This is a genomic window from Mesonia sp. K4-1, from assembly GCF_008017825.1.
GTDB lineage: Bacteria > Bacteroidota > Bacteroidia > Flavobacteriales > Flavobacteriaceae > Mesonia.
Window position 1 is genome coordinate 346,029 of record NZ_VRLS01000086.1, and the last position, 57,671, is coordinate 403,699.

Here is a 57,671-nt window from a genome sequence, read left to right on the forward strand (position 1 = left end):
CTAATTCTACTATACTGCCAACGACTTTATCTGCATTTTTATCTTTTGCAGAATTGATATCATTTTCGGGATCTTTCAGTAAAGCAGAAAGGCCTCTTCCTAAGGCTTGTTTTTTTGTTGCTTTCGCCATAAATCCTTATAGATTTTTTTTAATAATTTCTTCCGCTAAGCTAAGGTAATTGCTAGCTCCTCTACTACCTGCATCATAATTAATGATACTCTCTCCATAACTAGGAGCTTCGCTTAAACGAACATTTCTTTGAATGATGCTTTTGAAAACCATCTCGTCAAAGTGCTTTTTTACTTCATCTACAACTTGATTAGAAAGTCTTAGGCGAGAATCGTACATTGTAAGTAAAAGCCCTTCAATATCTAATTTATCATTGTGTATTTTTTGAACACTTTTAATAGTGTTAAGGAGTTTTCCTAAACCTTCTAAAGCAAAATATTCACATTGAATTGGAATAATAACCGAATCTGCAGCTGTAAGGGCATTTAAAGTTAATAAACCAAGAGAGGGAGCACAGTCAATTAAAATATAATCGTAAGACTCTTTTAAGTGTACAATTGCTTTTTTTAGCATGGACTCTCGTTGATCTTGATCTACTAACTCTATCTCTATCGCTACCAAATCAATATGTGCAGGGATAATATCTAAATTAGGAGAGTCTGTGGGAATAATTGCTTCCTCTGCTTTTATGGTATGTTCTAATAGTTGATAGGTTCCTTTTTCAATTTCTTCTACATCAATCCCCAATCCAGAACTAGCGTTAGCCTGCGGATCTGCATCTATTAATAGAACCTTTTTTTCGAGAACTCCCAGAGAAGCCGCCAAATTAACAGAGGTTGTAGTTTTTCCAACCCCTCCTTTTTGATTTGCAATTGCAATGATTTTACCCATTAACTCACCATTCGTTTAGACAGTAAAAATACAATTTATTATTCCATTTTAAAACGGAATTTGTTAACAAGTGTTGATTGATTATTTTTTACCTTTATTTTTAATCATTTGTTCCAATTGATCCCACATTTCTTCAGGAATTTCTTCTAGCAAATTAAATTGTCCCGCACCTTTCAACCATTCACCGCCGTCGATAGTAATTACTTCTCCGTTCATATAGGAAGCAAAATCAGATACTAAATAAGCAGCTAAATTTGCTAATTCTTGATGTTCTCCTACACGCTTAAGCGGAACCTTTTTCGCTAAGTCAAATTTTTCCTTTAAATCTCCCGGTAATAATCTATCCCAGGCACCTTTGGTGGGAAATGGGCCTGGAGCTATGGCATTAAACCTAATCCCATATTTGGCCCATTCTACAGCTAATGAACGTGTCATCGCTAATACCCCTGCTTTCGCTGTCGCGGAAGGAACCACATATGCAGAACCTGTCCAAGCGTAAGTAGTCACAATATTTAAAACGGTTTTGTTTGTTTCTTTTTGATCTATCCAATGTTTACCAAAAGCGAGTGTACAGTTTTTACTTCCTTTTAATACGATATCTATAATAGTGTCAAAAGCATTCGTTGAGAGTCTTTCGGTAGGAGATATAAAGTTTCCTGCGGCATTATTAAGAAGAATATCAACGTTTCCCATTTTAGCGATAGCTTCATCCCGCATATGTTCAACTTGATCGTAATGTCTTACATCACACTGAATAGCAAAACACTTTCCGCCTGTTTCGTCTTCTAGTTCTTTAGTAGTATGCTGTAATTTTTCTAGATTTCTAGAAGTAATTGCAACTTGTGCACCTAATTCTAAAAAGTATTTGGTCATGGCTTTTCCTAGTCCGCTTCCGCCACCAGTTACCACAATATTTTTTCCGCGTAAAGCGTCATCACGTAACATTCTCTTAGTGTAGTCCATTTTTTAAATCATTGTTTTTGTAAAGCTAATGATTTACTTGATAAAATAGAAGTTTAGAATTAAATTAAACATTATAGAAATAAAGCTTTTCACTATTCAAAGAAATAAGTGAGTGTGGTTTGAGAAGTAGATTCTGGATTTGTCATTTCGTTTTCCCAAGTTTTGCTTTTAAAATAACCGTTTTCATGAATTTCAAACGTCGCACTTTCACTTTCTTCCGTAGTGATATACGGGGAATGATTTAATTTTTCTATATCCTTAATGGTAGCGGCATAAACTTCTGCACATTGTAGACGTCTAATTTTTTTAAAATAGGATTGATCTAACACATAGCTTTCGGTGTTTTTAATATTAGAATACGTGAAAGATTTGCTTTCTCCATTGTCAGTTTCTATTTTAATTAGATTATGGTTCTCATCATAAGTGAAATTATTTTCATTGTCCATAATCCCATCTTTATCATTATCTCTTCCCGCTTTAATGACGTTATCATGTTCATCAAAAACAAGAATTCTTCTGCTTAAAATATCTGCATTAGGGTCATCATTAGAGGTAGAGAGAACTTCAAAGTAGTAATTATTGTTTTCTGATTCAGTTATTCTATAATAACGACTTACATTGCCCAAACTTACACCAATTAATTCTTCATCATTATTGTAATAAAATTCTCTTTTCTGGTTTTCATCATTGTTGTCAAAAGGAAAACACGTTTTTACATTATTATTCTGATAAGTAAAATGATTAAAGGTTTCTTGGGTTTGTGCTACTCCATTAAATATTTCTTCTCTAGTATAATGGGTGTATTTATTATGAGTTAAATCTCCATTAAATATAAGTTTGAAATTAATAGTAGAATTATCTGCACTGTTTTCGATAGTACTTTGCATAATTTTTTCATAAGAAATGATGCTAATATTTTCTTGAGTATCCTCATTTATATCATTTGATGAGTTATCATCATCATCTGCCGAACAAGAAAATAAAGCTAAAAGTCCAAAAAAAGCTATTAAGTTTTTCATAATATAAGTGTTAGTTAGTTAAATATATAACTTTAAATAAAATTGCTTATTGTGTATTCAAATGAGGTGTTTTTAAAAAAGCAGAGAATTTATTTTGCAATTAGTTTTTTTCTACTAGTTGTTTATCTGATTTTATATGGACAAAATAAAGCCGCGAAGCTAAATGGTGAATAATTTGGTTACTTCCTTCACTAAGAAGAATTTGCTCTATTCTAGGGAAGTCACCTGTATGTATTACCTTCCTATTGCCCAATGTGTTAGTTCCTGTATTTTCATACCATACAACTTCACCGTTCTGGTTGTTGTTTGTTATCATATCTTTTTTACCATCATTATTTATATCACCCCATCAATATCATTGATTTGGAATACATTCTCATCGATTACTTTTTTGCTATCGAAAATTCCATTAGCTAGGTTTTCAAACTACAATAATTCATTTAAACAAGCGCTGCTAGTAACGATATTTATGTGTCCGTCATGATTAACATCTCCTGTTGCTACAGCAAATACAGCATCTGGGGTGTTGGGATTGGAAACAATAGAGTCATAAACAATTTTTCCATTATTATTGTTGTACACGTAAAATGGAAAGGCACCTTCTATAATTTCGGGAAAACCGTCATTATATAAATCTGCAATTTCAATAGTATAATGATCGCTCGGCAGCAGCATTAGAATTATTTCTTCTGTGAAGGATAGGTTTGTTTGATTTGAGAAGACATATAGAGTGCCATCGGTTGCGACAATAATATCCTCTTTCGTATCATTAGTAATAACTGCCACTTCTGTATCTACACCATGAATTTGTTGTGCCACATCAATTTTTGTAAATGTGGTATCCTGATTATTAATTAAGATAAAAAGGTTGGTGTCGTAAGAAATGATATCGTCCCAACCATCGTTATTAAAGTCTCCTTTGGCAATAAATGTTCTAATGGAAGTTAAATTCTCGAGAGTTGTAAGACCATCAATATTCCTGTTACCAAGATTTAAGCTCATACTTAATTTTGTTGGCGGGTTTCCAAATCGACTTTCTGAAACTATAATATCTTGAAAGCCGTCGTTGTTAAAACCAATACTCTCAATATCTTGAACATCAATTGTGGAGTCTAATTGAATTTTGGATCCAAATTGTATTGAGTAAAGAATACAAAACCTAAAAGTTGAAATAATATTAATAATAATCTATTCATTCCTAATGAATTAGTTTTGAACCAATATAATAAACCTGGTAATTACTTTAAGCCTAAAAATCAATAAATGAAACTATTGACCATTTTAAACACCGAGTTATAGAAAGTATTTGGTCATGGCTTTTCCGAGACCGCTTCCACCGTCAGTTACCACAATATTTTTTCCGCTTAAAGCGTCATCATGTAACATTTTCTTAGTGTAGTCCATTTTTTAAATCATTGTTTTTGTAAAGCTCATGATTTCTCCTATAGAAAAGTTGGTTGTATTTAATTTTAATAATTTAGAAAAGGTCATTTAGTAAACAATTGTTATATAAAAAATGATATAATATTATTACTTCAATGCATTTTCAATAACATTAGTAAATAATTCTTTTAAAGTAATTCCAGCTGCTTTGGCTTGTTGTGGTAAAATACTAGCTTCACTTAACCCCGGACAGGTATTCACCTCTAAAAAGTGAGGTTCGTTATTATGAAATATAAACTCTGCTCTTGTTAAACCTTTTAGTTTTAAAATTTTAAAAATTTTCACGCCTAACTCCTGAACTTCTAAGGTTAGTTTTTTAGAAATATTTGCAGGGGTTATTTCTTGAGATTGTCCTAGATATTTTGCTTCATAATCAAAAAACTCATTTTCAGATATAATCTCGGTAACTGGTAATGCAATAACCTCCCCTTTATAATCTATAACTCCCACTGAAACTTCGATTCCGTCTAAAAAAGATTCTATGATCACCTCTTCGTCTTCTTTAAATGAAAACTCAATAGCTTTTAATAAATCTTCTTGTTTTTTAACCTTTGAGATTCCAAAGCTACTACCTGCTTTATTCGCTTTTACAAAACATGGTAAACCAACTTTATTAATAATTTCTTCTTCATTAATATTATCACCTTTATTGATGAAGTAATTTGTTGCAGTTTTTATATGATAAGCATTTAAAACACTTATACAATCTCGCTTGTTAAAAGTCAGCGCTGATTGATAATAATCACAAGAGGTTTGCTTTTTATTTACAGTTTCTAAGTATGCTGCGAATAAACCATCTTCGCCAGGTGTTCCGTGAATGATATTAAACACACAGTCAAAATTTATTTTTATTCCATCTATAGTGGTAGAAAAATCAGATTTATCAATAGAGTGTTTTTTATTTTCATCTGTAACTACAAACCACTCTTTTTCTAAAATGTGAACTTTATAAGCATTAAATCTATCTTTGTCGATATAATCATAGACAAGCTGTCCACTTTTAATAGAGATTTCAGCTTCGCTAGAATAACCACCCATAGCGATAGCTATTGTTTTCTTTTTCATAAAATCATTATTAGATAATATAATAATATCACTTGTTAAATCACTGCAAAAATACGGGTGTTTTTATATCTTTGCTCAATAATTTGTTATAATAATGAGCTTTGTAAAATTTTTATTCAGTAAAGCATTTTTAATACAGTTAGGTATAGCGTTAATCGTTATTGTTATTCTTGTGTTTGGTGCCATGCAGTGGTTAGATTATACGACTAACCATGATCAAAGAATTGAGGTGCCAAACCTTTCTAAACTCTCCTTAGATGTTGTAGATAAAAAATTAGTGGAGGTAGATTTGAGAAGAGATATTTTAGACTCCGCTAATTATAATCCCGATTACCCTAAATATTCTGTTATAGAGCAAGTGCCTAAACCTGGTAGTTTGGTAAAAGAAAATAGAATGATTTACCTCACATTAAATCCTTCTGGCTATAATAAAATTGAGATCCCTAATTTATTAGGAAGAACACAACGACAAGTAGAGCCTACTTTAAGGTCTTTAGGTTTTAAAATAGGGGATATTACCTATAAACCAAATATAGCTGAAAATGCTGTTTTAGAAATGAGGCATAAAGGAAACCTTCTCAAAGAAGGGGATAAGCTAATGAAAACTTCTACCATAGATTTGGTATTAGGTGACGGAACTCGTAATTACAATAGCGAAAATTAATACTTATTTTAATGAGCAATCAAGAAGAGATTATAAATGATGAGAATGATGAGCTTTATGAGCATTATCATTTTGTTGCTTCCAAAGGGCAAGAGCCTTTACGAGTAGATAAGTTTTTAATGAATTTCGTTGAAAATGCTACTCGAAATAAAATTCAACAAGCAGCTAAAGACGGAAATGTTTTTGTAAACGGAAAAACTGTTAAGCAAAACTATAAAGTAAAAGCCGAAGATGAAGTAAAAGTCATGTTTGAGCACCCACCTTATGAGTTTTTGTTAACTCCAGAAAATATTCCATTAGATATTATTTATGAAGATGATACTGTTTTAATAGTAAATAAACAGCCGGGAATGGTAGTGCATCCTGGGCATGGAAATTATTCAGGAACTCTTATTAACGCATTGATTTATCATTTTGATAATCTACCTAATAATAGTAGTGATAGGCCAGGACTTGTGCATAGAATAGATAAAGATACAAGTGGTTTACTTGTGGTGGCTAAAACTGAAGAAGCTATGACACATCTTTCTAAACAGTTTTTTAATAAAACTAGTGAAAGGGAATATGTTGCTTTAGTATGGGGGAATGTAGAAGATGATGAAGGAACCGTAGAAGGAAATATTGGAAGGCACCCTAAAAATAGATTACAAAATACGGTTTATTTTGGAGAAGATACAGAAAAAGGAAAACCTGCAGTCACTCACTATAAAGTCTTAGAACGCTTTGGTTATGTTACTTTAGTCTCTTGTCGATTAGAAACAGGTCGCACTCATCAAATTAGGGTGCATATGAAACATATAGGACATACATTATTTAATGATGAACGTTATGGGGGAGAAAGAATCTTAAAAGGAACTTCATTTACCAAGTATAAACAATTTGTAGATAATTGTTTCAAGGTATTGCCGAGGCAAGCTCTACACGCCAAAACATTAGGGTTTGAACATCCTAAAACTAAAGAGTGGATGAGTTTTAATTCTCCAGTTCCACAAGATATTGAAGCTTGTGTAGAACGATGGAGAAATTATGCAAAAAACCAAAAGGAAGTTTTAGATTAGGGCAATCTTTTTTTTTTACAAAAAAGCCGGGCTATCCGCTATATCTTTTGATTTGCTTTGCTTCACAAAAGGATGCCGCTACTATCCCTATTGCAAATAGATTTTATAAATAGTCTTATGTGTATTTCAAAGGAAAAGATTTCTTTCGAATTTACCGAAATGCTTATCTTTATTCAAAAATAGACATGAAAATACTTGTTTCACCCGCCAAATCACTAGATCTCGAAAATGATCTGCCTACAAAAAAAAATACTATTCCTCATTTTCTAGATGAGGCTATACAAGTTAATAAAAAACTTGCTAGACTTACTAAAAAGGAAATTTCTGATTTAATGAGTATAAGTGAGAAGTTAACCGATTTGAATTATCAGCGTTATCAAGATTTTGAAGAAACTAAAGAGCCTCAAAATTCTAGACCTGCAATTTATATGTTCGATGGTGATGTTTATACGGGAATAGACGCTTATACCATTCCCAATAATAAAATTGATAAACTTCAGAGTAAGTTACGAATACTTTCGGGGCTTTACGGAATTTTAAAACCTTTAGATCTTATTCAACCGTACCGTTTAGAAATGGGTACTAAATTGCCTATCCAACGTCACAAAAATTTATACGAATTTTGGGGAGATAAAGTAACTAAAGCTTTAAATGAAGAAATGTCTTCTGATGAATTATTAATTAATCTTGCAAGCAATGAGTACTTTAAAGTGATTCAGAAAAAGGAAATCAAAGCTAATCTTGTAAGCCCAGTTTTTAAAGATTTTAAAAACGGTAAGTTGAAGATCATCAGTTTTTTTGCTAAGAAAGCACGAGGAAGTATGGTTAGATTTATTCTGGATCATAACGCTCAATCTTTAAAAGACTTAAAGAAATTTGATTATGGTGGTTATCAATACAGTGAAGCCGAAACAAAAAATGAATCAGAACCGGTTTTTATAAGGTAGTAAAAGGTAGAAGTTTTTAGTAAATTTAAAATTTTCTAAATATAAAATAATGCTCAGCATATCTATAATTAAGTTGTGTAATTTTAATTATCAATCAACTCTACTTGAAATTCAATAATTCCTGCATTAATAATAGCTTTTTTTAAGACAGCATTTTCATAAATATAGGTGTTGATTCTGTTTTTTTCACCTTTCTTTTCATAGATATGTTCCTCTATTTTTTTGAGACTATGAAACGTTCCATTTTCTTCTGAGTAAACATTTTGAATATCTATAGGTTCTTCAAGCATAAGCATTGCAGCGGTGTAATTTATGTTTTCTGATATAAGGTAACTTAATTTTTCATCCTCATAGTAACGATATTTATTTTTTTCTAAAATCGTTTTTGAGTTTTTTCTAGACTTACCATTTAATTCTATCTGTACATTAGATTTATTTAATAGGCCATTTTCAAAGATTACATCATATTTATATTCTAAATTAATTTTAGTGATAACCCGAGTATCTATTTCTGTTTTATTTTGATAAAAAATTATAGAATCACTTATTTGTTTTGTAGCAAGTAAAGTTCCTACCTCTTTATCTTTGTAAATTACTCTGTATTTTAAGTTTGTAATTTGTGCAAAACTACAAGTGAGTTTAAATAAAATAAGTAAAAAAATAAATGTTATTTTGTACATACAAATACTAAGTTAGTTAGAAATCTAAAAATAGATGAATAATTTAAAATTAATAGACGAGAGAAAAGATATTAAGTTACTCGTAACTAAATTTTATGAAAAGGTTAGGTTGAATGAGGATATAGGATATTTTTTCAATGAAACAATCCAGGATTGGGAAGAGCATCTGGAAAAGTTGACAGATTTTTGGGAAAGTAATTTATTTAGGGTCAACAAATTTTCAGGAAGACCTGGATACGCGCATATTAAAGTAGATAAAAAATTTAATGAAAGTATAGAAGCTAAGCACTTTGGAGTTTGGTTAAATCTTTGGTTTGAAACGATTGATGAATATTTTGAAGGAGAATTAGCCGAGAAAGCTAAATATTTCGCTAGAAACCTAGGAAGTAACTTTCATTTAAAAATTTTTGCAGCTAGAAGTTAATTCCAATCTCTTTTCTCTAATTGAAACAGCTCGTCTACTTTTATATCTAAAACTAAAGCTAGTTTTAAAGCCAAAACTGCAGATGGGGAGTATTTCTCTAATTCAATGGCATTAACCGTTTGTCTTGTTACATTCACTTTTTCTGCTAAACCTGCTTGAGTTAAGCCTTTTATAGCACGCTGAATTTTAATTGAATTTTTCATGATTTTCTCTTTCTAACTAATATTAGTTCTTTTTGAAAGAAAAGAATAAATAATAGTAGTGTACTCAGCATATTTAGAAGTAAGACTGTAAAAAATGATAAGTTGTAAATAAAAATTATAGCTAAGATAAGTATAGCATAATTGCAGTATACTGCTTTAACTAATGATCGTAACCTTAAGTTAGAGATATATTCATCTTCAATTTTCTCTTCTGAAAAAGCAAATACAATTCCGAAAACAATTATTAATAAACATAGTAAGTCGTACCATACGTTAGATTCTATCCATTCAAAATAAATAGAATCTTGTAAAATTTCTTGAGAAATAATTGCAAATACAGGTACCTTAAAACTATTCGGTGTCCAATCTATCATCATAGAGATAATCAATGTTAGAAGGGAAGTTATGAAAATTATAAAGCTTAATTTTTTAAATCTATATGGAATTAAATAAGTAGATTTCATATCTTAATATATTTATAAATTAAAATGTAAAATTAATTTTACTAAAAGTAAAATTAATTTTACATAATTTAATATAAAAAAACCAAAAGTTTATCTTTTGGTTTTTTTATAAGGTTAATTCTTCGTTAGTTGAAGTGAATAAACTCCAATACCTAATCCTACAATAATTAAATAAGGAATGTAATCATCTATTGGGGCAGCAGGATTGTCACCCGTATCATCTTCAGGCACTCCAGGAGTTCCACTTGGAAATTGAGCGAAACTTATAGAGAAACATCCTAAAAGAGCTATACAGCATATAATATTCTTGATATATTTTTTCATAGAAATCAATTTTTAGGGGTTTACAATTTTTTTAGTGAATGTGGTACTTTCTGTGGTTACTTTTACCAAATAGACACCTGCAGCCAATTGGCTCATGTTGATGCTTGTGTTTCCAGTAATTGCGGTACGCGATTTCATCATCATCAACTGTCCGACATTATTAAATACAGAAACTTTCATTTCTCCTGTGTAGTTGGGGTTGGAGATGTTTAGTATACCATTATTTAATGGATTAGGGTATAAGCTAAATCCATTAGTTTTAACCGTATTGCTAGCTAAGCTGCTATCTTCAAAAGTTATTTTAAATCTATCAGTTTCTACACTTGCTGCAATTTGTTCATCAACACTAAAATTAATTATATTCTCTCCTGTAACTAAAGCTGTAGAGGTTTGTAAGTAATTATCTACAAGATAAGCCTGCAGGTTAGGAATCTCCTCCCAATTGATTAAGAATTGATAATCTTGGTGTCTATACGAGCCTACATATAATGGTATTTCTTCTAAATCTACAGGAATATCTCTTTGCTCTATGCTTAGGAAATGACTCCCATTCACTAGCGCTAAGTTTTCATCTGAATTTCCTAATTTCTTAGCATCATAATCGTTGACTGCGTTATCATTATTATCGCTAAAGTCAATTACTGCAGCATCTAACGTGTTGGCTCCGCTTTTTAAGTGAATATTTAAAGCATAGGATGCTCCAGACGGTCTAAATACCCCTAAATTATCTTCTTCTATATTTTTATCGTTTTCTTCAAAACTTAGATTTGGAGAACCAGTCATTGAAGAACTATTAGCTACAAAGATAGCCTGCCCTGCTTGTAGAAAGCGGTTAGTATTACTATCAGAATTGCTCTTGGTGTTATTGGTAACATTTACCACCACATAAGCTCCTTTAGTGGATAAATTAGGATCCCATACCCAGATAAAATTAGGATTTATTTCGCTGGTTCCTGTATTTGTTAATACTTCGTTCATATCTACTGGAGCCTGATAAGGATTTCCAAAAAAGCTGAACTCTTCATCTCCATCTGCTAAGGTTGCAGAGGTTAGGTCGCTATCGCATAATTTTAAAGTTCCCTTAGTTCTTATGGTTGTACTAATAGGGTCAGGAGCATTGGTGCTCATATCTAAGGTACGATCTCCTCTAATATTAATATAATAAGGATCACCTACGTTTAAATTGGTAGCATTCGTATTGGCTAGGGCGCTCCAAGTTTGAGCTTGATTGTTATAGGTATAAGCACTAGGGTTGTTTGTAGCATTATAATCAAAACCATTAGCGTTACTACCTCCTGTAATGTGAGTACCAAACCCTACTATATTTCCTAAAGAATTAGATCCTGTGTTATAAGTAGCATCTATATCTCCTTCTTGCCAGTTGGAGTTTATCGTTCCTGCATTTACAGCAGAAGTAAGCATGCGATAAGCTCTCACTTCTTTAGTGCTTCCTTCGGTAGAACCTGCAGGAATGTAGCGTTCTACAGTAACTCCCGCATTATTACCGTAAGTAATTCTTGAAGAAGTACACACTCCGCCAACTTCACCAAAAATAGCAGTACCATTGCCATCACTATTAAAAATGATTTCAGCATCATCTTGTAAAGCTAAAATACCTTCGGTGCCCAAGTTTAAGCTAGTCATTACTTCCACTTCATTAAGTACTTCTAGTTCAGCTCCACCAGTAGTATTGACTTGTACCTTATCGATTTGATGTCCGTTTCGGTTATCGGCGATACCATCTTTATCGACTAGTAGATCTCCATCGAGAACAATGTTATCTGCGCCTGTAAAAATAATCTCACCCTCACTAGCATCGATACTTTCATCTGGAGCAGTGATGCTTCCGCTAAGAGTAAAAGAATTAGTGCTTTCTACTGTTAAAGTATAGGGTGAGTTAATGGTTAAATCGTATACAGCTAGGCTGCCGTGGGTATCTGTATTGTAATCGCCATTTATGGTAGCTATTCCATTAGAGGAGTCTGTAATATCAGGTCCAATTTCATTATTCCATTCCGTACCATCCCAAATGATATTTCCTGTAAAAAACTGTTCAATATTGCCATAACTAGAAAAAATATTTCCATCTACGTTAACATTCGAGACAGCTCTAAAGTAATAATTGGTGTTCGCATTTAAACCTGTGAGGTCAAAGCTGAAATCTCCACTAGATAAATTAGAAGAGGTTACAAAAGTTCCTGTTCCTTCAGTAAAATCAGGATCTGTACTGTACTCAAAACCATAGGTGCTATTCATACAGTTATAAGGATCACTCAAACTACCATTAAGTGTGGCTGTGGTGGGGGTAACCTGTGTTGCTAAATGGGTAGTTGGTAAAGGTGGGTTTTTGGTGATAGAGTATAAGCGTAGCTCTGACGTTAAACTCAAGTTGACTAAATTCTGAACTCTTACTCTAATTCTATTCGCAGGGGCATTAGGGGTATAGGCTATATTTGCTTTATCATTAGAGTTAAATATACCAAGTAAATCTAAGTCTATTAAGCTACTTAACTGTTGTGAATCTACTAAAGAACTGCCATTATAAGCTTCAATATAAATATTATCCAATAAATCTAAACTTACAATATCAGATGGAGAAGCTAAACTTAAATGGTATGTATCGGTGCTGGCAGAAGGTCCTTCAAAGTAAATAGTCTGTTGCACGTCCCCAGCAACAGATAAAATAGGCAACCTTAAAGAGGAATAGGTGTTAGGGTCACTATCAATGGCATTACCTGCATTTAAGACTCCACTTGACGCATTTAAAGCGCCGATTAACCCTCCACTTCCTGAAAAAGAAGTATACTTAGCTTGTTCGCAATTATTAATGCTAGTGTTGTAATATGCTCCATACAAATCGATCTCCTTTGTGTTGCCTATGCCTAATATAGTACCAATTCGATTATGAATTCTTATTCTATCATAAGCTACTGAAGGGGTAATGGCTACAAAATAGTTATTATTAGCATCAGAAACTACTCTTAGATTTTCTGAAGCGAAATCGTTTGAGTTTTGTGTTTGTCCTGATAAAACTACAGTAGTGTTATTCTTAGCTTCTACAGTAATTTCTTGGTTGCCAAAAAGCACATCTCCTAGTATCGATGCCAACGTAGAGCCTAAAGAACCACCTAATAGAGCGGGAAAGAGATCGTCGGTTGAATTTAATCTGATATATGTGGTTTGATTGGCCTCAGGAGTTGCACCCGTAGGGAAAATTAATTCTTGATAGCCAGTATAGGCTCCAACTTCATTTACTATTCCAGTTGAAGCTTTAATCGTTGAAGCGGAACTTAGGTCTCCCCTTCCATCAGTACCTACATCTATAGATAATGTAGGGTCATCTACTGTAGTAACATCAGGTGACATTGAAAGGCCAGGAGCATCTGGACTAGAGATTTGTGAGTCTGCTCTCTGATAGGTTTGTGCAATTGTAACTTGAGGAACTAACAGTCCAAAAACAATTAAGCTACCAGAAAGCACTTTGAGTAAAGTGTTTTTCATGACAATTTAATTTTTAATTATTAAATAATTTGTTTTTAAGGGTGTTTTTTGCTAGTAACCTAAAGGTAAAAACATTTAATCGGATTTATATGTATTTAAATGTTAAAGTTGACGATATGTCAATAAAAAACTAATTAATCAATGTTTTTACGTGAATTAGTTATGTTTTAATATTAATGCTTTAATAATTTAACACAATATTTTAAATTATTTATATATTTATTTTTATCTGTTTGTTGTTCTATATTCAACCCAAAAGCGATTCAGCATGAGTTTTCAGAGAATTGATAGTATCATTTTTTTCATTATATTTTTACTAAATTTTTTTTTAACATCAACCGTAAATGTTTTTTTTGCAGCACATTTTATAAATATGACTAGTTTATAAAACTCTTATTTGTGGAGGGAAACGTTTTAGGAAAACTCCTCCTTTTTCAGTTAAATAAATTTTCGGTAGAGTTTGAACAACTACGCGTAAACAGGTAGTTAAAAACACTTGATGAAACTTTAGAAGAAAATATTTGGTATCCCGCCTTATTTTTAAGAGGATGATTTGTGGCAGGAAATGTAACAATTGGCGTGAGGTACGACATATTATATAAGGAAGATAAAAGTATGTATGGTAGTGCTTTTATGCCTTTTGTTCGCGTATATTTTTAATCAAAACAATAAAAAAGAAATGAATGCACACAAGATAGATTACCAAATTTTTGGTGAAGAAATGCAATATGTAGAAATAGAGTTAGATCCTCAAGAAGCTGTTGTAGCTGAAGCAGGTTCTTTTATGATGATGGATCAAGGTATAGAAATGGAAACTATCTTCGGAGATGGTTCGACTAAAGACCAAGGTTTTTTAGGGAAAATGATGGGAGCAGGAAAACGTCTTCTTACGGGTGAGAGTTTGTTTATGACAGTTTTCTACAACAATATTTCAGGGAAGAAGAAAGTGAGTTTTGCTTCTCCATATCCCGGAAAAATTATTCCTATAGATTTAGACCGTTTTAATGGAAAATTTATTTGTCAGAAGGATGCTTTTTTATGTGCAGCTAAAGGAGTTTCAGTAGGAGTAGAGTTTTCAAAACGTTTGGGTAGAGGTTTTTTTGGAGGAGAAGGTTTTATCATGCAAAAACTAGAAGGAGATGGGATGGCATTTGTCCATGCAGGAGGAACTACTGCAGTTAAAGAATTGGCTGCTGGTGAAAAACTCAAGGTAGATACAGGTTGTATTATCGGTTTTGATGCTACTGTAGATTATGATATTCAATTTGTAGGCGGAATTAAAAATACACTCTTCGGTGGAGAAGGGATGGTATTTGCGACCTTAACAGGACCAGGTACAGTCTATATTCAATCATTACCTTTTAGCAGGTTAGCCAGTAGAGTTTTTGCAGCTGCACCACAAGGAGGGGGAAAAGATAAAGGAGAAGGTAGCTTATTGGGAGGTTTAGGCAATTTTTTAGATGGGGATAACCGCTTCTAGGACACACATTTTAAATTTAAAATACTAAGGTTTTCTAAAACTTGTAGCAAATTAAAATCATTATTCAGATATTTAAATCGGACTCATTTTTTTAATTTTTTATTCCATCAAAGCTTATGAAAATCAATAAAGTTTTAGTCGCTAATAGAGGAGAAATTGCCATTCGTATTTTTAGATCGTGTACAGAAATTGGTCTACGTACCGTAGGAATTTACACCTTTGAAGATCGCTATTCTCTACATCGTTACAAGGCAGATGAAGCCTACCAAATAGGAGAAGACTCAGAGCCGTTAAAACCTTATTTAGATATTGATAAGATTATAGCTGTGGCTAAAGAAAACGGGATTGACGCCATTCACCCTGGATATGGATTTTTATCAGAAAATGCCGACTTTGCCCAGGCCTGTGAAGATAACGACATCATTTTTATAGGGCCTAAAGTATCTATTCTCAAAGCTTTGGGAGATAAGATTATGGCCAAAAAGGTGGCGATAGAAAATGATATCCCGATTATAAAAAGCAATGAAAAAGAATTAACTACAGTTGATATCGCTTCCGCGGAAGCAGAGAAAATAGGTTATCCTATTATGTTAAAAGCAGCTTCTGGAGGTGGAGGTCGCGGGATGCGGGTAATTAGAACAGATGAAGAACTCCGTAAAGCCTACCCAGAATCTAAACGAGAAGCAGTTAATGCCTTTGGAGATGATACTGTTTTTATAGAGAAATTTGTTGAAAATCCTAAGCATATTGAAATTCAGTTATTGGGAGATAATCACGGTAATTTGGTGCATCTTTTTGAACGAGATTGCTCTGTACAACGACGTTATCAAAAAGTAATAGAGATCGCTCCATCTTTTGGCTTAAAGGAAGAAACCAAACAGAAATTATACGACTATGCTTTAAAAATAGGAAATGCTGTAAATTATAACAATGCGGGAACGGTTGAGTTTCTTGTAGATGATGATGGGAGCATTTACTTTATAGAAGTCAACCCGAGAATACAAGTAGAACATACGGTGACCGAAGTGGTTACAGGAATCGATGTGGTAAAAGCACAATTGTTTATTGCAGGTGGATACAAATTAGAAGATCAACAAATTAAAATTCCTTCTCAAGATAAATTAGAAGTAAAAGGTTTCGCTGTACAATGTAGAATAACCACCGAAGATCCTAAAAATGATTTTAAGCCCGATTACGGAACCATTACCACTTATAGAAGCGCTAGCGGTTTTGGAATACGATTAGATGCAGGTAGTGTTTATCAAGGGGTCAATATTTCTCCGTTTTTTGATTCTATGTTGGTTAAAGTTACCGCTAGCAGTAGAACTTTAGATGGCGCTTGCAGAAAAATGCGAAGAGCATTAGCCGAATTTAGAGTACGTGGTGTAAAAACCAACATGGCGTTTTTAGATAATATACTAAAAGACCCTATTTTTAGACAAGGAGAAGTAACCGTTAATTACATAAAAAATACACCAGCACTTTTTGAAATTAAAGAACCAAGAAACCGAGCTACCAAAATGGTGAATTTTCTTGGAGACATTATTGTTAATGGAAATCCAGATGTAAAAACCATCGATTCTACTAAAAAATTGGTCAATCCTGTAGTTCCTAAATTTGATAAACAACAAGCATACCCAAAAGGAACCAAAGACTTACTTACAGAATTAGGACCAGAAAAATTTTCTCAATGGCTTAAAGCCGAAAAGAAGATACATTTTACCGATACCACCATGCGAGATGCACACCAAAGCTTATTGGCCACTCGTATGCGGACTAAAGATATGATGAGCGTAGCAGAAGGTTTTGCCAGGAACCATCCCGAAGTGTTTAGTATGGAAGTGTGGGGAGGAGCAACCTTCGATGTATGTATGCGTTTTTTAAAAGAAAACCCTTGGGAACGTTTACGCTTATTAAGAAAAGCGATGCCTAACGTTTTGTTTCAAATGTTGATTAGGGGTTCAAACGGAGTCGGTTATACGGCATACCCCGATAATCTTATTGAAAAATTTGTAGAAGAGGCTTGGGAAAACGGAGTCGATATTTTTAGAATTTTCGACTCTCTTAATTGGATGGAGTCCATCGCCCCTTGTATAGAATATGTGAGGACAAAAACCAACGGTCTTGCTGAAGGAGCCATGTGTTACACAGGCGATATTCTAGATCCAAAACGCACCAAATACAACTTAGATTATTATTTGCGTTTAGCAAAAGATATAGAAAATGCTGGAGCTCATATTTTAGCCATTAAAGATATGGCAGGCCTATTAAAGCCTTACGCTGCCGCGGAATTAGTCTCAGCCTTAAAGGCAGAAATTAATATTCCTATTCACCTTCATACACACGATACTTCATCTATTCAATCTGCCACGTATATGAAAGCCATTGAAGCTGGTGTAGATGTAGTAGATGTAGCTTTAGGAGGTTTATCTGGTTTAACTTCTCAGCCTAATTTTAATGCCATGGCAGAAGCGATGCGTTACCAAGAGCGAGAAAACGAGATGGATATTAAAAGCCTCAATGCTTATTCTAATTATTGGACGAGTATGCGAGAATACTACTATCCATTTGAATCTGGTTTAAAATCGGGAACAGGAGAAGTGTATCGCCATGAAATTCCTGGAGGGCAATATTCTAATTTAGTTCCTCAAGCTGAATCTTTAGGATTAAAAGACCGTTTTAACGAGATTACCGCGATGTACAGCGAGGTCAATCAGTTGTTTGGAGATATTGTAAAAGTAACACCTAGTAGTAAAGTAGTAGGAGATATGGCTCAATATTTAGTGAGTAATAACTTCACCATAAAAGATGTTTTAGAAAAAGGAGAAAGTATAAGTTTTCCAGAATCGGTTAAAAGTTTCTTTAGAGGAGATTTAGGTCAGCCTTTCGGCGGATTTCCAAAAGAACTTCAAAAAATCATATTACGAGATGATGCTCCTTACACCGAACGTCCTAATGCGCATTTAGAACCTGTAGATTTTGATAAGGAGTTTGAAGAATTTAAAAAGAAATTTATAAAAGGAATGGATCGTGAATGGGAAATAACAGATTTCCTGTCTTACAAACTTTACCCTAAAGTGTTTGAAGACCTCTACGATCACTACGTAAAATATGGTAAGGTGATGCAAATTCCTACCAAAAATTTCTTTTACGGTATGCAACCTGGCGAAGAGATTATTGTAGAACTCGATAAAGGTAAAACGCTATTGATCACACTGGTTTCTGTAGGAGACGCTAATGAAGAAGGGCAGGTAACCGTTTTCTTTAAAATTAACGGGCAAACTAGAAACGTAGAAATACAAGATGCTTCTATTAAAGTAGAAAAAGTAAGTCACTTAAGAGCCGAAAAAGATAATGATAAACACGTAGCAGCTCCGTTGCAAGGATCACTTTCAGAAATTTTGGTAAAAGAAGGTGAGGAGGTGAAAAAAAATCAGCCTTTGTTTGTCATTGAAGCGATGAAAATGGGAACTACCATTACAGCGAATGCCAGTGGAAAAATTAAAAAAATTCACCTAGAAAAAGGCACTATGGTTTTTAGTGAAGATTTGGTGGTAGAATTAGCGTAGTATGTTTAAACACCAACACCCTTATCCGCCTTTTATTCCAGAATCTGCGACTAAACTTATTGTGGGTACTTTACCGCCACCAAGATTTACGACTGGTGACTTTAAACCCGATGATGTAAATTTTTGCTACGGAAGCCGTGACGGACAGCTTTGGAAAATTTTAGCTCAAATCTTTAAAGTAGATTTGCGTTTTGAAAATTCCGCGGAAGCGATAGAAGAGAGAAAAAACCTACTCATAGAAAATAATTTAGGAATTTGCGATATGGTAGAATATGCGTATCGGGAGAAAATAGATGCTTCCGATATTGGCATGTTAAAGCCTAAATTGAGAGACCTAATTGGCATTTTGAGAGAAAACCCAAAAGTAGACACCTTACTATTTACGGGCGGTAACAGCAAGAACGGTCCAGAGTATTTTTTTAGAAGACATATAAAAGGTTTAAAAGATATTCAGTTAAAAAAAGTAAGCAAAGAAGTCCCAAGAATACATCAATTTGTATTGGATGGGCGCTTAATTAAAACAGTTTCTCTAACAGCGCCTTCTGGAGCTGCTAACCGAGCGGTTGGAAGTATGGGGCTTTATAAACAAATGAAACTCAAAAATCCGCAGTTAGATACTATAGATTTTAGAGTCTTGCAATACGAACCCTTTTTTACGGAATAAAAAAAAGTCCTCGATAATTATCGAGGACTTTTTAATTATAATCTTTAATCTAAGCTTATTTTGCTTTTTTCATTCCTTCTTCAATCATTCCGTAAAATTGATCTAACTTAGGAAGAACAACAATTCTTGTTCTACGGTTAGCTGCTTTTCCATCTCTAGAAGAATTGCTATCTACAGGAACATATTCACTTCTACCCGCAGCAGTCATTCTTGAAGGATCTACGTTAAAATCGTTTTGTAAGATACGTACCACAGCAGTTGCTCTCTTAGTACTTAAATCCCAGTTATCAATAATACAAGAATTGTTAATTGGGTCGGTATCGGTGTGACCTTCTACCATAAACTCAAAGTCTTTCTTGTCTTTTACCACTTTAGCTACTTTTCCTAACACTTCTTTAGCTCGGTTAGAAACTTGGTAACTTCCACTACGGAATAATAATTTATCTGAAATCGATACAAAAACAACTCCTTTTTCTACATTAATCTCGATATCCTCATCGTTAATGTTTCCTAAAGCACCTTTTAAACTAGTAACTAATGCTAAAGTAACCGAATCTTTTTTGTTGATCGCGTCACGCATAGTTTTAATTTGAAGGTCTTTTTCTTTAATACTTTCTAAAGAACGCTCTAAGTTTTCTGCTCCTTTTTTAGATAAAGTAGATAAATCTCCTTGAGAATTTAATAAAGCAGAGTTGGTATTTTTAAGCAAGTTAATTTGTTCTTGTAAGCTACTCACTCGGTTTTCTTTTTCTTCTAAACACGTATTAAGCTTTACGGTAGCTGTGTTTAATAGATCCTGAGTGTCTTGTTGCTTCGCTTCTAATTCTTTGTATTTCTTAGAAGAAACACAAGAAGAAAATAATAAAACAGCAGATGCTGTAAATAAAAATATACGTTTCATAACTTAATTGTTTATACTTGTTTTGAGGCACCAAAGCTATTAAAATTGAAATACGTTTATAAGAGATTAACAATTTTATAACTTATTTTAATTCACTAAATTTTCTTTTCTTTTGAATAAAGTATTTCCAGACAATTGAAAATATAAGCGGATATCTTTGAGAATCATTCCCTTGTGATCTTTTTCTCTTTACCTGAAAAAAATGCAGATAAAAACTAGCGTGAGCTTTTAATATGGCTAAAAGATGCTGAGGTCTTTTTTGAAACAAAAACTGAATTCCGGCAACAGCATCTAACAGCATTCGAATAAATATAAATACGTAAGCTTTAATACCAGAAACATTTTTTAATAAATTGTAAAGCGAATTTCTAAAGTTATAGAATGTTTTCTTTGGGTTCATGACATTTAAAGTAGCTCCGCCTAAGTGGTAAACACTAGAAGAAGCATTGTACCAACATTCATAACCTTTATTATTTATGCGCCAACATAAATCGATCTCCTCTTGATGAGCGAAATAATCTTCATCTAGGCCATTAACTTCTTCAAATACACTTCTTCTAATGGCTAAACAAGCGCCACTTGCCCAAAAAATTTCTTTATCCTCATTATATTGACCTTCATCTTTTTCTAAAGTATTAAAGATTCTTCCTTGGCAATAAGGATAACCTAGTCGGTCAATAAACCCGCCTGCGGCTCCCGCATATTCAAAATGAGTTTTCTTTTTATAATCTAGAATTTTAGGCTGAATAACGGCTATGTTTGGTGAAGAAGCGAACATATACTCAAGAGGTTCTAGCCAATTGGGGGTTACTTCTACATCGCTATTTAGTAAGATGAAAACATCTTCCTTTAATTCTGCCAAAGCATCATTATAACCTTTCGCATAGCCGCCGTTTTCTTTATTCTGTATGATTTTAACCTGTGGGAAATTCTCTGTAACAAAAGCTATAGAATCATCTGTGGAAGCATTATCGGCGACATAAATGTTTGCAGAACTTGAGTGTTTTACCACCGACGGTAAAAATTGCTCTAAAAGCGCTCTCCCGTTCCAATTTAAAATTACTACTGCTGTGGTCATAGATTATTTTTAACTAGAGAAATTGGGGATTTCTTTTAAAAACTCATATTTCTCTTCCTCGTAATTCAATTGACAAAAGTAATGATTCAATCCGTTAGTGACCATTAAAAAACGTGCTTTTAAAGCCATATTGTAACGTGCAATTTGGTCGAAGGTATCTTGAGTTATCTTTACAGAAGGAGCTTTACATTCTACAATAAGCTGTAAACTACCGTCTTTATAAAACCCAACCACATCGTAACGTTTTACTAATCCGTTAAGTTGAAGCTGCTTTTCTACATTAATAAGTTGTAGCGGATATTTTTTTTCCTGGTGTAAATAATGAACGGTATGTTGTCTTACCCATTCTTCGGGTGTAAGAATGATAAATTTTTTACGTATAACATCAAAAATAGACACTTTATTTTCGTTATTTTTGAACCGAAATTGATAAGACGGAAAGTTAAGTTTATTCATAGACACCAAAGAAAACAAATTTCTACCTTTTCCGCTTTAGCGAAGTTATTTTTTTATGGAATTGAACCCTCTTTTACAAGATATAAAACAGCGAAAATTAAAGCCAATTTATTTTTTGATGGGAGAGGAGCCGTACTATATTGATAAAATATCAGAATATTTAAGCGACACCATTTTAACAGAAGATGAAAAAGCTTTTAACCAAACTACCCTTTACGGAAAAGATGTAAGCCTAGATGAGGTGTTAAGTACAGCTAAGCGTTTTCCTATGATGGCAGAATATCAAGTAGTCTTGGTGAAGGAAGCGCAAGACTTATCTAGAGAGATTTTAGCGCAAAGCGATAAGAAAAAAAATCAATTAGAGGCTTATGCTGAAAATCCGCAAGCTACCACGATTTTAATTTTTTGCTACAAGTATAAAAAGCTAGATAAACGTAAACGTGTTTATAAAGCTATAGCGAAAAGCGGAGTTATTTTTGAAAGTAAGAAAATCTATGAAAACCAAATTCCTACTTGGATTAAGGATGAGGTAAAACGAAGAGGATATAACATTTCTCCCAAAGCTGCTCATTTACTAACCGAATTTTTAGGGAACGATCTAGCAAAAATCACCAATGAGATAGATAAGCTTGAATTGATCTTAGCGGGAAGAAATGAAATTACTCCCGAAATTATTGAAGAAAATATTGGGATAAGCAAAGACTTTAATAATTTTGAATTACAAAAAGCTTTTGGAGTAAAAGACTACACCAAAGCATACCGCATTATTGAATATTTTGCTCAAAATCAAAAAAATCACCCCATAGTCTTAACTATTCCTATACTTTATAATTTCTTTTCTAAAGTGTTATTATATCACGGTTTAAAAGATAAGTCTAAAGGAAGTGTTGCTAAAGCTCTTAAAGTAAATCCTTATTTTGTAGCCGATTATAGTACAGCAGCAAATCATTACCCTATGAGAGAAGTGAGTGGTATTGTGGCTACCTTAAGAGAAATAGATATGAAAAGCAAAGGAATTAACTCTGTTTCGGCGACACCTATAGATCTGTATAAAGAACTCTTATTTAAAATTCGTTCATAATGACAAAATTTAAAACTTGGGTTTCTGCAGCACGGTTAAGGACCTTGCCACTTTCTATTTCTGGAATATTAGTAGGTACAGCTTTAGCAAAATGGGAAGGCTATTTTTCTTACCCCATATTTGTTTTTGCGCTCTTAACGACTTTAGGCTTACAAGTGTTATCCAATTTTGCAAACGATTATGGAGATGGAATAAAAGGTACCGATAATGAAGATAGAGTAGGACCTATGCGTGCAATACAAAGCGGAATTATTTCTCATCAAGAAATGAAAATAGGAATGATCGTAGCTAGTTTTTTTAGCATAATAATGGCTTCACTTTTAATTTATACAGCTTTCGGAAGTGAAAACTTTTTATTTTCTATGTTGTTTTTTTTATTGGGTTTAGCTTCTATCGCAGCAGCAATAAAATATACTGTAGGGAAATCTGCTTACGGCTATCGAGGTTTAGGAGACGTATTTGTATTTCTTTTCTTTGGTTTGGTAAGTGTATTGGGATCTCATTTTTTATACACGCATTCTTTTAATTTTATCGCTATTTTACCTGCTATAAGCATAGGTTTATTAAGTACTGCAGTGTTGAATTTAAATAATATGCGGGATCAAGAAAGTGATGCTAAAGCTCAAAAAAATACGTTGGTTGTTTTTTTAGGGGCTAAAAAAGCAAAACGATATCATTATTTCTTAATTCTCTTCGCTTTTATCTGTTTTACATTATTTATTCTTCTCGCTCAATTTTATAGATCCGCTTGGTGCTTACTCGCTTTTGTTCCTTTATTTATTCATTTAAAAACAGTGAAAGAAAACACAAGTCCGGTATTGTTAGATCCTGAACTTAAAAAAGTAGCTTTAAGTACTTTTGCTATATCTCTTATTTTTTTAATACTGAGTTTTGTCTAAAAAAGAAAAGAGAAATCCGTTATAGAACTTCTCTCTTCAGACAAAAACAAACAAATTTTTAAGACAGCTTGTTACTGTATATGGTTTTAACGATTAAAAAAAGTTTTAAATAAAGTTGATAAAACTTTCTAACTTCAATTCTAGTTAGGTGGTTAACTCCATATCAACTTCAACCCCTTCTTCCTCTTAATAGCTTATTGAAATTATTACGGAATAAATAGCCATAATAAAAGGTTTTACGTTATAGCAAATCTACTGTTTTCAAATACTTTATGAAATACCTTATATTAGGTATATTTTATACGAATAATTAAAAATGTTATATATATGTGAAGCTTTTAAGGTTTACATCTATTTTTATTAAATTCAAACCAAAATTAAAGTCATGAAAATTACCTTTTACGGACAAAATAGCCTTTCTATAGAAGTAGGCGGAAAACATATTATAGTAGATCCATTTATCACAGGGAATGATCTTTCTAAAGATAAAGTGGATATTAAGCATTTAAAAGCAGATTACATCTTAGTTACCCACGCGCATCAAGATCATACTTTAGATGTAGAAGCTATTGCTAAAAATACAGGAGCTACGGTGGTGAGTAATTATGAAATTGCTAATCATTATGAGGCGAAAGATTTAAAAGTACATCCTATGAATCATGGTGGTTCTTGGGAGTTTGATTTTGGTAAAGTAACCTATGTAAATGCTATTCACACCAGTTCTTTTCCTGATGGAAGTTATGGAGGACAACCTGGGGGATTTGTTGTAGAAGCTTGTGAAAAGTGTATTTATATTGCAGGAGATACCGCACTAACTATGGACATGAAACTTATTCCCATGCGTCACGACCTAGATTTAGCAGTGTTACCTATTGGTGATAACTTTACAATGGGAGTGGATGAAGCAGTGATTGCAAGCGATTTTATTGAATGTAATAAGATATTAGGTTGTCATTATGATACGTTTGGTTTTATAGAAATAGATCACAAAGTAGCGAAAGAGAAATTTAAAATGAAAAAGAAAGAACTTCTCTTGTTAGAAATCGGAGAAAGCATTGAGATTTAATGAAAGCAACTTATCACAAACATATTTTAAACTTTAAACGCCCCAGTGGAACCTCTCGGGGCGTTCTTACTACCAAAGAAACTTGGTATATAATTATAGAGAAAGAAGGGAAAAAAGGAATTGGGGAATGCGGTATATTACGGGGATTGAGTATAGATGACCGTCCCGATTACGAAGAAAAACTCCAATGGCTTTGTGCACATATAGAAGATGATATCAATTCTCTCTTTACGGAATTAAAAGAGTTTCCTTCTATACTATTCGGGTTAGAAATGGCTTTGCAGTCTTTAGATAGCAAAGATCCTTTTGTTCTCTTTCCCTCTCATTTTACGGAAGGAAAAGCGGGTATTCCTATCAACGGACTTATTTGGATGGGGGAGAAGTCGTTTATGAAAGAACAAATTGAAGATAAAATCCAACAATGCTTTAGTTGTATAAAACTTAAAATAGGAGCCATAGATTTTGATGCCGAAATGGAGCTGCTTCAATATATACGAAAAGAATTTTCAGCTAAAGAAATAGAACTTCGAGTAGATGCCAATGGAGCATTTCAGTCAGAGGATGCGCTAGAAAAATTAAAGAGGTTAAGCGATTTAAATTTGCATAGCATCGAGCAACCCATCCGTCAAGGGCAATGTAAAGAAATGGCTAAACTATGCAATGAAACGCCTTTGCCTATAGCTCTAGATGAAGAATTAATAGGTGTTTTTAATGCTTCCGATAAGGAAAAACTAATACAAGAAATTAAACCTCAATATATCATTTTAAAACCGAGTCTTATTGGCGGTTTTCAAGGAACTAAAGAATGGATAAATCTTGCTGAAAAAAATCAAATAGGTTGGTGGATTACCAGCGCTTTGGAGAGCAATATAGGTTTAAATGCAATTGCACAATTCACGTATTTACAAAATAACCCAATGCCACAAGGTTTAGGAACGGGAAGCTTATTTACAAATAATATAGAAAGTCCGTTGCAAGTAAAAGGAGAGAATTTAAATTATAATCCCCAACTAACTTGGGAAACTCAACAAATAAAATTTTAGATGTTTATAGAACAAGCCTTTCGTGGTAAGCACGATTTTTGGTTATATTTAGTAGGATCATTAATAGTTGCTTTAGCTGCTGTTATTGGTCAAATCCCATTAACGGTGGCCATCTTTTTAGAAAATGGTTGGGAAGCTTCTATGATGTCGCAATCCCAAATGATGCAAAGTTTAGACCCCAACCTTCTCATATTTTTACTCTTACTTTCTTTTGCAGTAGGTTTTATAGGACTTAAAATAGCCCTTAAATACTTACACCACATTAATTTTATGACGATAACAACGACAAGGAAAAAGGTAGATTGGGGTAGGATTTTGCTTGGTTTTGGGCTGATAGCTGTATTCTCATCGGTTTCTATACTCATTGATTATCAAAGTAACCCAGAAAATTATGTATGGAATTTTAAACCCATACCATTTCTTATACTCTGTTTAATAGCTATTGTGATGGTTCCCATACAAACGAGTATAGAAGAGTATTTATTTAGAGGTTATCTTATGCAAGGCTTTGGAGTGCTAGCTAAAAATAAGTGGTTTCCGTTAATGATGACCTCCATCATTTTTGGGCTGTTACATATTGCTAATCCTGAAGTAGATAAACTAGGTTATCTCATTTTATTTTTTTACATAGGTACAGGTTTGTTTTTAGGAATTATCACTTTAATGGATGAAGGAATGGAACTGGCTTTAGGTTTTCATGCAGGAAATAACCTTGTCGGAATTATTCTAGTAACCGCAAACTGGACCGCTTTCCAGTCAGAATCACTATTGAAAGATGTCGCAGAACCTACCATAGGTTTTGATGTTTTCTTACCTTTATTAATCGTATATCCTATCTTTTTTATCATTATGGCAAAAACCTATAAGTGGAAAAATTGGAAAGAAAAACTTTTTGGTAAAGTTGAAACTCCTGCAGAAATTATAAATTAAAATAAAATTATTGTTTTGATAACACTCAGTTTTTATTGAAATACAACCTTTGGTTATGGTAGATAACACAGTTGATTTTACACCACATATACATGAAGATTTTCAGTTGAATAAAAACCAATTGAATGAATCTGGACTTATTCAATTGTCTACATACTATATTCAAGAAGGAGAACCCCACGAACAAGAGATTGGAAACTTTTTTTTAGAATGGTTAGACGATAAAAGTTTTGTAGAAGTACATACCTCTGGCTCTACAGGTACCCCAAAAGTTATAAAAATTGAAAAAGAATGGATGGTAAATAGCGCTAAAGCTACCGGTAAATTCTTTAAACTTCCAGAACAAACAACGGCGTTATTGTGCTTACCCGCAACCTATATAGCAGGCAAAATGATGTTGGTACGCGCTATGGTTTTAGGTTGGCATATAGAAAGTGTACCTCCAAAATCAAATCCCTTAGATCAAATGTATAAACGTTTTGATTTTTGTGCGATGACCCCATTTCAATTAGACAATTCTTTAGCAAGACTGCATTTAATCTCTAAATTGATTGTGGGAGGCGGAGCTATTTCGCTTCCGCTGAAACAACTTGTTCAAGGGATCTCTACCAAAATCTACGAAACATACGGAATGACAGAAACGGTCACCCATATTGCAGCTCGTAGGGTAAATTCAAAAAAAAGTAAGAAAAAAGAAATTCCGTTTAAGGTATTACCTAATGTTACGGTAAGTATAGATGAAAGGGGTTGTTTAATTATTAAGGCACCAGGAGTTTCGTCAGATCCTATTACAACTAATGATATTGTAGAACTGGTAACTTATAAAAAATTCTTTTGGCGAGGAAGAATAGATCATGTTATCAATACTGGCGGAATCAAGATTTTTCCAGAACAAGTGGAAAGAAAGTTAGAATCTATAATTCTGCATCGTTTTTTTATCACTTCACTACCGGATGATGCGTTGGGAGAGAAAGTAATCTTATTTGTAGAAGCTCCTTTTTCTGAAGAAAGTTTAAAAGATCTAACCGTGCAAATTCACAAACATAAGGGTTTATCTAAATTTGAAAAACCTAAAAAAATCTATTTTGTAGAAAAGTTTGAAGAAACACATACCGGTAAAATCCATAGAAATCATACCTTAAAAGCTCGATTAGAATAAGTATAGTTCTATAAAAAAAGCCGTCTATTTTACAGAAGCTTTGTAAAATAGACGGCTTTTTTAATTATTTGTGAGAGAATTAGATGCTCTCTACAAAATCTAAAAATACCTTCATGTGAAGTTCAAGATCTAAGTTGCCAGAAACGGAAACTCTAACGATGTAATCTTTGTCACCTTCTTTGGTGGTACCTTGAGTTGAGGTCGCAGGTACCGTCCAATAACAACCTTTTAACTGACCGTAGCTGACACAAAACTTACTTTCCGTAGAGATTTCAGTAATCATTAGATTGATCAACTTTAAGTTTAATTTTCTCTTGTAGGCTTCTTTTTCTTCAGCAGTTTCTCCTTTGGTAGGAAGATCTAATGAAAAAACCGATGGCGTAAAACCTTGACTTGCCAATTTATCAGAAACGAAATTAATCTTAGCTTCAGGTAAAACTTTGTGGATAAACGTTACAAATTCACGCGTATTTTTATAAGCATCTTTTATACGCTGATTCATAGAAGGCATTTGCTTTGCTAATATTTTATATTGAAGTGCTGTCGCCTCATTGTCACAAAGTTCTAAATGCTTTCCTACTTTTTCAATCAATGCTTCTGTGTTTTTATTCCCCACACAGTAGCCAGCAGTACATTTTCCGCCGCTAGGGAATTTAGATCCGCTTACATAGGAAATGGTACGTACCGTAGAAAGTATTTTTCCTTTCCCTAAAAACTGATAATTAGGACAAAACGTTTGGTCGAGAATAAACACAGGATCAATAGCAGTTTCTCCTGTTGCTGTTTTACGTTCGGTACTTAAAACTTCTTTTAATTTTTGAAGTTCGGGAACTTCTACTCTTGGATTTGTAGGGATCTCTGCGATAATATAAGGAACTGCATCTTCTTGAGCGATCTGCGTTAACACCGTATCGATACTTTTAACCATATCATTATCACCATCTACAGGCAAATCTACAACTTCAACATTATCAAGACAAGCAGCCACTCTTCTAGCTTGGTCGTTGGTCCCTCCATAGCAATTTGGAGGAACAATAAATTTAATTTCTTTTCCTTTATGATTTTCTAAAGCATCGTCAACAAGTCCCATCATAATGGCATACTGCATCGATAATCCGCTTGAAGCAACCAATGCTTTTGTTGTGGTACCTGTTATGGAATTAATAGAACCTTTAACACTTGTTTTATTTGCTTCAGCTATATTTTTTTTAGTTTCCACGGAAGAATGTGCCACAAGAGATTTTAAAGCAGTATAGCAATTCTCTGGTGTCATAGATATTGTCTCTCTTCTTCTCACATGCTGAATAGCCGATATATAACTTTCATTCTGTTTTCCATTTATCAACAAAACACTTCCTAAGTCTCCATATAAATTAATATAGAAATCTATATTTGAGTTAAGATCTATATTAGAAACTTTATCGTTTTCTGAAATCAAAACAGTGCTTCCGTCAAAAGTGGCAATATCTGAAGTTTTGTCAATTTTCTTTAATTCAAATTGATAACCATAGACACGTTTTATCACTTCAGCATCAAAGAAATCTGGTAATTGATGCGTGTAAAGAATTTGTGTTTTTTTATTATTTAATAAGTTCTTTCTTAGAATGGCTAAAACAGGAACCGTTTGAGATTGAAAACTAATAACTTCTTCAGCATCTAATTCGTGCAAATTCGCAATTCCCCATTCCAAAATAGAAGATAGGGGATGTCCTAGTCGAATATAATCGTAAGCAGTAGGTAACTTACTTAAAGCCGATGTTGTAGAGTTATGATCATTAAACAAATTTTCAAACTGATCTAAAAACTGTGTTTTAGCTAATTCTTCATTATAAATATCCAAACGGTGAGTGGTTAAATGTAACCAATCGCTTGGCATATTTTCTAATACGTCTTTTATATAATTAAGCATTTTATTCTCTTTCATAATTCAATTTTAAATAAGTCGATAATATACATGAAATCTACTTTTAGCAAAGTTTTACAGGCTGTTTTGTTCGATAAAACTGCCTATCCTTACAATTTAAGTATGCAAATAGAAACTATAGCTTGGATGGAATTTACGGTGAAGTCTAACTTAGAATAAATTCCCAAAAAATAGGTTTGATTATTAGGTGTTTACTTCAACTCTTTTAATAAAGTAGCTTTAATCTCTTCCGCATTTTTTGAACCTATAAAAAAAGTTTTTTTTCCATCTTTAGAAGTAATATGTAAAGATTTACCGTGGCGTGTATTATAAAGTGTTCCTTTAGGAGTCATTCTTAACCCGATTCCATAAGAAAGTGGTGTTTTTATAATCTCAATTTTTGAAGGATCAATATCTTCTAAAGTCATTTTTTGCACAAAGGCTCTAAATCCAAAAGCAGCTTCAATATGTTTGTTGGTAATGGTGATGGTAAGTCGTGTAAATATTAAGGAAGCAAGTACAAGTACTAAGGTGACAATAGCAATAGGAATGAGCGCAATGTTATTTTCTAGTGTTTCTTTTTTTAATAACACAATTACTTGAGCTCCAATAATAATGACAGATAATATCCATAATAAAGCATTAACTTGGGTATGTTGATAGATTTTTTTCATCTTTTAGTTCACCGTAATATAATACTCCCTCAAATTAATTTTGGTATCCTCTAGACTCTTTTTAAATGGCATTTTTTTCCATTCTGTAGTAGGTTTTACAAGAATTTCCTTTCCATCCACCGTAAATCTTAGTGGCATATCAAAATTATCCATATCGGTTTTCCAACGGGCATAGACTTTATTGTTCTCTTCTTTAAGTTGTAATTCCGGTAAACGGGCGTATTTTAGATATTGATCAAAAATAGGCGAGAGGTGTGCTTTTGTACGCTGCTCAAAAAATTTAATTACTGTAGGAGTGTCAATAATTTGATGTTTGTAGGTAAGACTAAAATCTTTTAATAAAGCCCACCATTTTTTATCATCGTTAATCACACTTCTAATCGTGTTTAACATATTGGCGCCTTTGTAATACATATCTCCAGAACCTTCACTGTTCACACCGTAATCACCAATGATAGGGGATTGATTTCCTATAGATCTTCTTAGACCAAATAAATAAGTAAGCGCATCTTCTTTTCCCCAACGGCATTCTACATAAACCGATTCTGCATACGAGGTAAAGGATTCATGAATCCACATATCGGCAATATCGGCAGCGGTGATACTATTACCAAACCACTCGTGAGCTGTTTCGTGGATGGTAATAAAGTCCCATTTTAGACCAACTCCCGTACCCGATAAATCTCGGCCTAAATAACCGTTTTCAAATCCGTTACCATATGCAACAGCACTTTGATGTTCCATTCCTAAATATGGAGTTTCTACCAACTTATAAGAGTCTTCTACAAAAGGATAAGCTCCAAATTTTTCATAAAAACAATCCATCATAGGTTTCACTTCCTCAAATTGCTTTCTGGCTTTTTCTTCATTATAAGAAAGCACGTAGTAATCTAAATCTAAATCTTTGTGAGTATCATGAATATGCACATAATCTCCAATATTGAGAATAATATTGTAATTGTTAATAGGGTTTTCTACTTTCCAGCTCCATTGGGTGTAACCATTATTAAGCTCTTTTTTCCCTGTGAATCTTCCGTTAGAAACATTCATTAATCCGTTTGGAACAGCGACATGGATTTCAGCTTCTTCGGGTTCGTCGCTTAAATGATCTTTGTTAGGATACCATAAACTTGCACCAGTACCTTGCACAGCCACACTTACCCAAGGTTTTCCGTTTTTATCTTTTGAAAAAATAAAACCGCCATCCCAAGGAGCATTTTTAGCAACAATAGGGTTTCCTGAATAATAAAAATCGATATTGATGTTTTTATTCCCGTTAAGCGGAAAAGGAAAATCAATAAAAACAGCATTAAATTCTCTGGTGTATTTAAGAGGCTTTTTTTTAAACACGATGGAATCAACTTTCATATTTTCAAATAAATCTAGTTGAAGACGTTGGGCAGGCTGTAAAACCTTTAATGTGATTTTATTTACACCCGAAATAAATTGTTCGTCAGGATTTACTTTAACGTGCAAATCATATTTTAAGACATCAAAATTTGTTCTTTCATGACGAAGTGAACCTCGTAAAGAATCTGCTTTGGTATACTTACCTTGTTTGTGACTTAAAAGTTGCGAATGACCAGCAAATGTTATTCCTAATAGAATAAAAAAGTATATGATTTTTTTCATGAGATTAACAAGGTAGTGAGTAAATAATTAGATGTAGATGTTTTTAATTTTGAGACTTAAAAGTTTTAAGTATTGTTTTTAAATCATCAGTTTGCACAGGTTTGATAATATAGTTTTCTATATGACTGTATTTTTTAGATTTTTCGTAATCTAAAGGATCAATAGAGCTAGATACAATATATACCGTAATTTTCTTATCCACTTTTACTTGAGTAAATTCATCTAAAAACTGCCAACCATCCATTATTGGCATATTAAGGTCGAGTAGAATAACTTCAGGTAGGGCTTCTTTATCGTCTTTAATAGCTATCAAATTTTCTAATGCATCTTCGCCGTTTTTATAGACTAAAACCTCTTCTGCAAAATCCACAGAATTCATCACTTTTTTAAGGCCAAATATGAATATAGGGTCATCATCAATAATACATGCTATCTTTAATTTACTCATGTTTTAAATATATTTTAAAAGTAGTTCCTTTATTTACTTTACTTTTTACAGTTACTTTTCCGTTAAGGGCGTCAATTTGGTTTTTGGCGATAAATAATCCTATGCCTTTAGCGTCTTCATGCTTGTGGAAGGTTTTATACATACCAAAAATTTTATCTCCGTGTTTTTCTAAATCAATTCCTAGACCATTATCTGTTATTTCAATAATAACAAATTCTTGATTCTTACTAGCAGTAATATTTAAAAAACTTTCTTTATTAGGGTCGCTGTATTTTATTCCGTTTGTTATAAAATTCATTAAAATACTGTTCAAATAAGCTTTTATAGCTAAAACTTTAATCTCTGGAGGGATATTCACATTTATTTTTACAGAGAGTTGATTATCATTAAGCTTAATGCCCTTAATAATGGAATTAACTTCTTTAAGAAGATTGATAGCGATGAGGTTATCATGAATAGTATTGTTCATGGTCACAATTTCATTAAGGTGTAGTATCGTCTCTCCTAAATGATTGGCAGCGACTTTAAGATGAGAGATAATTTCTGCACGTTGGTTTTCATCTGTTTCATCATCTAAAATATCTAATAGCATAGAAAAATTTCCCGAATGAGATCTAAGGTTATGAGATACGATATGTGCAAAATTTCTTAACCGACCATTTTGATCTTTACTTGTTTTAAGCAGTTTTTTTATCTCTTTTTCAGCGTTTTTTCTATTTGTAATATCTACAATTTGAGAGATGAAATATAAAGGTGCGTCGTTATCATCTCTTACAATACTTACTGCTAAAATTCCATAAACTAAAGAACCCGATTTGTGAAAATACCTCTTTTCTAAATGATAGTGGGGTATTTCTCCTGCAATAAGTTGTTCGAGAAATTGTAAATCTATATTTAAGTCTTCGGGATGTGTTATATCTTGAAACGTAAGTTTACTTAGTTCTTTTTTTGTATAACCTAGCATATTAGATATGGCAGAATTTACATTTTCCCAAGTTCCGTCTAAAGAAATAATGGCCATTCCTATAGCAGCATTTTCAAAATTACTATTAAATGCTTTCTGGCTGATTTTTAATTTTTCTTCAATCGAAAAACTTTTAATCGAAACATTAGGAGAATTTATTTTTATGGATTTTTTATGAAAAGCCAGTAGAATATAAGTTGAATTACCATCTACGACTTCTATTTTCTTAGCCTTTTTTATAAACTCTGTTTCTTCATCTATAATAATCTTAACCTTATATTTCTTTTTTGATGTTGTAGAACTTTCTGTTTCTAATTTAAAGCTAAAATTTGCTAAGGATACATTGTATTTTTTTAAATGCTGAAGAAGAGAGGGGTGAGTATAAAAGTCCTGATTTTGGTCTGCTTCATAGAAAATATAGCCAAATATAGAATACTGCTGTATAAAATTAAATAACTCGACATGCTTACCAATAAGGTTATGTAACTTATTCTTCAAAATTAATTTTTAAGGGGTATAACAACAATAAATATGAATGCTTAAAATTATTCATTATGAAATTTTAGGTATACAATAGAATTTTCATTCTTTAAACTATATATTTAAGTAAAAGAGTGAAATTGTTTTTCTATGAGAAGACCTTTTAAAATAAAGAAATAATTTTAAGCAAATAAAATTAATACATTTAAACGGAAAAAGCTACCCATTATGGATAGCTTTTTCGATTTCAATAAAATTATTTGTTATGTTTGAATCACTCCTAGATTAAAGTCTTTTGTAATTGGAGCATGATTAGCGGCTTCAATTCCCATAGAAACCCATTTACGAGTATCTAAAGGATTGATAACTCCATCAGTCCAAATGCGCGAAGCTGCATAATACGGACTTACTTGTCTGTCATAATCTGCTTTGATTTTATCAAAAAGCTCTTTTTCTTTTTCAGGGGTAATTTCTTCTCCTTTTTTCTTTAATGAAGCTGTTTCAATTTGTAATAATACCTTAGCTGCAGAGTTTCCACTCATTACTGCTAATTCTGCACTTGGCCAAGCTGCGATTAAACGTGGGTCATAGGCTTTTCCGCACATAGCGTAATTACCCGCACCATAAGAATTTCCGATAACAATCGTAAATTTAGGAACTACTGAATTACTTACTGCATTTACCATCTTGGCACCGTCTTTAATAATACCGCCGTGCTCGCTTTTACTTCCTACCATAAAACCAGTAACATCTTGTAAAAACACTAACGGAATTTTCTTTTGATTACAATTTGCGATAAAACGAGTAGCTTTATCGGCAGAATCAGAATAAATAACACCACCAAACTGCATCTCTGTAGGTTTAGTTTTAGCCGAAGTAGTTTTTACAATTTTTCTTTGATTGGCTACAATTCCAACAGCCCAACCATCAATACGCGCATAACCCGTAATAAGCGTTTGACCATATCCATCTTTATAAGGTTCAAAATCTGAATCATCAATTAATCGATTGATAATTTCCATCATATCGTATTGGTCACTTCGTTTTGCAGGTAAATGTCCAAAAATCTCTTGCGGATCTAATTTCGGTTTAATTGCTTTCTTTCGGTTAAAACCAGCTTTATCAAAATCACCAATTTTATCCATGATATTTTTAATCTTAGATAAAGCGTCTTTATCATCTTTGGCCTTATAATCGGTCACACCGCTTACTTCGCAATGTGTTGTGGCGCCACCTAAAGATTCATTATCGATACTTTCTCCAATAGCGGCTTTTACTAAATAGCTACCGGCTAAGAAAATACTTCCAGTTTTTTCAACGATTAAAGCTTCGTCACTCATAATAGGTAGATAAGCTCCCCCAGCGACGCAACTTCCCATAACAGCAGCAATTTGGGTAATTCCCATGCTACTCATTACTGCATTATTTCTAAAAATTCTTCCAAAATGTTCTTTGTCAGGAAAAATCTCATCTTGCATAGGTAAATATACTCCTGCGCTATCTACTAAATAAATAATAGGAAGTCTGTTTTCAATCGAAATTTCTTGTGCACGTAAATTCTTTTTTCCAGTAATAGGAAACCAAGCTCCAGCTTTAACAGTAGCATCATTGGCTACAACAATCACTTGTTTACCAGATACGTAACCTATTTTTACCACCACACCACCGCTAGGACAGCCACCGTGTTCTTCATACATTCCTTCTCCTGCAAAAGCACCAATTTCAATAGATTTACTTGGATCGTCCAATAAAAAATCGATACGCTCTCGTGCAGTCATTTTTCCTTTGGCGTGATGCTTTTCAATGCGTTTTTCACCACCACCTAGGTAGACTTTTTTAAGTTTACTATTTAAATCTGAAACCAATAATTTATTATGGTCTTCGTTTTTATTAAATTTTATATCCATGGTTAATTGTTATTCAAATTATGGGCGTTTCCCATTTACCAATGGGTCAGGCTTTCGCTACTCGCTTCCCAATTATCATTGGGAGAGCTTAAACAGGCCGCTCAATCCTTAACGCAAATGTTTGGTAGCGAAAATACAAAAACCAAAACTTATTTTAGCCCTAAAGATTTGTTATAATCTTAGTTTTTTATAGAATAGATGCTATTTTTGTACACTTACTACAATTAAGTTTTATTAAAAATTAAAGTACATTAGAAATGAGCATGAATAAAAATACTGTTTTGGCTTGGGCCACATTTATCATGATTGTCGTTGGAGTAGGGTTAATTGCCTTAGGGGCTTTTAAATATTCAGAAGTAGCTGGTTATGGTTTTGCAGCGGTAGGGATAGGTTTTTTTGCTATTGCTTGGGTATTTAATGCTTTAAAGGGGCGAGTTTAATCAATTTTAAATGGTTACAAGTTTCCTAAAACTAAAGTAATCTTTATTACAATTATAGATTTACATAAGTTGAATAGGAATTCGTATATATTTATCTATCTCAAATTAGTTGGATATAAAAATTAAGATTATTTAAAGTACTCTATTTATAATGCTCATAAATATAAAATGATAATGTTAGAGAATTGAGCATGGTTTTCTTAAACAAATACACGTGTTAACATCATTATTTTTTAGATATTTGCGTTAGCGATAACAGCGGCATCCTCCTTTTTTGCGATTCAGCAAAAAACAGAGATATAGCGAATAGCGCGACCTCACTTACATTTTTTATGAAAGTGTGGTAACGCCCAATAAATTCATAAAAACAAAATTACAATGGCAGATGATAAAAAGGTGATTTTTTCCATGTCTGGACTCACCAAAACGTATAAGAATGCAAATACTCCGGTTTTAAAAAACATTTATTTAAGTTTCTTCTACGGAGCTAAAATTGGAATTTTAGGTCTTAACGGATCTGGAAAATCTACCTTACTAAGTATTATAGCAGGACAAGAAAAAAACTATCAAGGAGATGTAGTTTTTTCCCCAGGCTATTCGATTGGATATTTAGAGCAAGAACCTAAATTGGATGAAGACAAAACGGTTTTAGAGGTAGTAAAAGAAGGAGTTGCAGAAACCATGGCGGTTTTAGATGAGTATAACTCCATCAACGATCAATTTGGGTTACCTGAAGTTTATGAGGATGCAGATAAAATGCAAAAACTGATGGACAAACAAGCTACTTTGCAAGATAAAATTGATGCAACCAATGCTTGGGAAATTGATACTAAATTAGAAATTGCAATGGATGCGTTAAGAACTCCAGATGCCAATAAGAAAATAGGGGTACTTTCTGGAGGTGAGCGTCGTCGAGTGGCTTTGTGTAGATTATTATTACAAGAACCAGATATTTTATTATTAGATGAACCAACTAACCACTTAGATGCCGAATCGGTACATTGGTTAGAACATCACTTACAACAATATAAAGGAACTGTAATTGCTGTTACTCACGACCGTTATTTCTTAGATAATGTTGCTGGATGGATTTTAGAATTAGATCGCGGAGAGGGAATTCCTTGGAAAGGGAACTATTCTTCTTGGTTAGATCAAAAATCTAAGCGAATGGCTCAAGAGCAAAAATCGGCTTCTAAGCGTCAAAAAACTTTAGAGCGAGAGTTAGAATGGGTAAAGATGGCGCCTAAAGGAAGGCAAGCCAAACAAAAAGCTCGTTTAAATAACTACGATAAGTTGATGAGTCAGGATCAAAAGCAAATGGATGAAAAGCTAGAGATCTACATTCCTAACGGTCCGCGTTTAGGAAATAATGTGATTGAAGCTGTAGGGGTAAGCAAAGCTTTTGGAGATAAGTTATTATATGAAGATTTAAACTTTAAGCTTCCGCAGGCTGGTATCGTGGGGATTATTGGTCCTAACGGAGCTGGTAAAACCACTATCTTTAAAATGATTATGGGTGAGGAAACATCAGATAAAGGAGAATTCAAAGTAGGGGAGACCGCTAAGATTGCTTATGTAGACCAGAGTCACTCAAATATTGATCCTGAAAAAACCATCTGGCAGAACTTTAGTGATGAGCAAGATATGGTGATGATGGGCGGTAAAGAAGTAAATTCTAGAGCTTATTTAAGTCGGTTTAACTTTAGCGGAAGCGAACAAAACAAGAAAGTAAATATGCTTTCTGGTGGTGAACGTAACCGTTTACATTTAGCGATGACTTTAAAAGAAGAAGGAAACGTTTTACTTCTCGATGAGCCTACCAATGACTTGGATGTAAATACACTGAGAGCCTTAGAAGAAGGTTTGGAAAACTTTGCAGGATGTGGGGTAGTTATTTCTCACGACCGATGGTTCTTAGATAGAGTATGTACACATATTCTTGCTTTTGAGGGAGATTCTCAAGTGTATTTCTTTGAAGGAAGTTTCTCTGATTATGAAGAGAACAAGAAAAAACGTTTAGGAGGCGATGTAATGCCAAAACGAATTAAGTATAAAAAGTTAACTCGTTAAAAGTAACTTTAAAGTATAAAAAAAGCCCTTGAAATTTCAAGGGCTTTTTTATTTGAGAAAGAATAGGATTATTTTCTCTCGATAACTTTTTTAGTAGCTTTGATAATAGCTTCGGCGTTAAGACCGTATTTATCCATCAATTGTTCTGGAGTTCCGCTTTCTCCAAAAGTATCTTTGGTAGCTACAAATTCTTGTGGAGTAGGATGGTTTTTAGCTAAAACGCGAGCTACACTTTCTCCTAATCCGCCAAGGAAATTATGCTCCTCTGCAGTAACTATACAGCCTGTTTTCTTTACAGAGTTTAAAATAGCCTCATCATCTAAAGGTTTAATCGTATGAATGTTGATTACTTCAGCTGTAATTCCTGCTTCTTCTAATTGTTCTGCAGCTTGAAGTGCTTCCCAAACTAAGTGACCAGTAGCCACAATCGTTACATCAATTCCTTCAGTTAACTGTACAGCTTTCCCAATTTCAAATGTTCCATTTTCTGGGGTAAAGTTAGCTACTTTTGGTCTTCCAAAACGTAGGTAAACTGGTCCGTCATGTTCAGCTATAGCTATGGTAGCTGCTTTGGTTTGATTGTAATCACAAGTATTGATGACAGTCATTCCTGGAAGCATTTTCATTAGTCCAAGATCTTCTAGAATTTGATGTGTTGCCCCATCTTCTCCTAAAGTTAAACCTGCGTGAGAAGCACAAATTTTTACATTTTTCCCAGAATAGGCTACACTTTGACGAATTTGATCGTACACCCTTCCTGTAGAGAAGTTAGCAAAAGTTCCGGTAAACGGAATTTTTCCTCCAATGGTCATCCCTGCTGCCATCGAAATCATATTAGCTTCAGCAATTCCTACTTGAAAGAAACGATCGGGATGATTTTCTTTAAACGCATCCATTTTTAAGGAACCCGTTAAATCTGCACACAAGGCTACTACGTTTTCATTCTTTTTTCCTAATTCTTCTAATCCTGCTCCAAAACCAGAGCGTGTATCTTTTTTACCTGAATCTGTATATTTTTTCATTTTGTGTGTGTTGTGCTGATTAATAATCTCCTAGAGTTTCTGCATTTTGAGAAAGACCTGTTTCTAATTGCTCATCGTTAGGAGCTTTACCATGCCAAGCGTGTGTGTGCATCATAAAATCTACACCATTACCCATAACTGTATGTAATAAGATACAAACAGGTTTTCCTTTTCTGGTTCTAGATTTTGCTTCTTTTAAACCTTCAATTACTTTGGTAATGTTATTTCCTTCTTTTACTTCTAAAACGTCCCAGCCAAATGCTTCGAACTTATCTTTTATATTTCCTAGAGGAAGAACATTATCTGTACAACCGTCAATTTGCTGTCCGTTAAGGTCTACCGTAGCAATAAGATTGTCTACTTTATTTCCGGCAGCATACATAATAGCTTCCCAGTTTTGACCTTCTTGTAACTCTCCATCTCCGTGTAAAGAATAGATAATATGAGAATCTTTATTTAATTTTTTAGCTTCGGCTGCACCAATGGCAACAGACATACCTTGACCTAATGAACCAGAAGCAATTCTAATTCCAGGTAAACCTTCGTGGGTAGTTGGGTGTCCTTGCAAGCGAGAATCTAAGAGTCTAAACGTGTTAAGTTCCTCTACAGGGAAAAATCCGCTTCTAGCGAGAACGCTATAAAATACAGGAGAAATATGACCATTAGAAAGGAAGAAAAGATCTTCGTTATTTCCATCCATGGTAAAATCTGTAGAAAAATCCATCACCTCTTGGTAAAGTGCAGTAAAAAATTCGGCACAACCAAGAGAACCTCCTGGGTGACCACTATTTACTTTATGAACTTGCCTAAGAATATCCCTTCTTACTTGGGTTACAAAATCTTCTAGTTGTTGTGTGTTGGGCATGATAAAAGTGTTGTTAAATCAATTTCTGCAAAAGTAACTTTAATTCAAGGCTTTTAAAAGAAAATTAAGGCTAATTATCAACTAAAAAATGTGAATAAATCTTCAAAAAACCTATTTTAGAATTAAATACTTGAAGTTGCTTAATTTTTACAAGCCATTACTTATAGTTGTTTATCTTTGCCACTTTGAAAAAGAGATATGGAATTTGATTTATTAGCTAAAGATAGTGGTAGTAAAGCCCGAGCTGGAGAAATAACTACAGCACACGGAAAAATAGAAACCCCTATTTTTATGCCTGTTGGTACTATTGGTACTGTAAAAGGAGTTCACCAAAGAGAACTTAAAGAAGAAATTAACCCAGATATTATTTTGGGTAATACTTATCACCTTTACTTAAGACCCCAAATGGAAGTCTTAAAAAAAGCTGGTGGATTACATAAATTTATGAATTGGGATCGCAATATCTTAACCGATAGTGGTGGTTACCAAGTTTATTCTCTTTCGGCAAACCGAAAGATAAAAGAAGAAGGTGTGAAATTTAAGTCTCATATTGATGGGAGTTATCATTTTTTTACGCCCGAAAATGTGATGGATGTTCAACGTACTATTGGTGCAGATATCATCATGGCTTTTGATGAGTGTACACCTTATCCTTGCGATTATCGCTATGCAAAACGATCTATGCATATGACGCATCGTTGGTTGGATCGTTGTATGAATCATTTTCATAACACACCACCCCTTTACGGATATGATCAAACTCTATTTCCTATTGTACAAGGGAGCACCTATAAAGATTTAAGACAACAATCTGCCGAATATATTGCTAACGCTGGAGCGGAAGGAAATGCAATAGGTGGACTTTCTGTAGGAGAACCTGCCGAAGAAATGTATGCGATGACTGAAGTGGTGACGGCTATTTTGCCCGAAGACAAGCCTCGTTATCTTATGGGAGTAGGAACACCTATAAATATTTTAGAGAATATAGCATTAGGGGTAGATATGTTCGATTGTGTAATGCCTACTAGAAATGCTAGAAATGGAATGCTTTTTACTGCCCACGGAACCATCAATATCAAAAATAAAAAATGGTATGATGATTTTTCACCTATAGATGAAATGGGAATTACTTGGGTTGACACCGAATATTCTAAAGCATATCTAAAACATTTATTTTCGGTGAATGAAATGCTTGGCAAGCAAATTGCAACCATTCACAATTTAGGATTTTATCTTTGGCTAACTCGAGAGGCTAGAAAACACATTATAGCTGGAGATTTTAGAGAATGGAAAGATAAGATGGTTAAACAAATGGATAAAAGATTATAATTTGAAAATATTAGACTGGTATATTCTTAAACGCTATTTAGGAACGTTTTTTACGTTGCTATTGTTGTTTATTCCTATTGGGATAACGGTAAATCTTGCCGAAAAAATCGACAAAATTTTAGTAAATGAAGTTCCGTTTTTAGAGGTTTTCTATTATTATATAGACTTTACCATTTACTTTGCTAATTTACTTTTTCCTATATTCTTATTTCTATCTGTTATATTTTTTACCTCAAAGCTGGCAAATAATACAGAAATTATTGCCTTTTTAAGTTCAGGGGTATCCTTTAATCGATTTCTAAGACCTTACCTTATAGGAGCGACTTTAATTTGCCTTGGAGCTCTAGTAATGGGGATGTATTTGGCACCTAGTGCTAGTCAAGGGTTTAATGATTTTACCTATAAGTATCTAAAGCATGGAAGAGATGCAGCAGAAACAAAAGATGTTTTTAAACAAATAAATGATGATGAGTTTATTTTTGCTACCAATTTTGATCCTAAAAATAAAACCGCAAGTAATTTCACTTTAGAAAATTTTAAAGGAAATGTACTTCAATTTAAGATTAGTGCTAGTAGATTAAAGTTTAACGAAGAAGATTCAATTTACACCTTATCTAATTTTGAGAAAAGGATCGTAGGAAAGAATTCAGATGATATTTTATTACAGCATAGAAAATTAGATACGGTTTTACCCTTTGAATTTGGTGAGCTTACACCTGTATCTTATATAGCAGAAACTAAGAATTTTACAGAGCTTAACGAGTTTATAGAACAAGAAAAGAAAAGAGGTTCTGCTAACATTAACCGTTATAAAGTGGTAGCATACAAACGTTGGAGTTTACCTGTTTCAGCCTATATTTTAACCATTATTGCTGTAGCAGTTTCTGCAATGAAGCGAAGAGGAGGGATGGGAGTAAACTTAGCAATAGGAATTGCTATTGCCTTTGTATTTGTGTTTTTTGATAAAGTATTTGGTACCATGGCAGAGAAATCTACTTTTTCACCGCTTATAGCTGTGTGGTTTCCAAATGTATTTTTTGGAGTTCTAGCTATTATCTTGCTAAGAAAAGCGAAACGCTAAGTTGATGAGTTAAATATTCTTCCGTAAAGAAAAATTCAATTTAAATTAATAATTCTTAGTTTGATTACACAAGAATAAGTTTTATATATTTGTAGGCTATAAACTAATAAAAGCCATAACCCACTATGGAATACTTAGAATTTGAAGCTCCTATTAAAGAGCTACAAGAACAATATAATAAAGCTTGCGCTATAGGTGTAGATAGTGATGTAGATGTAACACAAACCTGCAAGCAAATAGAAAAGAAACTAGCCTCAACAAAGAAGGAAATATATAAAAACCTTACGGCATGGCAACGTGTACAGTTGTCAAGACACCCTAACAGACCTTATACATTAGACTATATTAAAGCTATATGTGGTGAAACATTTTTAGAACTTCACGGTGATAGAAATGTGGCAGACGATAAAGCTATGGTTGGTGGTTTAGGAAAAATTGGGGAACAAAGTTTTATGATTATTGGTCAGCAAAAAGGATACAATACTAAAACTAGGCAATACCGTAATTTTGGTATGGCAAACCCAGAAGGTTATCGTAAAGCACTACGTTTAATGAAATCTGCAGAGAAATTTGATGTTCCTGTAGTCACTTTTATTGATACACCAGGAGCTTATCCAGGCTTAGAAGCAGAAGAGCGCGGCCAAGGAGAAGCTATTGCTAGAAATATCATTGAAATGACTCGCTTAAAAGTACCTGTTATCGTAGTTGTAATAGGAGAAGGTGCAAGTGGAGGAGCTCTAGGAATTGGTGTTGGAGATAAAGTAATGATGTTAGAAAATTCTTGGTATTCTGTAATTTCTCCAGAAAACTGTTCTTCTATTTTATGGAGAAGTTGGGATCATAAAGAGCAAGCTGCAGAAGCTTTAAAACTTACTGCTACCGATGCTAAAAAACTAAAAGTTATAGATTCTATCATTAAAGAACCACTGGGTGGTGCTCATAGTAATAGAGAGGAAATGTTTACTACACTTAAAAAAGTAATTATTGAATCTCATGCGGAGTTGAAAAACTTATCACCAAAAGAATTAGTGGAAAAAAGAATGGAAAAATATTCTTCAATGGGGGTTTTTAAAGGCTAACTCCTTTAAACCTTACTAATACAAAATCCGAAGCTTTTTGTTTCGGATTTTTTTGTGGTTATCAACAAAAATATTAAGTTATAAACAGGGAGATTGTTCATAAGGTGTGAACTATCCTAATCATAAAAAACGACGTTTTCGTTAACATTTTTTTTACATTCGTACTATGGAGAAAGTAAAACAAAGTCGAGCATATTCTGCACCTAAAAGTAATATCATTCAATTAGAAAAAGGGAAATTGCCTCCTCAAGCAGTTGATTTGGAGGAAGTTGTAATTGGAGCGATGATGATCGATAAAAAGGGGGTAGATGAAGTAATAGATATTTTACATCCCGATGTTTTCTATAAAGATGCGCACAAATACATATTTGAAGCTATTTTTAAACTCTTTGAGAATAGTGAACCAGTCGACTTATTAACGGTTTCTAGTCAGTTAAAGAAAGATGGGAAGCTAGAAGTTAGTGGAGGAGATTATTATTTAATTCAGCTAACTCAAAAAGTATCTTCTTCTGCGCATATCGAGTTTCATGCAAGGATTATTTTACAGAAATATATTCAGCGAAGTTTAATTAAAATTTCTAGTGAAATTATTGAAGATTCCTATGATGAATCTACAGACGTTTTTGATTTATTAGATAAAGCAGAATCTAAACTTTACGAGGTTACTCAAGGAAATATTAAACGCTCTTCAGAAACCGCACAAAGTTTAGTAATTCAGGCAAAAAAGAGAATTGAAGATATATCTAATAAAGAAGGGTTAAGTGGAATTCCTTCAGGTTTTGAAAAACTAGATCAGTTAACTTCAGGATGGCAGCCCAGTGATTTAATTATTGTAGCAGCAAGGCCAGGTATGGGTAAAACAGCTTTAACCTTATCGATGGCGCGAAATATTGCGGTGGGTCAAAATATACCAGTGGCATTCTTTTCTTGTGAGATGTCATCAGTACAGTTAATTACACGATTAATTTCTTCAGAAACTGGACTTTCTTCCGAAAAGCTAAGAACGGGAAATTTAGAAACTCACGAGTGGGAACAATTAAACGTTAAAGTAAAAGGTTTAGAAAAAGCACCTTTATTTATTGATGATACCCCATCACTTTCGATTTTTGATTTACGTGCAAAAGCAAGACGTTTAGCTTCTCAACACGGTATTAAATTAATTGTAATTGATTATTTGCAGTTGATGACAGCTGGGGGATCTCAAAAAGGCGGAAATAGGGAACAAGAAATTTCTACCATCTCTCGAAACCTAAAAGCTTTAGCAAAAGAATTAAATATACCTGTAATCGCACTCTCGCAACTATCACGTGCGGTAGAAACTAGGGGAGGAAGCAAGCGTCCATTACTTTCCGATCTAAGGGAATCTGGAGCAATCGAACAAGATGCAGATATTGTTTCGTTTATATACAGGCCAGAATATTATAAAATTGACGAGTGGGATGACGAGGAGCAAACTCCAACCGATGGTCAAGCAGAATTCATTATCGCCAAACACCGTAATGGTGGTTTAGAAAATATACGTCTTAAGTTCCTTGGTCATCTTGGTAAATTTGATAATCTAGATCAGTTTGATTATCCTTCAGAGATTCCTTCTAAAATGAATCACGACGATAATGAAAATGGAGGGTTTAGTACTCAAAACTTCCCCTCTGCCGAAGACGCATTTGGTTCATCATCGCCTAATTTAAGACAAAATGATGAGGATGATGTGCCGTTTTAAAAAGTTTGATTAACTCTATTTTCTAAATAATTATACTTACTTTTAAGTATGAAGAAAATACTTTTATTTACTGTTTTATTCTTTGTTCTTTCTATAGAGTCTTATGCATCTTATGTATTGATTCCTATGGATGCTGATACTCAAAAAAACCATTTGAAAGCCTATGGGATTACTTATTGGGTGCTGGCTAAACAGCAAAAAGTAAAATGGCTACTTAATTATAGAGGAGGATCTTTTTTAATGCCAGATACCGATGCTTTGAGAAAAGAATGTCAAATTAGAGGTGTTTCTTTTGAGTTGCTGAGTAACGCTAAAGCGGAATCAATTTTAAGTGAAATTGAAAGTCCGTCTCAGAATATGGATGCCGTAGTTCTAGAAAAAGCTCCTAAAATCGCTGTTTATACCCCTAGTGGAAATGCTCCTTGGGATGATGCTGTAACGATGGTTTTAACTTATGCAGAAATTCCTTACGAAACCATTTATGATAAAGAGGTTTTAGACGATGAATTGCTTCTTTACGATTGGCTACATCTACATCACGAAGATTTTACCGGTCAATATGGTAAATTCTATAAAAGATACCGAGCTACTCCTTGGTACATTGAAGAAAAGAAAAACGCAGAAGCTTTAGCAAATGAATTAGGTTATCAAAAAGTATCTGAAGAAAAATTGGCAGTTTCTTTAAAAATTAGAAACTACGTAGTAGGTGGAGGATTTATGTTTGCTATGTGTAGTGCTACAGATAGTTTTGACATTGCTCTCTCTGCAGAAGGGGTAGATATTTGTGAACCTATGTTTGATGGTGATGCTAGTGATCCTGCTTACCAGAGTAAAATAGACTATTCAAAAACCTTCGCTTTCACCGATTTTGTTTTAGAAAGAAGTCCCATGGTGTATGAGTTTTCATCTATCGATATGACTACTAAAAGAAGAATCCCAAGAGAGATAGACTACTTTACTTTAATGAATTTTTCGGCAAAATGGGATCCTGTACCTACTATGCTTTGTCAAAACCATACCGCTTTAGTTAAAGGTTTTATGGGACAAACCACTTCTTTTGATAGACAGACTATCAAATCTAATGTATTGGTGATGGGAGAAAATAAAGCCAATGGTGAGGCTCGTTATATTCACGGAATAAAAGGAAAAGGCTTTTTTACCTTTTATGGAGGTCACGATCCAGAAGATTACCAACATAAAGTGGGGGATCCAAAAACAGAGCTTTCTTTACATCCTACTTCTCCAGGATACCGACTTATTTTAAATAACGTTTTATTTCCTGCAGCTAAGAAGAAAAAGCAAAAAACCTAATTGTTTTTGGGTCGTATGTAAAACTCTTTATCTGGTAATACCAATATTTCTACACGTCTGTTTTTTTGTTTATTTTTCTCTGAATTGTTCTCTACGATAGGTTGTGTTTCACCGTATGATTCTGTTTTGTAGGTGTAATCACCTTTGCCATCCAAAATTTCATGAATATATACTTCTACAGCGTCTGCTCGGTTTTTTCCTAATATATAGTTATACTTATCGTCCGCATCACTATCCGTATGTCCAGAGATGATGATGTCTGCTTTAGGTATTTGTGAAATCACTTTTTTAAACTCTTCCAACTTTTTTAAAGCGGTCTCTTTTAATTCATACTTATCTGTATCAAAAAGCAAATTAGCGTCTACATTTAGTTTTAAAACTCCACCTACCGTTCCAATAGCATCTATATCTGCTCCAGCGGTAGGTCCGCTACAAAAAGAGGCTAAATCTGTAAGTCGTATGTAATAATAAATTGCTTCTTTTTCTTTTGGAATGTTAGCACGAGCAATATCTATTTGTGAAGTCCCGCCATCTACTTTTCCTACATTGATCCAAGTTTTATTGTCACTAGAGATCTCTACTTTAAAAGCTTCAATTGAAGGGCCGATCTCAAAAAAATAAAGATCAGGTCCATCAATATCTATAAAACCATTGTCTTTAAAAACAGCTGTAATTTGGCCTTGACAACCTAAAGAAAGGTATGATTGGTCTAAGTATTTTTCATAATCTGGTTCTCCAGCAGCTGCTTGCGGATTGCTATACTCTGGTAAAGCTGGAGGATTTCCTTCTCGGAAGTCAATAAGTGTATCTGCAAAAGCTACATTACCTAAAGGAATGAATACTTGAGATTGATTTTTTAACCGATAAAACTTCTTAAACTTAATTAGGTTGACAGGAACTTGAGCAGTTGCAGTAATACCTATAAGCATTCCGATAATAAGAAGTAGAATTTTTCGCATAATTATAAAGATAAAAAAACCCTCTCTAAAAGAGAAGGTTTTTAATATATGAGAGATAAATGGGTTGCAAATTTATTTTACTTTCTCAATAATAGCTTTAAAAGCCTCTGGGTGATTCATAGCTAAATCGGCTAAAACCTTACGGTTTAATTCGATTCCGTTAGCTTTTACTTTTCCCATAAATTGAGAATAAGACATTCCGTGCATACGAGCACCTGCATTAATACGGGTAATCCATAAAGTACGGAAGTTTCTTTTCTTTGCTTTACGGTCTCTATAAGCATATAACATTGCTTTTTCAACCGCATTTTTTGCTACTGTCCAAACGTTTTTACGACGTCCAAAGTAACCTTTTGCTTGCTTCATCACCTTTTTTCTTCTGGCTCTTGAAGCTACTGAATTTACTGATCTTGGCATAATTTTATTATTTTTGTAGTAGGCGATTCATTTTCACGAATTCTTTGTAAGGCCTAACTCCAGGGTTATTAAATTGTTTTAACCAATTAAACGGTCAATTACTTTAAACGTAATTGAAGTTTAATGTTACTCTCATCTGCTTTATGTACTAATGTACTATGAGTTAAAGCAAGCTTACGTTTTTTAGACTTCTTTGTTAAGATGTGACTTTTAAACGCGTGCTTTCTTTTAATTTTACCAGTACCTGTAAGCTTAAAACGCTTTTTAGCACTAGATTTTGTTTTCATTTTAGGCATAATATCCTTAGGTTTTATTTATCTCTCTCTATATAATTTTGACTTCTACGATAGAAGTTACTTTACTTTTTTAGGAGCAATGAACATGGTCATACGTTTACCTTCTAATTTAGGCATTTGTTCTACCTTACCATATTCCTCAAGGTCTTGAGCTAAACGAAGTAGCAAAATTTCTCCTTGATCTTTAAATACAATAGAACGTCCTTTAAAGAAAACATATGCTTTAAGTTTCGCACCTTCTTCTAAGAATTTTTTACCGTGATTTTTCTTGAATTCATAATCATGATCATCTGTATTAGGACCAAAACGAATTTCTTTAATCACAACTTTAGAAGCCTTTGCTTTTAAAACTTTTTCTCTTTTCTTTTGTTCGTAAAGGAATTTCTTATAATCCATTGCTTTTGCAACAGGAGGTTTAGCATTTGGTGAAATCTCAACCAAATCTACGCCTAGCTCTTCTGCTAAAGCTAATGCTTTTTTGATAGGATAAACACCCATCTCCACATTATCACCAACTAAACGAACTTCTTCTGCGCGAATTTTCCCGTTAATTCTGTGCGGATCTTCCTTAATTTCTCTTAAAGGTTTTCTTGATTTTTTTCTACGTATTGCTATGACTTTATAATTTTAAATTAAACTTCAAATGTTTTTAGAGTAGACGCAATTTCATTCTTTATAATTTCAGAAAATTGCTCTACACTCATGGCGCCTAAATCCTCGCCACCATGTTTACGTACAGAAACTGTGCCGTCTTTTTCTTCTTGTTCTCCGACAATAAGCATAAACGGTAGTTTGTTCATTTCGGCTTCCCGAATTTTTTTACCCATCGTTTCACTTCTGTTATCTATACGGGCGCGAATTTCGTTATTTTCTAGCAAATTTAAAACTTTTTGCGTATAATTTTCATACTTCTCGCTTAAAGACAAAACAATAGCTTGTTCTGGCATAAGCCAAAGTGGGAAATTACCACCCGTATGCTCTAACAAAATAGCGATAAAACGTTCCATACTTCCAAAAGGAGCTCGGTGAATCATCACAGGTCTGTGAAGTTCATTATCACTGCCTTTGTAAGTCAATTCAAAACGCTCTGGTAAATTATAATCTACTTGTATAGTCCCTAATTGCCAACTTCTACCTAACGCATCTTTAACCATAAAATCTAATTTAGGTCCGTAAAATGCTGCTTCTCCTGTTTCTACTACGTAATTTAAATTCTTTTCTTTAGCTGCATTGATAATAGCATTTTCTGCTTTTTCCCAATTTTCATCTGCACCTATATATTTTTCTTTATTTTCTGGATCTCTAAGAGAAACTTGAGCTGTAAAATTTTCAAACCCTAAAGAACCAAAAACATATAGCACCAAGTCAATTACCTTTTTGAACTCCTCATCTAATTGATCTGGAGTACAAAAAATATGCGCATCATCTTGAGTAAAACCACGAACACGAGTTAAGCCGTGTAATTCTCCACTTTGTTCATATCTATAAACTGTACCAAATTCTGCAAAACGCTTTGGTAAATCTTTATAAGACCAAGGTGAAGCATTGTATATTTCACAGTGGTGTGGGCAATTCATAGGTTTTAATAAAAACTCTTCTCCTTCATTTGGTGTGGTAATAGGCTGAAAGCTATCTTCTCCGTACTTCGCATAATGACCCGAAGTTTCATAAAGTTCTTTCTGACCAATATGCGGAGAAACTACCATTTCATAACCAGCTTTCTTCTGTGCTTTTTTTAGAAAATTTTCTAAGCGCTCACGTAAAGCAGCACCTTTTGGAAGCCATAATGGCAGACCTTGTCCTACTTTTTGTGAAAAAGTAAAAAGCTGTAGTTCTTTTCCTAATTTTCTATGATCTCGTTTTTTAGCTTCTTCTAATAGCTCTAAATATTCTTTTAATTCTTTTTGCTTCGGAAAAGTAATTCCGTAGACTCTTGTAAGTTGCGGATTGTTTTCGTCTCCTCGCCAATAAGCTCCAGCGACACTCATTACTTTTACTGCTTTAATAATACCAGTATTAGGAATATGTCCTCCTCGACACAAATCTGTAAAGGTATCATGATCGCAAAAGGTAATATCTCCGTCAGTTAAATTTTCAATTAATTCAACTTTATATGGATTGTTCTCGTTTTTATAAAATGCTAATGCATCGTCTTTGGATACTTCACGCATGTCAAACTCGTGTTTTCCACGAGCAATCTCTAGCATTTTATCTTCAACCTTTTTAAAATCGTTATCAGATATTTTATGTTCTCCAAAATCTACGTCATAATAAAAACCATTGTCAATAGCAGGACCTATAGTTAGCTTCGCTTCTGGATATAATTTTTGAATTGCCTGAGCCAAAACGTGCGCAGAACTATGCCAAAAAGCTTTTTTACCTTGATCGTCTTTCCAAGTATATAGAACTAGAGAACCATCTTGCGTAAGGGTTGTTTTCGTTTCTACTGTGGTACCGTTAAAACTTGCAGAAATCACATTTCTGGCTAAACCTTCACTAATACTTTTGGCAACTTCTAAAACAGTAGTGCCTTTCTCAAATTCTTTTATACTGCCATCTGGCAAAGTTATTTTTATCATATCAAAAATTTAATCTTGCAAAGATAAAGCTATCTGCGGTCTTTACAATATGCTAAGTTTTATTATTTTTTAATTTCTACGCTCTCTTGAGGTGCTTTAAAAAAGCCGTCTTCGGTTTCTAAAAACTTAAGATTAGAGATTTTTGCACTTCCTATAGGTTCTCCATAAATCCCTTCTTCTTCACTCCAATTATAAAAAGACCAGTCTTTTGCAAAAGCAACATTACTTACACTAAAATAATTGTCATAAACAATGGCGTGTGGGTTTTCTTCCGCAGTAGCGGTATCTTTCCCAAAAGTAACGATATAAGCTGCTGCTTTCATAAGTTTTGTTTGTTTATCGGAATAAATTACATACCAATCATCTGGTGCGTCTCCAATATTATCGCCAAAGGTAAGTTTTGCTGTATCGTATGTAGTTTCATTAAGGTTGCCTTCATTCAAATCTTGCCAATTTGTACCAGGATCTGTTAATTTAAATGGTAAAGCAAAAAAGTACGTCCAAGTGAACATATCAAATCTAGCTCCGTCATAATTATTTTCTTCAGGAAATAGGGACACTTTTTCATTATCATACATTAACACAGTACCATCTTCCTTTTCAATTTTAATTTTGCTAGAATTGGTGAGCATCGTAATCTTAGCTTTCATTCTTTGTTTACCTCCAAACATTAAATCTAATTGAAACTGAACCGCTTCCTGACTTTTAAAATCGGAGGTTTGATGAGCAGATTGAATGTTGGCAGCAAATTGTTCGGCTGGTGTTAATTCCTTTTTCTGTTCTACCTCTTTTTCGATAATAGGTTCATCTTTAGTTTCTTTTTCAGCTTTTTTCTCTTCTTGACAAGAAAATAAGACGAAAGCAGTACACAACAATAAAATATATTTTTTCATAGTGGTTTGAACTTTATTAAGCTGCTAAGTTAAAAAAATAAAAAACCGTTTCAAGATGTATGAAACGGTTTTTTTACAATAAATATGATCAACAAAAAATTTACTTTATCATCTCAAAGCTTCGTTTTACAAAATTAGTTAACTCTTCACCTTTTAAAAGGTTTTGAGACAACCTAGCCAAGTCTAACGACTGCTTAATTAACTTCCCTTGAGTTTCTTCATCGCTATTTAAAATAGTAGATATTAACTCATTGTTAGTATTTACTACCAAATTGTACATTTCTGGCATATTACCCATACCAAACATTCCACCGCCACCGGTTTGTTGCATCTCTTTCATACGACGCATAAACTCTGGTTGTGTAATGATTAACGGAGCAGAAGAACTATCCATCGCCTCTAATTGAACTGTATATGTCTTTTTAGGAACTACTTTTTCAAAATCGGTTTTTAGTTTCTCTTTTTCTTCTTCAGAAAGTTTAGAAACCTGTTCTTCTTCTTTTTTAATAAGGTTATCTACGTGATCACTATCCACACGAACAAAAGAAATGTTTTCTTTAGAAGTTTCTAATTTCTGAATCAAGTGCGATACAATAGGAGAGTCTAATAAAAGAACTTCATAACCTTTAGTTTTAGCAGCTTCGATATAACTGTGTTGTTCGTCTTTATTAGAAGCGTAAAGGATTATCGTTTTCCCATCTTTATCAGTCTGGTTTTCTTTAATCTTCTCTTGAAGTTCCTCGAAAGTGAAATAATTTTTATCTACAGTTGGATATAAGGCAAACTTATCTGCTTTATCAAAAAATTTATCTTCAGAAAGCATTCCATATTCAATAACTACTTTAATATCGTCCCATTTCTTTTCGAAATCTTCGCGATTGTCATTAAATAAAGACTTTAATTTATCTGCCACTTTACGAGTGATGTAGCTAGAAATCTTTTTTACCGCTCCATCAGCTTGTAAATAAGAACGAGATACGTTTAACGGAATGTCTGGAGAATCTATTACCCCACGTAACATCGTTAAAAACTCAGGAACAATACCTTCTACATTGTCGGTTACAAAAACCTGATTTTGATACAACTGAATTTTATCTTGTTGCATCGTCATATTATTACTCAATTTAGGGAAGTATAAAATCCCTGTTAAATTGAAAGGATAATCAACATTTAAGTGAATATGAAAAAGAGGTTCTTCAAATTGCATAGGGTACAATTCGCGGTAAAAACCTTTATAATCCTGTTCTTCTAATTCGGTAGGTTGTTTAGTCCAGGCTGGTTCAGGATTATTAATGATGTTGTCTACGGTTACTTTCTTAGCTTCTTCATCTTCAGGAGCGTCTTCAGCTTTAGGAAGTTCTTTTTCTTTTGTTCCAAACTTAATAGGAACAGGCATAAACTTGTTATACTTCGTTAAAAGCTCACTAATCTTACTTTCTTCTAAAAACTCTTTTTCATCATCATTAATATGAAGAATAATTTCAGATCCGCGTTCTTTCTTATCGGCATCTTCAATAGTAAAATCTGTAGTTCCTTCGCAAATCCAATGCGCAGCAGGTTCATCTTTATAAGATTTAGTAATAATCTCTACTTTATTAGCTACCATAAAGGCAGAGTAGAAACCAAGACCAAAATGACCAATTATACCACTGTCTTTAGCAGAATCTTTATATTTCTCTAGAAACTCTTCAGCGCCAGAAAAAGCCACTTGGTTAATGTACTTTTCAACCTCCTCTTTAGTCATCCCAATTCCTTGGTCGATGATGTGAAGCTTTTGATTTTCTTTATCAATTTTAACTTCAATCTTTGGGTTTCCGTACTCAACGTCTGTCTCTCCAATGCTAGTTAAATGCTTCAATTTTAATGTTGCATCTGTTGCATTAGAAATTAATTCGCGCAAGAAAATTTCATGATCACTATAAAGAAATTTCTTAATTAAGGGAAAAATGTTTTCTACTGAAACATTAATTTTTCCTGTTGCCATATCTATATTTTTTTTATTTAAACTTTGTTTTCTTATTTCCCTAATGTCAAAAAAAATACCATTAAAATTAAAATGACAAACTGGCATACTAGAAGTGTAATAACTTCTATCTTTTTACGCCTAAACAATAGATTATATTTAACAAAGTTTTGTTTAATGTTTTTAATTAATAGGTTAACAAAACTGTATCTTTGATTCAAATAGAATGTTATGGAGAAGAAAAAAACTGTTACGAAAAAGAAATCAGTAAAAATGACTACAGAAAAATGGATCTCTAGTTATATGGAATATGTTTTAGAACACGAAACAGTTCCTAAGTCTGTTTATAAGTTTGCGAAAGAAAACAAATCTAACGAAGAAGAATTTTATCAATCTTTTGGAAGCCTAGAAGCTATTCAAAAAGAAATTTGGGAACAATTTTATATAAAGAGTGTCACTTTAATGCAAGCTGCACCCGAAGTGGATTCTTTTTCTAATAGAGAAAAAATGCTCACTTTCTTCTATACTTTTTTTGAAATGCTTACTGCAAATAGAAGTTATGTTCTCTTTATGCTGAATAGAAATGAAAGCACACTTAAGAACCTAGAACAGTTAAAAGGTCTGCGGAAAAATGTAAAAAATTTCGCTAAAGATTTAATTGCTGAAGATAATGACGCCAAAAATATAAAGTTGCTTCAAAAGAATGAAACCGTTTTTTCTGAAGGTTCTTGGTTGCAAATGATGTTTTTACTGAAATTTTGGATGGATGACAATTCTCCTCAATTTGAGAAAACCGATGTTGCCATAGAAAAGTCTGTCAATACTATTTTTGATGTCTTTGATAATACACCTTTAGAACGTGTATTAGATTTTGGAAAGTTCCTCTTTAAAGAAAAAATGGCTTAGAAAATGAAATCAATAGATAAAATACCAACGGGAAAACTCGGGCGCACCACAGAGATGGTGAAAACTGGTGTTAAAATTGGCGGAAACTACTTGAAGTATTATAGTAAGAAAGCTTTTGATAAAGAATTAAGCCGAGATGAACTGGATAACGATAATGCGGAAGATATTTATGACGGACTAAAAAACCTTAAGGGAAGTGCTTTAAAAGTAGCGCAAATGCTCTCTATGGAAAAAAGTTTGTTGCCAAGTGCTTATGTTGAAAAATTTAGTTTAGCTCAGTTCAGTGTTCCACCGCTTTCGGCTCCTTTGGTTAGAAAAACCTTTAAAAAGTATAATGGAGAATACCCTGAAGAATTATTTGATACGTTCGATTCTAACTCAATTAACGCAGCAAGTATAGGTCAGGTTCATCAAGCGACGAAAGACGGTAAGAAGCTGGCGGTTAAAATTCAGTATCCTGGTGTTGCTGAAAGTATAAGTTCAGATTTGGCGATGGTAAAACCTATTGCTACAAGAATGTTCAATTTACAAGGAAGTGATTCTGATAAATATTTTAAAGAAGTAGAAGGAAAACTGATTGAGGAAACTGATTATATTTTAGAGGTAAAGCAAAGCAAACATATCTCTCAAAAATGCGCGCAAATTGAAGGTCTGCGATTTCCTAAATATTATGAAGACTTATCGAGTGAGAAAATCATTACGATGGATTGGATGCAAGGTCAGCATTTAAGTGAATTCACGAAAACCGATTTTAAGAAAGAAGAGGGAGATAAAATAGGACAGGCTTTATGGGATTTTTATATGTATCAAATGCACGAGTTGAAAGCGGTTCATGCAGATCCTCATCCTGGTAATTTTTTAGTTGATAAGGATAAGAATTTAATCGCTATTGATTTTGGGTGTATTAAAGAAGTTCCTGAAGAGTTTTATACACCTTACTTTGAATTGGCGGTTCCAGAGAATATCAATAACAGAAAGTTTTTCTTAACAAAATTGTCAGAATTGGAAATTTTACGTCCAGATGATTCCGATAAGGAGATAGATTTCTTTTCGGAATTATTTTACGAGATGTTGAGTCTTTTTACGAGTCCGTTTCATAATGAAACTTTTGATTTTTCTAACGAAGAATTTTGGAATAAGATTTCCGCGTTAAGCGAAAAATACAGTAAAGATACAGAGCTGCGAAAAATGAATGGAAATAGAGGAAGTAAGCATTTTCTATATATCAATAGAACATTTTTTGGCTTATATAATTTGCTTCACGATTTGAAAGCAGAAATTAAGGTAAATAACTTTAAAAAGTATTTAAAGTAAACTAGTTGTCATATCTAGTTGATTGGTTAGTGAAAAGAACAGGCTTTACGAAGCCTGTTTTTTTATTATACAAGCATATATCATGAATGCTCTTAGATTTTGAAAACTACTTCTTTTTAAAATTTTTAAAGAGGTATGGAGCGGTAAGTCCGTGAATTAATATGGAACAAAAGACGATGAGAATTACAATGGAATATAGCTTATCTTTTTCTAAGACTTCAATTCCTTTTTCTTTAAGATACATAAATGCCCAAGACAGGTAGAATAATGATCCAATCCCTCTAATGCCAAAAAAACTGAGAACTAATCGTTCCTTAGTTTTAATTTTGGTGTTAACTAATCCTATCATACCGCAGACTGGTCGTAAAATTAAAATACAGCCTACAGCTACTGCAATAGTCATCCACGAAATGTCATCAAAAACACCATTTAAAATGCTACCTCCAAAAAGGACAACCCAAAGCACCAAAAGTAAACGCTCTGTTTCTTCAACAAAACTATGTAGTTTCTTTTTGTAATCATCATTAATATGATACGAGTTTCTAACGGTTAGGCTTGCAATAAATACAGCTAAAAATCCATAACCGTGAATAAGTTCGGTCACACTATAACAACAAATTGCAATTGAAAAAGCCAATAAACCGTCACGGGTTTTAACGTTTAAACCTTTCTTTAGGTAATGCTGTATTCTGGCTACTAAATAACCAAACAAAAGTCCCGAGGCTATACCAATCCCTATTTTTAGAAAAACTTTGTCACCTAAGTAGGAAAGCCAATCAAAACCTTCAATTCCATTATTTTCAATGAGAAGTACAGCTAAATAGGTAATAGGAAAAGCCAAGCCATCATTTAGTCCAGCTTCACTTGTTAAGGAAAATTCGGTTAAATTTTTCTCTCCTTTATCTTTATCTACAAAAGTATCTTTAAGTTGAACTTCTGACGCTAAAACAGGATCTGTAGGAGCTAAAACTGCTGCAAATAATACTGCTAATGGTATAGATAATGAAAAATAACTAATGCCTAATAGAAAAAATGATAAAATGGTTAAAGGCATAGTAATAGCAATAAGCCTTAACGGAATCTTCCAGTTTTTCTTTGCGTAATGAAGATTGATTTTTAAACCAGCACTCATTAGAGATACATTAACAATAATCTCTGATAACAACATAATTTTGTCATCTTTCCAAAATGGTGCAGGCCAATCAAACGGAATGCCCAACCAAAAGGTGCACATTCCCAAAACCAATAAAAAAATGGGGTAACTTATCTTCGTAATTTTTGATAATGATGGTAACCAGGCCATTAATAAAAAGCAAGTTCCCAGTACGGCTAATAAGATAAGTTGTTGATGCAATGTTGGTGATTTTATATACGAATATAAAGAAATTTAATTATCAAATCTTTATAATGATGACGCTTAATAACATAAAAAATTAA

Annotated in this window: 54 protein-coding genes and 1 pseudogene (1 of these 55 only partly in view); 23 read left to right on the forward strand and 32 right to left on the reverse strand. The window is 33.3% G+C overall.

Annotation, left to right across the window (positions count from 1 at the left end; translation table 11 throughout):
* The 8 genes and pseudogenes from FT986_RS13850 to FT986_RS13885 all read right to left on the reverse strand — a co-directional run.
* Positions 1-130, reverse strand: the start of a protein-coding gene (locus tag FT986_RS13850; protein WP_147865560.1) for a ParB/RepB/Spo0J family partition protein. Its footprint begins 779 nt before the window's first position; only the first 130 of its 909 coding nucleotides appear in the window; its start codon is at positions 128-130; the stop codon falls past the left edge of the window.
* 6 nt (positions 131-136) lie between these two features.
* Positions 137-901 carry a ParA family protein gene (locus tag FT986_RS13855; RefSeq protein ID WP_111541072.1) on the reverse strand — a complete coding sequence of 255 codons (765 nt, stop codon included), beginning with the start codon at positions 899-901 and terminating at the stop codon, positions 137-139.
* Between the two features lie 81 nt (positions 902-982).
* Complete coding sequence (locus FT986_RS13860) at positions 983-1,864, reverse strand: SDR family oxidoreductase (RefSeq protein WP_147865561.1); 882 nt, start codon at positions 1,862-1,864, stop codon at positions 983-985.
* A 92-nt stretch (positions 1,865-1,956) separates the two neighbouring features.
* Positions 1,957-2,883 (reverse strand): hypothetical protein, encoded by a 927-nt coding sequence (locus tag FT986_RS13865; RefSeq protein WP_147865562.1) that lies wholly within the window; start codon positions 2,881-2,883, stop codon positions 1,957-1,959.
* Between the two features lie 100 nt (positions 2,884-2,983).
* Positions 2,984-3,199: a hypothetical protein gene (locus FT986_RS13870; RefSeq protein ID WP_147865563.1), complete on the reverse strand. Its 216-nt coding sequence runs from the start codon at positions 3,197-3,199 to the stop codon at positions 2,984-2,986.
* Between the two features lie 110 nt (positions 3,200-3,309).
* Positions 3,310-4,071, reverse strand: coding sequence for an FG-GAP repeat domain-containing protein (locus FT986_RS13875; RefSeq protein WP_370451189.1), 762 nt, complete (start codon positions 4,069-4,071; stop codon positions 3,310-3,312).
* A 108-nt stretch (positions 4,072-4,179) separates the two neighbouring features.
* A pseudogene (locus FT986_RS13880) lies at positions 4,180-4,287 on the reverse strand (short-chain dehydrogenase); the annotation flags it as partial.
* A 126-nt stretch (positions 4,288-4,413) separates the two neighbouring features.
* Positions 4,414-5,391 carry a D-alanine--D-alanine ligase gene (locus FT986_RS13885; RefSeq protein ID WP_147865565.1) on the reverse strand — a complete coding sequence of 326 codons (978 nt, stop codon included), beginning with the start codon at positions 5,389-5,391 and terminating at the stop codon, positions 4,414-4,416.
* Between the two features lie 94 nt (positions 5,392-5,485).
* On the opposite strand from FT986_RS13885, the gene FT986_RS13890 reads away from it, so the two are divergent.
* The 3 genes from FT986_RS13890 (at position 5,486) to yaaA (ending at position 8,060) form a co-directional block, all read left to right on the forward strand.
* Positions 5,486-6,055: a PASTA domain-containing protein gene (locus FT986_RS13890; protein WP_111541370.1), complete on the forward strand. Its 570-nt coding sequence runs from the start codon at positions 5,486-5,488 to the stop codon at positions 6,053-6,055.
* A gap of 11 nt (positions 6,056-6,066) precedes the next feature.
* Positions 6,067-7,113: an RluA family pseudouridine synthase gene (locus tag FT986_RS13895; protein WP_147865566.1), complete on the forward strand. Its 1,047-nt coding sequence runs from the start codon at positions 6,067-6,069 to the stop codon at positions 7,111-7,113.
* 185 nt (positions 7,114-7,298) lie between these two features.
* On the forward strand, positions 7,299-8,060 hold the full coding sequence (yaaA, locus tag FT986_RS13900; RefSeq protein WP_147865567.1) for a peroxide stress protein YaaA: 762 nt from the start codon (positions 7,299-7,301) through the stop codon (positions 8,058-8,060).
* Positions 8,061-8,143: 83 nt separating this feature from the next.
* On the opposite strand, the gene FT986_RS13905 is transcribed toward yaaA, so the two are convergent.
* Positions 8,144-8,740 (reverse strand): DUF6134 family protein, encoded by a 597-nt coding sequence (locus FT986_RS13905; RefSeq protein ID WP_147865568.1) that lies wholly within the window; start codon positions 8,738-8,740, stop codon positions 8,144-8,146.
* Positions 8,741-8,774: 34 nt separating this feature from the next.
* Here FT986_RS13905 and FT986_RS13910 point away from each other — a divergent pair, with 34 nt between their 5' ends.
* Positions 8,775-9,164, forward strand: a complete 390-nt coding sequence (locus FT986_RS13910; protein ID WP_147865569.1) for a group III truncated hemoglobin — start codon at positions 8,775-8,777, stop codon at positions 9,162-9,164.
* Here the strand turns inward: FT986_RS13910 and FT986_RS13915 are convergent.
* The 4 genes from FT986_RS13915 to FT986_RS13930 all read right to left on the reverse strand — a co-directional run bounded on the left by FT986_RS13915 (position 9,161) and on the right by FT986_RS13930 (position 13,656).
* Entirely contained in the window at positions 9,161-9,367 is a 207-nt protein-coding gene (locus FT986_RS13915; RefSeq protein WP_147865570.1) for a helix-turn-helix transcriptional regulator, read from the reverse strand. The two genes, FT986_RS13910 and FT986_RS13915, sit on opposite strands and share 4 nt — an antisense overlap.
* Positions 9,364-9,831 carry a hypothetical protein gene (locus FT986_RS13920; RefSeq protein ID WP_147865571.1) on the reverse strand — a complete coding sequence of 156 codons (468 nt, stop codon included), beginning with the start codon at positions 9,829-9,831 and terminating at the stop codon, positions 9,364-9,366. Before FT986_RS13920 ends, FT986_RS13915 begins: the two co-directional genes overlap by 4 nt.
* Positions 9,832-9,945: 114 nt before the next feature.
* Complete coding sequence (locus tag FT986_RS13925; protein ID WP_147865572.1) at positions 9,946-10,155, reverse strand: hypothetical protein; 210 nt, start codon at positions 10,153-10,155, stop codon at positions 9,946-9,948.
* A gap of 12 nt (positions 10,156-10,167) precedes the next feature.
* Entirely contained in the window at positions 10,168-13,656 is a 3,489-nt protein-coding gene (locus tag FT986_RS13930; protein WP_147865573.1) for a T9SS type A sorting domain-containing protein, read from the reverse strand.
* A gap of 679 nt (positions 13,657-14,335) precedes the next feature.
* Between FT986_RS13930 and FT986_RS13935 the strand changes: the two genes are divergently transcribed.
* The 3 genes from FT986_RS13935 (at position 14,336) to FT986_RS13945 (ending at position 19,369) form a co-directional block, all read left to right on the forward strand.
* Positions 14,336-15,136, forward strand: coding sequence for a TIGR00266 family protein (locus FT986_RS13935; protein WP_147865574.1), 801 nt, complete (start codon positions 14,336-14,338; stop codon positions 15,134-15,136).
* A gap of 116 nt (positions 15,137-15,252) precedes the next feature.
* A complete protein-coding gene (locus FT986_RS13940) occupies positions 15,253-18,705 on the forward strand; it encodes a pyruvate carboxylase (protein ID WP_147865575.1) in 3,453 nt (1,150 codons plus the stop codon).
* 1 nt (position 18,706) lies between these two features.
* Positions 18,707-19,369 carry a uracil-DNA glycosylase family protein gene (locus FT986_RS13945; protein ID WP_147865576.1) on the forward strand — a complete coding sequence of 221 codons (663 nt, stop codon included), beginning with the start codon at positions 18,707-18,709 and terminating at the stop codon, positions 19,367-19,369.
* Positions 19,370-19,424: 55 nt separating this feature from the next.
* On the opposite strand, the gene FT986_RS13950 is transcribed toward FT986_RS13945, so the two are convergent.
* The 3 genes from FT986_RS13950 to FT986_RS13960 form a co-directional block, all read right to left on the reverse strand.
* Positions 19,425-20,270, reverse strand: coding sequence for an OmpA family protein (locus FT986_RS13950; RefSeq protein WP_111541519.1), 846 nt, complete (start codon positions 20,268-20,270; stop codon positions 19,425-19,427).
* A gap of 82 nt (positions 20,271-20,352) precedes the next feature.
* The gene (locus FT986_RS13955) at positions 20,353-21,348 is read right to left on the reverse strand and encodes a glycosyltransferase family 2 protein (protein ID WP_147865577.1); all 996 of its coding nucleotides are present in this window, start codon (positions 21,346-21,348) and stop codon (positions 20,353-20,355) included.
* A 9-nt stretch (positions 21,349-21,357) separates the two neighbouring features.
* Positions 21,358-21,804, reverse strand: a complete 447-nt coding sequence (locus FT986_RS13960; protein ID WP_147865578.1) for a type I restriction enzyme HsdR N-terminal domain-containing protein — start codon at positions 21,802-21,804, stop codon at positions 21,358-21,360.
* A gap of 55 nt (positions 21,805-21,859) precedes the next feature.
* On the opposite strand from FT986_RS13960, the gene holA reads away from it, so the two are divergent.
* The 6 genes from holA to FT986_RS13990 all read left to right on the forward strand — a co-directional run bounded on the left by holA (position 21,860) and on the right by FT986_RS13990 (position 27,982).
* Positions 21,860-22,885 carry a DNA polymerase III subunit delta gene (holA, locus tag FT986_RS13965; protein ID WP_147865579.1) on the forward strand — a complete coding sequence of 342 codons (1,026 nt, stop codon included), beginning with the start codon at positions 21,860-21,862 and terminating at the stop codon, positions 22,883-22,885.
* The gene (gene menA, locus FT986_RS13970) at positions 22,885-23,784 is read left to right on the forward strand and encodes a 1,4-dihydroxy-2-naphthoate octaprenyltransferase (RefSeq protein WP_147865580.1); all 900 of its coding nucleotides are present in this window, start codon (positions 22,885-22,887) and stop codon (positions 23,782-23,784) included. The genes holA and menA overlap by 1 nt, the downstream gene beginning before the upstream one ends.
* Positions 23,785-24,169: 385 nt before the next feature.
* Positions 24,170-24,850 (forward strand): metal-dependent hydrolase, encoded by a 681-nt coding sequence (locus FT986_RS13975; protein WP_147865581.1) that lies wholly within the window; start codon positions 24,170-24,172, stop codon positions 24,848-24,850.
* Positions 24,850-25,893 (forward strand): o-succinylbenzoate synthase, encoded by a 1,044-nt coding sequence (locus tag FT986_RS13980; protein ID WP_147865582.1) that lies wholly within the window; start codon positions 24,850-24,852, stop codon positions 25,891-25,893. Before FT986_RS13975 ends, FT986_RS13980 begins: the two co-directional genes overlap by 1 nt.
* Positions 25,894-26,823, forward strand: coding sequence for a CPBP family intramembrane glutamic endopeptidase (locus FT986_RS13985; protein ID WP_147865583.1), 930 nt, complete (start codon positions 25,894-25,896; stop codon positions 26,821-26,823).
* A gap of 55 nt (positions 26,824-26,878) precedes the next feature.
* A complete protein-coding gene (locus tag FT986_RS13990; protein ID WP_147865584.1) occupies positions 26,879-27,982 on the forward strand; it encodes an AMP-binding protein in 1,104 nt (367 codons plus the stop codon).
* Positions 27,983-28,061: 79 nt separating this feature from the next.
* Here FT986_RS13990 and FT986_RS13995 read toward each other — a convergent pair whose 3' ends face one another.
* Entirely contained in the window at positions 28,062-29,906 is a 1,845-nt protein-coding gene (locus FT986_RS13995) for a PLP-dependent transferase (RefSeq protein ID WP_147865585.1), read from the reverse strand.
* Positions 29,907-29,936: 30 nt separating this feature from the next.
* On the opposite strand from FT986_RS13995, the gene FT986_RS16235 reads away from it, so the two are divergent.
* Positions 29,937-30,065: a hypothetical protein gene (locus FT986_RS16235; RefSeq protein WP_255505983.1), complete on the forward strand. Its 129-nt coding sequence runs from the start codon at positions 29,937-29,939 to the stop codon at positions 30,063-30,065.
* A gap of 32 nt (positions 30,066-30,097) precedes the next feature.
* Here the strand turns inward: FT986_RS16235 and FT986_RS14000 are convergent, their stop codons facing one another.
* The 5 genes from FT986_RS14000 to FT986_RS14020 form a co-directional block, all read right to left on the reverse strand.
* Positions 30,098-30,559 (reverse strand): hypothetical protein, encoded by a 462-nt coding sequence (locus FT986_RS14000; protein ID WP_147865586.1) that lies wholly within the window; start codon positions 30,557-30,559, stop codon positions 30,098-30,100.
* Between the two features lie 3 nt (positions 30,560-30,562).
* A complete protein-coding gene (locus FT986_RS14005) occupies positions 30,563-32,191 on the reverse strand; it encodes a M1 family metallopeptidase (protein ID WP_147865587.1) in 1,629 nt (542 codons plus the stop codon).
* A gap of 43 nt (positions 32,192-32,234) precedes the next feature.
* Positions 32,235-32,639 carry a response regulator gene (locus tag FT986_RS14010; RefSeq protein ID WP_147865588.1) on the reverse strand — a complete coding sequence of 135 codons (405 nt, stop codon included), beginning with the start codon at positions 32,637-32,639 and terminating at the stop codon, positions 32,235-32,237.
* The gene (locus tag FT986_RS14015) at positions 32,632-34,101 is read right to left on the reverse strand and encodes a PAS domain S-box protein (RefSeq protein WP_147865589.1); all 1,470 of its coding nucleotides are present in this window, start codon (positions 34,099-34,101) and stop codon (positions 32,632-32,634) included. Before FT986_RS14015 ends, FT986_RS14010 begins: the two co-directional genes overlap by 8 nt.
* A 245-nt stretch (positions 34,102-34,346) precedes the next feature.
* Entirely contained in the window at positions 34,347-35,990 is a 1,644-nt protein-coding gene (locus tag FT986_RS14020) for an acyl-CoA carboxylase subunit beta (protein ID WP_147865590.1), read from the reverse strand.
* A 263-nt stretch (positions 35,991-36,253) separates the two neighbouring features.
* On the opposite strand from FT986_RS14020, the gene FT986_RS14025 reads away from it, so the two are divergent.
* Entirely contained in the window at positions 36,254-36,430 is a 177-nt protein-coding gene (locus tag FT986_RS14025) for a CAL67264 family membrane protein (protein WP_245924771.1), read from the forward strand.
* A gap of 378 nt (positions 36,431-36,808) precedes the next feature.
* A complete protein-coding gene (gene ettA / locus FT986_RS14030) occupies positions 36,809-38,500 on the forward strand; it encodes an energy-dependent translational throttle protein EttA (RefSeq protein WP_147865591.1) in 1,692 nt (563 codons plus the stop codon).
* A 68-nt stretch (positions 38,501-38,568) separates the two neighbouring features.
* Here ettA and FT986_RS14035 read toward each other — a convergent pair whose 3' ends face one another.
* Both FT986_RS14035 and FT986_RS14040 read right to left on the reverse strand, forming a co-directional pair.
* On the reverse strand, positions 38,569-39,522 hold the full coding sequence (locus FT986_RS14035) for a transketolase family protein (RefSeq protein WP_147865592.1): 954 nt from the start codon (positions 39,520-39,522) through the stop codon (positions 38,569-38,571).
* Between the two features lie 19 nt (positions 39,523-39,541).
* Positions 39,542-40,387, reverse strand: a complete 846-nt coding sequence (locus FT986_RS14040; protein ID WP_147865593.1) for a transketolase — start codon at positions 40,385-40,387, stop codon at positions 39,542-39,544.
* A gap of 198 nt (positions 40,388-40,585) precedes the next feature.
* Between FT986_RS14040 and tgt the strand changes: the two genes are divergently transcribed.
* The 5 genes from tgt to FT986_RS14065 all read left to right on the forward strand — a co-directional run bounded on the left by tgt (position 40,586) and on the right by FT986_RS14065 (position 46,907).
* Positions 40,586-41,716 carry a tRNA guanosine(34) transglycosylase Tgt gene (gene tgt / locus FT986_RS14045; protein WP_147865594.1) on the forward strand — a complete coding sequence of 377 codons (1,131 nt, stop codon included), beginning with the start codon at positions 40,586-40,588 and terminating at the stop codon, positions 41,714-41,716.
* Position 41,717: 1 nt separating this feature from the next.
* Positions 41,718-42,797 (forward strand): LptF/LptG family permease, encoded by a 1,080-nt coding sequence (locus tag FT986_RS14050; RefSeq protein WP_147865595.1) that lies wholly within the window; start codon positions 41,718-41,720, stop codon positions 42,795-42,797.
* A gap of 125 nt (positions 42,798-42,922) precedes the next feature.
* Positions 42,923-43,876, forward strand: coding sequence for an acetyl-CoA carboxylase carboxyltransferase subunit alpha (locus FT986_RS14055; RefSeq protein WP_147865596.1), 954 nt, complete (start codon positions 42,923-42,925; stop codon positions 43,874-43,876).
* A 166-nt stretch (positions 43,877-44,042) separates the two neighbouring features.
* Complete coding sequence (gene dnaB / locus FT986_RS14060) at positions 44,043-45,596, forward strand: replicative DNA helicase (protein ID WP_111541542.1); 1,554 nt, start codon at positions 44,043-44,045, stop codon at positions 45,594-45,596.
* 48 nt (positions 45,597-45,644) lie between these two features.
* The gene (locus tag FT986_RS14065) at positions 45,645-46,907 is read left to right on the forward strand and encodes an asparagine synthetase B (protein ID WP_187248641.1); all 1,263 of its coding nucleotides are present in this window, start codon (positions 45,645-45,647) and stop codon (positions 46,905-46,907) included.
* On the opposite strand, the gene FT986_RS14070 is transcribed toward FT986_RS14065, so the two are convergent.
* From FT986_RS14070 to htpG, 7 genes are all read right to left on the reverse strand, one after another.
* The gene (locus tag FT986_RS14070) at positions 46,904-47,866 is read right to left on the reverse strand and encodes an OmpA family protein (protein ID WP_147865597.1); all 963 of its coding nucleotides are present in this window, start codon (positions 47,864-47,866) and stop codon (positions 46,904-46,906) included. The genes FT986_RS14065 and FT986_RS14070 overlap by 4 nt on opposite strands.
* A 72-nt stretch (positions 47,867-47,938) precedes the next feature.
* Positions 47,939-48,283 (reverse strand): 50S ribosomal protein L20, encoded by a 345-nt coding sequence (gene rplT / locus FT986_RS14075; RefSeq protein WP_111541544.1) that lies wholly within the window; start codon positions 48,281-48,283, stop codon positions 47,939-47,941.
* Positions 48,284-48,381: 98 nt separating this feature from the next.
* Positions 48,382-48,579, reverse strand: a complete 198-nt coding sequence (gene rpmI, locus FT986_RS14080) for a 50S ribosomal protein L35 (RefSeq protein WP_073147228.1) — start codon at positions 48,577-48,579, stop codon at positions 48,382-48,384.
* A gap of 57 nt (positions 48,580-48,636) precedes the next feature.
* Entirely contained in the window at positions 48,637-49,152 is a 516-nt protein-coding gene (gene infC, locus FT986_RS14085; RefSeq protein ID WP_255505992.1) for a translation initiation factor IF-3, read from the reverse strand.
* 59 nt (positions 49,153-49,211) lie between these two features.
* The gene (thrS, locus tag FT986_RS14090) at positions 49,212-51,158 is read right to left on the reverse strand and encodes a threonine--tRNA ligase (RefSeq protein ID WP_147865598.1); all 1,947 of its coding nucleotides are present in this window, start codon (positions 51,156-51,158) and stop codon (positions 49,212-49,214) included.
* 62 nt (positions 51,159-51,220) lie between these two features.
* Positions 51,221-52,051, reverse strand: coding sequence for a DUF6503 family protein (locus tag FT986_RS14095; RefSeq protein WP_147865599.1), 831 nt, complete (start codon positions 52,049-52,051; stop codon positions 51,221-51,223).
* Between the two features lie 100 nt (positions 52,052-52,151).
* Positions 52,152-54,035 carry a molecular chaperone HtpG gene (gene htpG / locus FT986_RS14100; RefSeq protein ID WP_147865600.1) on the reverse strand — a complete coding sequence of 628 codons (1,884 nt, stop codon included), beginning with the start codon at positions 54,033-54,035 and terminating at the stop codon, positions 52,152-52,154.
* A 210-nt stretch (positions 54,036-54,245) separates the two neighbouring features.
* Between htpG and FT986_RS14105 the strand changes: the two genes are divergently transcribed.
* Positions 54,246-54,920, forward strand: coding sequence for a TetR family transcriptional regulator C-terminal domain-containing protein (locus tag FT986_RS14105; protein WP_147865601.1), 675 nt, complete (start codon positions 54,246-54,248; stop codon positions 54,918-54,920).
* A gap of 3 nt (positions 54,921-54,923) precedes the next feature.
* The gene (locus tag FT986_RS14110) at positions 54,924-56,234 is read left to right on the forward strand and encodes an AarF/ABC1/UbiB kinase family protein (protein ID WP_147865602.1); all 1,311 of its coding nucleotides are present in this window, start codon (positions 54,924-54,926) and stop codon (positions 56,232-56,234) included.
* Positions 56,235-56,340: 106 nt separating this feature from the next.
* Here FT986_RS14110 and FT986_RS14115 read toward each other — a convergent pair whose 3' ends face one another.
* Complete coding sequence (locus FT986_RS14115; protein WP_147865603.1) at positions 56,341-57,588, reverse strand: sodium:proton antiporter; 1,248 nt, start codon at positions 57,586-57,588, stop codon at positions 56,341-56,343.
* Positions 57,589-57,671 lie beyond the last annotated feature (83 nt).

Bases quoted from the DNA above. Each gene is read 5' to 3' on its own strand.
- FT986_RS13915 (WP_147865570.1), bottom strand. From the start codon at position 9,367: ATGAAAAATTCAATTAAAATTCAGCGTGCTATAAAAGGCTTAACTCAA.
- FT986_RS14105 (WP_147865601.1), top strand. From the start codon at position 54,246: ATGGAGAAGAAAAAAACTGTTACGAAAAAGAAATCAGTAAAAATGACT.
- FT986_RS13935 (WP_147865574.1), top strand. From the start codon at position 14,336: ATGAATGCACACAAGATAGATTACCAAATTTTTGGTGAAGAAATGCAA.
- FT986_RS14110 (WP_147865602.1), top strand. From the start codon at position 54,924: ATGAAATCAATAGATAAAATACCAACGGGAAAACTCGGGCGCACCACA.
- FT986_RS14055 (WP_147865596.1), top strand. From the start codon at position 42,923: ATGGAATACTTAGAATTTGAAGCTCCTATTAAAGAGCTACAAGAACAA.
- FT986_RS13960 (WP_147865578.1), bottom strand. From the start codon at position 21,804: ATGAATAAACTTAACTTTCCGTCTTATCAATTTCGGTTCAAAAATAAC.
- FT986_RS13980 (WP_147865582.1), top strand. From the start codon at position 24,850: ATGAAAGCAACTTATCACAAACATATTTTAAACTTTAAACGCCCCAGT.
- rpmI (WP_073147228.1), bottom strand. From the start codon at position 48,579: ATGCCTAAAATGAAAACAAAATCTAGTGCTAAAAAGCGTTTTAAGCTT.
- FT986_RS13865 (WP_147865562.1), bottom strand. From the start codon at position 2,883: ATGAAAAACTTAATAGCTTTTTTTGGACTTTTAGCTTTATTTTCTTGT.
- FT986_RS13890 (WP_111541370.1), top strand. From the start codon at position 5,486: ATGAGCTTTGTAAAATTTTTATTCAGTAAAGCATTTTTAATACAGTTA.
- rplT (WP_111541544.1), bottom strand. From the start codon at position 48,283: ATGCCAAGATCAGTAAATTCAGTAGCTTCAAGAGCCAGAAGAAAAAAG.
- dnaB (WP_111541542.1), top strand. From the start codon at position 44,043: ATGGAGAAAGTAAAACAAAGTCGAGCATATTCTGCACCTAAAAGTAAT.
- FT986_RS13950 (WP_111541519.1), bottom strand. From the start codon at position 20,270: ATGAAACGTATATTTTTATTTACAGCATCTGCTGTTTTATTATTTTCT.
- FT986_RS13920 (WP_147865571.1), bottom strand. From the start codon at position 9,831: ATGAAATCTACTTATTTAATTCCATATAGATTTAAAAAATTAAGCTTT.
- FT986_RS14040 (WP_147865593.1), bottom strand. From the start codon at position 40,387: ATGCCCAACACACAACAACTAGAAGATTTTGTAACCCAAGTAAGAAGG.
- FT986_RS13930 (WP_147865573.1), bottom strand. From the start codon at position 13,656: ATGAAAAACACTTTACTCAAAGTGCTTTCTGGTAGCTTAATTGTTTTT.
- FT986_RS13945 (WP_147865576.1), top strand. From the start codon at position 18,707: ATGTTTAAACACCAACACCCTTATCCGCCTTTTATTCCAGAATCTGCG.
- FT986_RS14000 (WP_147865586.1), bottom strand. From the start codon at position 30,559: ATGAAAAAAATCTATCAACATACCCAAGTTAATGCTTTATTATGGATA.
- FT986_RS13990 (WP_147865584.1), top strand. From the start codon at position 26,879: ATGGTAGATAACACAGTTGATTTTACACCACATATACATGAAGATTTT.
- FT986_RS13975 (WP_147865581.1), top strand. From the start codon at position 24,170: ATGAAAATTACCTTTTACGGACAAAATAGCCTTTCTATAGAAGTAGGC.
- FT986_RS13860 (WP_147865561.1), bottom strand. From the start codon at position 1,864: ATGGACTACACTAAGAGAATGTTACGTGATGACGCTTTACGCGGAAAA.
- yaaA (WP_147865567.1), top strand. From the start codon at position 7,299: ATGAAAATACTTGTTTCACCCGCCAAATCACTAGATCTCGAAAATGAT.
- FT986_RS14025 (WP_245924771.1), top strand. From the start codon at position 36,254: ATGAATAAAAATACTGTTTTGGCTTGGGCCACATTTATCATGATTGTC.
- FT986_RS14065 (WP_187248641.1), top strand. From the start codon at position 45,645: ATGAAGAAAATACTTTTATTTACTGTTTTATTCTTTGTTCTTTCTATA.
- FT986_RS13870 (WP_147865563.1), bottom strand. From the start codon at position 3,199: ATGATAACAAACAACAACCAGAACGGTGAAGTTGTATGGTATGAAAAT.
- FT986_RS14005 (WP_147865587.1), bottom strand. From the start codon at position 32,191: ATGAAAAAAATCATATACTTTTTTATTCTATTAGGAATAACATTTGCT.
- FT986_RS16235 (WP_255505983.1), top strand. From the start codon at position 29,937: ATGAAATCTACTTTTAGCAAAGTTTTACAGGCTGTTTTGTTCGATAAA.
- holA (WP_147865579.1), top strand. From the start codon at position 21,860: ATGGAATTGAACCCTCTTTTACAAGATATAAAACAGCGAAAATTAAAG.
- FT986_RS13985 (WP_147865583.1), top strand. From the start codon at position 25,894: ATGTTTATAGAACAAGCCTTTCGTGGTAAGCACGATTTTTGGTTATAT.
- FT986_RS13940 (WP_147865575.1), top strand. From the start codon at position 15,253: ATGAAAATCAATAAAGTTTTAGTCGCTAATAGAGGAGAAATTGCCATT.
- FT986_RS13955 (WP_147865577.1), bottom strand. From the start codon at position 21,348: ATGACCACAGCAGTAGTAATTTTAAATTGGAACGGGAGAGCGCTTTTA.
- FT986_RS13895 (WP_147865566.1), top strand. From the start codon at position 6,067: ATGAGCAATCAAGAAGAGATTATAAATGATGAGAATGATGAGCTTTAT.
- tgt (WP_147865594.1), top strand. From the start codon at position 40,586: ATGGAATTTGATTTATTAGCTAAAGATAGTGGTAGTAAAGCCCGAGCT.
- FT986_RS13855 (WP_111541072.1), bottom strand. From the start codon at position 901: ATGGGTAAAATCATTGCAATTGCAAATCAAAAAGGAGGGGTTGGAAAA.
- FT986_RS13885 (WP_147865565.1), bottom strand. From the start codon at position 5,391: ATGAAAAAGAAAACAATAGCTATCGCTATGGGTGGTTATTCTAGCGAA.
- htpG (WP_147865600.1), bottom strand. From the start codon at position 54,035: ATGGCAACAGGAAAAATTAATGTTTCAGTAGAAAACATTTTTCCCTTA.
- FT986_RS14095 (WP_147865599.1), bottom strand. From the start codon at position 52,051: ATGAAAAAATATATTTTATTGTTGTGTACTGCTTTCGTCTTATTTTCT.
- FT986_RS13925 (WP_147865572.1), bottom strand. From the start codon at position 10,155: ATGAAAAAATATATCAAGAATATTATATGCTGTATAGCTCTTTTAGGA.
- ettA (WP_147865591.1), top strand. From the start codon at position 36,809: ATGGCAGATGATAAAAAGGTGATTTTTTCCATGTCTGGACTCACCAAA.
- FT986_RS13995 (WP_147865585.1), bottom strand. From the start codon at position 29,906: ATGAAAGAGAATAAAATGCTTAATTATATAAAAGACGTATTAGAAAAT.
- thrS (WP_147865598.1), bottom strand. From the start codon at position 51,158: ATGATAAAAATAACTTTGCCAGATGGCAGTATAAAAGAATTTGAGAAA.
- FT986_RS14070 (WP_147865597.1), bottom strand. From the start codon at position 47,866: ATGCGAAAAATTCTACTTCTTATTATCGGAATGCTTATAGGTATTACT.
- FT986_RS14020 (WP_147865590.1), bottom strand. From the start codon at position 35,990: ATGGATATAAAATTTAATAAAAACGAAGACCATAATAAATTATTGGTT.
- FT986_RS13905 (WP_147865568.1), bottom strand. From the start codon at position 8,740: ATGTACAAAATAACATTTATTTTTTTACTTATTTTATTTAAACTCACT.
- menA (WP_147865580.1), top strand. From the start codon at position 22,885: ATGACAAAATTTAAAACTTGGGTTTCTGCAGCACGGTTAAGGACCTTG.
- FT986_RS13910 (WP_147865569.1), top strand. From the start codon at position 8,775: ATGAATAATTTAAAATTAATAGACGAGAGAAAAGATATTAAGTTACTC.
- FT986_RS14010 (WP_147865588.1), bottom strand. From the start codon at position 32,639: ATGAGTAAATTAAAGATAGCATGTATTATTGATGATGACCCTATATTC.
- FT986_RS14035 (WP_147865592.1), bottom strand. From the start codon at position 39,522: ATGAAAAAATATACAGATTCAGGTAAAAAAGATACACGCTCTGGTTTT.